The 40,487-nt window shown below is 72.3% G+C and carries 31 protein-coding genes, 1 tRNA gene and 2 pseudogenes; 19 read left to right on the forward strand and 15 right to left on the reverse strand.

Features of this window, described 5'->3' with window-relative positions; translation table 11 throughout:
* On the reverse strand, nucleotides 1–1,038 hold a 1,038-nt coding region (locus B1205_RS05605; RefSeq protein ID WP_089154945.1), incomplete at its 3' end, for an NAD-dependent epimerase/dehydratase family protein.
* A gap of 37 nt (nucleotides 1,039–1,075) precedes the next feature.
* Nucleotides 1,076–1,375, reverse strand: coding sequence for a hypothetical protein (locus tag B1205_RS05610; RefSeq protein WP_089154634.1), 300 nt, complete (start codon nucleotides 1,373–1,375; stop codon nucleotides 1,076–1,078).
* 132 nt (nucleotides 1,376–1,507) lie between these two features.
* Here B1205_RS05610 and B1205_RS05615 point away from each other — a divergent pair.
* A tRNA-Lys gene (locus B1205_RS05615) sits at nucleotides 1,508–1,579 on the forward strand.
* Here the strand turns inward: B1205_RS05615 and B1205_RS32860 are convergent.
* The 8 genes and pseudogenes from B1205_RS32860 to B1205_RS05660 all read right to left on the reverse strand — a co-directional run bounded on the left by B1205_RS32860 (nucleotide 1,541) and on the right by B1205_RS05660 (nucleotide 9,650).
* Nucleotides 1,541–2,263: a zinc ribbon domain-containing protein gene (locus tag B1205_RS32860; RefSeq protein WP_369597260.1), complete on the reverse strand. Its 723-nt coding sequence runs from the start codon at nucleotides 2,261–2,263 to the stop codon at nucleotides 1,541–1,543. The two genes, B1205_RS05615 and B1205_RS32860, sit on opposite strands and share 39 nt — an antisense overlap.
* 362 nt (nucleotides 2,264–2,625) lie before the next feature.
* Nucleotides 2,626–2,868, reverse strand: coding sequence for a hypothetical protein (locus B1205_RS05630; RefSeq protein WP_089154635.1), 243 nt, complete (start codon nucleotides 2,866–2,868; stop codon nucleotides 2,626–2,628).
* A 156-nt stretch (nucleotides 2,869–3,024) separates the two neighbouring features.
* Nucleotides 3,025–3,399 carry a type II toxin-antitoxin system VapC family toxin gene (locus tag B1205_RS05635; protein ID WP_089154636.1) on the reverse strand — a complete coding sequence of 125 codons (375 nt, stop codon included), beginning with the start codon at nucleotides 3,397–3,399 and terminating at the stop codon, nucleotides 3,025–3,027.
* Nucleotides 3,396–3,650 carry a type II toxin-antitoxin system Phd/YefM family antitoxin gene (locus B1205_RS05640; RefSeq protein ID WP_089154637.1) on the reverse strand — a complete coding sequence of 85 codons (255 nt, stop codon included), beginning with the start codon at nucleotides 3,648–3,650 and terminating at the stop codon, nucleotides 3,396–3,398. Before B1205_RS05640 ends, B1205_RS05635 begins: the two co-directional genes overlap by 4 nt.
* Before the next feature lie 73 nt (nucleotides 3,651–3,723).
* Complete coding sequence (locus B1205_RS05645; protein ID WP_089154638.1) at nucleotides 3,724–5,028, reverse strand: hypothetical protein; 1,305 nt, start codon at nucleotides 5,026–5,028, stop codon at nucleotides 3,724–3,726.
* Nucleotides 5,025–7,688 carry a CHAT domain-containing protein gene (locus B1205_RS30950; RefSeq protein ID WP_140157983.1) on the reverse strand — a complete coding sequence of 888 codons (2,664 nt, stop codon included), beginning with the start codon at nucleotides 7,686–7,688 and terminating at the stop codon, nucleotides 5,025–5,027. Before B1205_RS30950 ends, B1205_RS05645 begins: the two co-directional genes overlap by 4 nt.
* A gap of 232 nt (nucleotides 7,689–7,920) precedes the next feature.
* Nucleotides 7,921–8,745, reverse strand: a pseudogene (locus B1205_RS33275) (Crp/Fnr family transcriptional regulator); the annotation flags it as partial.
* Nucleotides 8,718–9,650 carry a hypothetical protein gene (locus tag B1205_RS05660; protein ID WP_140157984.1) on the reverse strand — a complete coding sequence of 311 codons (933 nt, stop codon included), beginning with the start codon at nucleotides 9,648–9,650 and terminating at the stop codon, nucleotides 8,718–8,720. The gene B1205_RS05660 and the pseudogene B1205_RS33275, both read right to left, overlap by 28 nt.
* Before the next feature lie 191 nt (nucleotides 9,651–9,841).
* On the opposite strand from B1205_RS05660, the gene B1205_RS30955 reads away from it, so the two are divergent.
* From B1205_RS30955 to B1205_RS05695, 6 genes are all read left to right on the forward strand, one after another.
* On the forward strand, nucleotides 9,842–10,375 hold the full coding sequence (locus B1205_RS30955; protein WP_254909739.1) for a Pycsar system effector family protein: 534 nt from the start codon (nucleotides 9,842–9,844) through the stop codon (nucleotides 10,373–10,375).
* Nucleotides 10,376–10,662: 287 nt separating this feature from the next.
* Entirely contained in the window at nucleotides 10,663–11,778 is a 1,116-nt protein-coding gene (locus tag B1205_RS05670) for a DUF4407 domain-containing protein (RefSeq protein WP_176308436.1), read from the forward strand.
* Between the two features lie 2,022 nt (nucleotides 11,779–13,800).
* Entirely contained in the window at nucleotides 13,801–14,040 is a 240-nt protein-coding gene (locus tag B1205_RS05680) for a hypothetical protein (protein WP_089154644.1), read from the forward strand.
* On the forward strand, nucleotides 14,037–17,084 hold the full coding sequence (locus B1205_RS05685) for a hypothetical protein (protein WP_089154645.1): 3,048 nt from the start codon (nucleotides 14,037–14,039) through the stop codon (nucleotides 17,082–17,084). Before B1205_RS05680 ends, B1205_RS05685 begins: the two co-directional genes overlap by 4 nt.
* Nucleotides 17,084–18,097: a hypothetical protein gene (locus B1205_RS05690; protein WP_089154646.1), complete on the forward strand. Its 1,014-nt coding sequence runs from the start codon at nucleotides 17,084–17,086 to the stop codon at nucleotides 18,095–18,097. The genes B1205_RS05685 and B1205_RS05690 overlap by 1 nt, the downstream gene beginning before the upstream one ends.
* A gap of 175 nt (nucleotides 18,098–18,272) precedes the next feature.
* Complete coding sequence (locus B1205_RS05695; protein WP_140157985.1) at nucleotides 18,273–18,794, forward strand: flagellar protein FlhE; 522 nt, start codon at nucleotides 18,273–18,275, stop codon at nucleotides 18,792–18,794.
* 108 nt (nucleotides 18,795–18,902) lie between these two features.
* Here B1205_RS05695 and B1205_RS05700 read toward each other — a convergent pair whose 3' ends face one another.
* Complete coding sequence (locus B1205_RS05700) at nucleotides 18,903–19,427, reverse strand: SMI1/KNR4 family protein (protein WP_089154648.1); 525 nt, start codon at nucleotides 19,425–19,427, stop codon at nucleotides 18,903–18,905.
* Nucleotides 19,428–19,579: 152 nt separating this feature from the next.
* Here B1205_RS05700 and B1205_RS05705 point away from each other — a divergent pair, with 152 nt between their 5' ends.
* Genes B1205_RS05705 through B1205_RS05720 form a run of 4 tightly spaced genes read left to right on the forward strand, consistent with a single transcriptional unit; the run spans nucleotide 19,580 to nucleotide 26,909 of the window.
* Nucleotides 19,580–20,980 (forward strand): TIGR02710 family CRISPR-associated CARF protein, encoded by a 1,401-nt coding sequence (locus B1205_RS05705; RefSeq protein WP_176308437.1) that lies wholly within the window; start codon nucleotides 19,580–19,582, stop codon nucleotides 20,978–20,980.
* A gap of 10 nt (nucleotides 20,981–20,990) precedes the next feature.
* Nucleotides 20,991–24,260 carry an AAA domain-containing protein gene (locus B1205_RS05710; RefSeq protein ID WP_140157986.1) on the forward strand — a complete coding sequence of 1,090 codons (3,270 nt, stop codon included), beginning with the start codon at nucleotides 20,991–20,993 and terminating at the stop codon, nucleotides 24,258–24,260.
* Nucleotides 24,257–25,435 carry a hypothetical protein gene (locus B1205_RS05715; protein WP_089154651.1) on the forward strand — a complete coding sequence of 393 codons (1,179 nt, stop codon included), beginning with the start codon at nucleotides 24,257–24,259 and terminating at the stop codon, nucleotides 25,433–25,435. Before B1205_RS05710 ends, B1205_RS05715 begins: the two co-directional genes overlap by 4 nt.
* Nucleotides 25,428–26,909 carry a phospholipase D-like domain-containing protein gene (locus tag B1205_RS05720; RefSeq protein ID WP_089154652.1) on the forward strand — a complete coding sequence of 494 codons (1,482 nt, stop codon included), beginning with the start codon at nucleotides 25,428–25,430 and terminating at the stop codon, nucleotides 26,907–26,909. Before B1205_RS05715 ends, B1205_RS05720 begins: the two co-directional genes overlap by 8 nt.
* 134 nt (nucleotides 26,910–27,043) lie before the next feature.
* Here B1205_RS05720 and B1205_RS05725 read toward each other — a convergent pair whose 3' ends face one another.
* The 3 genes and pseudogenes from B1205_RS05725 to B1205_RS05735 all read right to left on the reverse strand — a co-directional run bounded on the left by B1205_RS05725 (nucleotide 27,044) and on the right by B1205_RS05735 (nucleotide 30,862).
* Nucleotides 27,044–29,041, reverse strand: a complete 1,998-nt coding sequence (locus tag B1205_RS05725; protein ID WP_089154653.1) for a hypothetical protein — start codon at nucleotides 29,039–29,041, stop codon at nucleotides 27,044–27,046.
* The gene (locus B1205_RS05730; protein WP_089154654.1) at nucleotides 29,038–30,195 is read right to left on the reverse strand and encodes a 5'-methylthioadenosine/S-adenosylhomocysteine nucleosidase family protein; all 1,158 of its coding nucleotides are present in this window, start codon (nucleotides 30,193–30,195) and stop codon (nucleotides 29,038–29,040) included. The genes B1205_RS05725 and B1205_RS05730 overlap by 4 nt, the downstream gene beginning before the upstream one ends.
* Nucleotides 30,192–30,862 (reverse strand): annotated as a pseudogene (locus B1205_RS05735) (NUDIX domain-containing protein). Before B1205_RS05735 ends, B1205_RS05730 begins: the two are co-directional and overlap by 4 nt.
* Nucleotides 30,863–31,116: 254 nt before the next feature.
* On the opposite strand from B1205_RS05735, the gene B1205_RS05740 reads away from it, so the two are divergent.
* From B1205_RS05740 to B1205_RS05750, 3 genes are all read left to right on the forward strand, one after another.
* Nucleotides 31,117–32,001 carry a methyltransferase domain-containing protein gene (locus B1205_RS05740; protein WP_089154655.1) on the forward strand — a complete coding sequence of 295 codons (885 nt, stop codon included), beginning with the start codon at nucleotides 31,117–31,119 and terminating at the stop codon, nucleotides 31,999–32,001.
* Nucleotides 32,002–32,069: 68 nt separating this feature from the next.
* Nucleotides 32,070–33,284 carry a sensor histidine kinase gene (locus B1205_RS05745; protein ID WP_089154656.1) on the forward strand — a complete coding sequence of 405 codons (1,215 nt, stop codon included), beginning with the start codon at nucleotides 32,070–32,072 and terminating at the stop codon, nucleotides 33,282–33,284.
* A complete protein-coding gene (locus B1205_RS05750; RefSeq protein WP_089154947.1) occupies nucleotides 33,281–33,922 on the forward strand; it encodes a response regulator in 642 nt (213 codons plus the stop codon). Before B1205_RS05745 ends, B1205_RS05750 begins: the two co-directional genes overlap by 4 nt.
* A 1-nt stretch (nucleotide 33,923) precedes the next feature.
* Here B1205_RS05750 and B1205_RS05755 read toward each other — a convergent pair whose 3' ends face one another.
* Complete coding sequence (locus B1205_RS05755; RefSeq protein WP_089154657.1) at nucleotides 33,924–34,313, reverse strand: hypothetical protein; 390 nt, start codon at nucleotides 34,311–34,313, stop codon at nucleotides 33,924–33,926.
* 354 nt (nucleotides 34,314–34,667) lie between these two features.
* Here B1205_RS05755 and B1205_RS05760 point away from each other — a divergent pair, with 354 nt between their 5' ends.
* The 5 genes from B1205_RS05760 to B1205_RS30205 all read left to right on the forward strand — a co-directional run.
* On the forward strand, nucleotides 34,668–35,867 hold the full coding sequence (locus tag B1205_RS05760) for an ROK family transcriptional regulator (RefSeq protein WP_217809757.1): 1,200 nt from the start codon (nucleotides 34,668–34,670) through the stop codon (nucleotides 35,865–35,867).
* A gap of 46 nt (nucleotides 35,868–35,913) precedes the next feature.
* Nucleotides 35,914–37,440, forward strand: a complete 1,527-nt coding sequence (locus B1205_RS05765) for an ABC transporter substrate-binding protein (protein ID WP_089154658.1) — start codon at nucleotides 35,914–35,916, stop codon at nucleotides 37,438–37,440.
* Between the two features lie 82 nt (nucleotides 37,441–37,522).
* Nucleotides 37,523–38,464 carry an ABC transporter permease gene (locus B1205_RS05770; protein WP_089154659.1) on the forward strand — a complete coding sequence of 314 codons (942 nt, stop codon included), beginning with the start codon at nucleotides 37,523–37,525 and terminating at the stop codon, nucleotides 38,462–38,464.
* The gene (locus B1205_RS05775; protein WP_089154660.1) at nucleotides 38,461–40,245 is read left to right on the forward strand and encodes a dipeptide/oligopeptide/nickel ABC transporter permease/ATP-binding protein; all 1,785 of its coding nucleotides are present in this window, start codon (nucleotides 38,461–38,463) and stop codon (nucleotides 40,243–40,245) included. The genes B1205_RS05770 and B1205_RS05775 overlap by 4 nt, the downstream gene beginning before the upstream one ends.
* On the forward strand, nucleotides 40,242–40,487 hold a 246-nt coding region (locus B1205_RS30205; RefSeq protein ID WP_217809758.1), incomplete at its 3' end, for an ATP-binding cassette domain-containing protein. The genes B1205_RS05775 and B1205_RS30205, both read left to right, overlap by 4 nt.

The following is a 40,487-nucleotide window of genomic DNA, read 5'->3' on the forward strand; positions in this document are numbered from 1 at the left end:
GGCGGGGCGGCCGGGGAGGGTCGGGTCCGGGGAGAGGGGCGGGGAACCTGTGCCTGCCCTCGTGGACATGCCGGCGATGAGGTCCTTCAGGGCGGTCACCGTGTCGATCCTGGGGGTCCAGCCGAGGTCCGTCTCGGCTCTCTCGGTGGACATCAGCGGGACGTTCAACGCCAGGTCGACCCAGCCGGTGTCGACCGGTTGCAGCCGGGCCCGCCAGGTCAGCGCCGCGGCGGCGCGCAGCACCGGCACCGCCACCGGCACGGTCCAGCCGTGGAAGTGCCGCGCCACCAACGCCGGCGTCAGCACCGGGTCGGTCGCCACGTTGAACGCGCCGCGCGCGTCCCCCACGACCGCTCGGGCGTACGCGTCGGCCACGTCGTCGGCGTGCACCGCCTGCATCCGCAGTCGCTTGTGCGACGGCACCAGCGGGATCCGGCCGTACCGGAGCAGCCGCACCGGCACCAGCGGGCCGAGGAAGTAGCGGCTGATCTCCGTACCGGCCGCCCGCTGGAAGATCAACCCCGGCCGCAGGCGGACCACCCGCAGCGCCGGGTGCTCCCGCTCCACACTGTCCAGCAGCGCCTCGACCTCCGCCTTGTCCCGGCTGTACGAGGATGTCTCCACTCCGGTCGCCGGCCAGCTCTCGCTGACCGGGTGGTCCTTCGGGCCGGGCGCGTAGGTGCCGACGGATGAGGCGTACACCAGGGCGGGAACGCCGGCCCGGACGGTGGCCTCGATCACCGCGCGGCTGCCGGCGACGTTGGTCCGGTAGAGCGTGCGCCGGTCGTGGCTGGGCTGGATCTGCCAGGCCAGGTGCACGACCGCCCGCGCACCGGCGAAGATCCCGGCCAGCCGGTCGGCCGCGCCGGGCGCCCCGACGTCGCAGGAGTGCCAGTCCACGTCGTCGTACGGCTCACCGGCGTCCGGACCGGGCAGCCGGCGGGCCACCCCGACCAGCTCCGCGCCGGTTTCCTGCCGCAACCGGCGCAGTACGGCCGTCCCCACGTTGCCGGTCGCCCCCATGATCACGATGCGCATACCTGATGCGGTACCCGCTGGACGGCACAGCAACCGCTCACGGGCGGGGGTTCGTGCGCGCCCAGCCCTTCTCTCCGGCGCGGCGGCCCCCGGTGGCGGCCAGGCAGCGCGGGCAGAGCCAGCCCTCCGGGTCGGCCCCGGTGAGTACGTCCGTGCCCGAGTAGTCGAACGGTACGTGCGGGAAGCGGCGCAACCGGGTGCGGCTGAGCTGGAGCCCGCACAGGGTCTGGTTCCGGCCCGGCAGCCAGGCGTGCACCTCGCCCCCGGGCCGGCGTACGCCGTCGTCGCCGGGAACCTCGCTGGACGCCGCGACGGCGGCGGTGCTGGTCGTTCTCATGCCCGCTCCCCTTCCCCGACGGTTGGCGTTCACGCCTGCACGCGCCCCGGCCGGGACCGGCTCGGGCGAAGATCGACGGGGCGGTGGAAGCCGGAAGCCCGGGGCGGGGAGGTTCCGGTAACCTGGGCGGGCGGGCCGCTAGCTCAATGGCAGAGCTGTGGACTTTTAATCCATAGGTTCAGGGTTCGAGTCCCTGGCGGCCCACCGACCGCACCATTGTGCGAACCGGTGGTTGATTGTGGGTGCCCCAGTCCGGGTTGGGCGGGGGCACCATCGTGTCCGTGGGGATCTTGAAGACGGGGGATGATTCCCTGGTCGGTGAGTCGGACTTCCGCGATGAGGGCTTCGACGGCGGCCTTGCGTTCGGCGTCGGTGCCGCTGGTCATGATCGTGGCGAGGTGGTCGCGGATCATGGTGATGGTGCCGGGGTCGGGCGGCGCGGGCTGGGGTGGCGGGGCCGGCGTCGAGTTCGGCGTGCCGGGTGTGGAGTTGGGCCAGGCGTTGGCGGAGTTCGCGGATCCGGGGTCCGGCGGTGGTGTCGTCCATGGTGCCGTTCTCGAAGGCGGTGTGGTAGCGGGCGATGGCGGCTTCTGTAGTGGTGATCTGGTGGGCCAGGGCGGTGAGTTCGGCGCGTTGGTCGTCGCCGGCGGTGTCGCGTTGGGTTTGGGCGCGCTCGATCATGGCGGTCAGGACGGGTTCGGCGGTGGTGTAGAAGTCGTAGAGGGCTTGCAGGACCAGCCGGTCGAGGTCGTCGGCAGGGAGTCGGGGTGCCGGGCAGGTGGCGTGTTTGCCGTAGCGGGTGCGGCCGTTGGCGGATGTGCCGATGTAGCGCTGTCCGCAGTGGGGACAGGTGAGCAGGCCGGTGAGGTAGTAGTCGGAGTCGGACATGGCACGCTGGACCAGCACCAACACCGCCGCTGGCGGGCCTGGCACCGCTGGACCACTCTCGTCATCGCCGCTCACGCGTTCCTCGCCGCCGCCGCAGCGGCCCACACCGCCAGCCCGGACGGCCTGATCCCGATCACCGTCAACGAACTCCGACGGCTGTTCCACGCCCTGGTCATCGAACCCGCCCGACGCGTCGGCGACGTCATCGCCTGGTCGGTCTTCCGACGCCAACACCAAGCCGAAGCCGAGATCAGCCACTACGCCCGACAAGCCCTCACCGAACCCTGAAACGGATCTCCTGCTGGAGTATTAGCGAGACGGCGGCCAAACCACACAACCTGGGTTCGACCGCCGTCGCGCAATCAGTCGCGGAGGTACGGCCCGATGAGCTGTTCTAGCTGTTCATCGTTCATCGTTCCGTGCCCGCCGAGTCCTGCCCAGTTTTCTACGTCCCGCAGAACCCCGACCGGGATGCCGAATGCGGCGGACAGCAACGTAGCCAGCATGAAGAAGTTCGAGTTCGGTGGGAGCTGTCGTTGCAGCCAGCCGGTGATCTCCGCCGCGCTCTGACCATCGGCCGCTTTGCCGCGCAGAACAGCCGTCATATCGCCCGCATAATCTCTCAAGAGAAGATCACCTTTGCGTCGGCGAGCGTTCTGGTGCCCCTGTTCCAGGTCCCGCGGATCCCGCGAACCTGCGGGCCGAGGGCGTCCATCGCGTCCTCGAACATTCGCGAACCGCTCGGCGATCGAGTTGTCCGATCACACCTTGAGGACGTCCACGTCGTACAGCGCTATTGACGCGTCGCGGGAAGCGAGGGTCAGCCCTTCGGTGATTGCCTGTGCCACCAGCATGCGGTCGAAGGGATCGCGGTGATGCGGTGGCAGTCGGCCGGCGACGATGGCGTGGGCGTGGGTCACCGGGAGTTCCCGGAAGCCCATGTCTCTTACCCGCTCTGCGAGATCAGGGGGACCGCCGAGTTTCCCGGTGCCCTGTTTGATTGTGATCTCCCACAGTGTGACCGGGGAGAGAAAGATGTCCGGCTCGTGGCGTAGTCGGTCGAGCAATTCGGTGCCGAGGGTCGCGTCGCCGGTGATCGCCCAGAGCACGACGTGCGTGTCCAGCAGCAGGTTCATGCGCCTATGCCGAAGTCGTCGGCGATCTCGGCGTTGGTCTGTGGTGAGTCCCAGTCGCCGGAGAGGTCCAGTTGGCCGGCGAGGGAGCCGATTGCGGTGCGGTTGGCCCGCCGGACCAGTGGTACGACCTTCGCCACCGGGGTGCCCGCCCGGTCGATGATGATCTCCTCGCCGTGTTCCACCCGCTCGATGATGCGCGACAGATGCGTCTTGGCATCGTGCATGTTGTAGTGCACGGCCTCACCCGACATGACGCGACCTCCTCGCTTAGCTAAGGGATTAGTCTAGCCTGGTGGNACCCTCCGGCCGCCGACCGCACCGTGATCAGTCCGCCTCGACCGGGCCCAGCCACGTCACGGCCCGGAATCCCTTCTCCGGAATGTCCAGGCTCACCCGGACGAACCGGTCCAGGGCCAGGCCGGACGGAAACTGCCGCAGCTCCTCGTAGATCGGCTCGGACAGCGCGGCCCCCAGGTCCGCCGAGGCCGCCTCGCGCAGCGTACGGCGCAGGTCGTCGCTGTCCCGCAGCCGGCACACCTGCACCACGGCGGAGCCGGCGAAGCCGTTGCGGCCGGGGTAGACCATGCCGGTGTGCACGGCCACCCGCAGCCGCAGCCGCGCCTGCGGGACCAGCCCTCGGTTGAGGTGCCGCAGCGCCACGGCCAGTTCCCGCAGCAGGTCGGCCACGGCCCGGGGCTCGTCAAGACCGAGTGGCAGCAGGGCGAGTTCGCCGTCGCCCTGCGGCTGCGTCGTCCAGAGGTTCCGGTCCAGGCCGGCGTTCCTGGTGGCGGTTTCCAGGACCTCGACGAACCGCCGTTGCACGTCCAACTGGCCGCGCACGTCCCGGCTGCTGTACGACTCCGTGTCGGCCGCGACGCACAGCCGGCGGCTGCCGGTTCCCTCCGGCGTCTCGTCCGGCGCCGGTTCACGCGCCTCGACCGCAGGACGGTCCCGCTCGCGTACGGCGATGGGCACGGCGAACGGCTCGGGGTGCCGGGTTCGGGGCCGGCTGAGCCGGAACGCGTCCAGGTACGGCCGCCGCATCGACGTGCTGGCGGACAGCTCGCCGGAGAGGACCGTCGCCGAGGGTGGCAACCGCAGCACCGCGCCGAGGACGTACGTGCCGGCGGGCAGCGTTCCGCCGGTGGCGTCGCGCAGTGTCCAGCCCAGCGAGTCGCCGCCGTGACCGCTCACCTCCACGGCGACCCCCGGGTCCAGCGCCGCCCCGTCCGGCGGCGGCGGTGGGGTCACCCCGAACGGCCGCGAGCCGAGCACCGCCGGCAGGCCGTCGGCACCGACCCGGCGGGGCGGCTCCAGGTCCAGGGCCAGCGCCTCGGGGGCGGCCCGGCGAAGCCGGACGGTCATTCCGGTCAGCTCGCGCCGGCCGGGCAGCAGGCCGATCGTGACGGGCAGCACCACCCGTACGTAACGCCAGTCTCCGGCGTCGCTCAGCGCCCGGAAGCCGGGCGGGAAACATTCCAGCCCGATTTCGTACGCCAACGGCCGGCCGAACTCCACGGTGCCCTGCGGCACCGCCCGGATCGTGTCGCCGCCCAGCATCTGCTCGAACTCGACCAGGTCCTGCCGTACGGGCTCGGCCGTCTCCCCGTCGGGGCGGGGCGCGGTCACCGGTGCGCTCCGAACAGGACGAAGCCCAACCACAGCTCGGGAGCGGTGGGCTCCTCCGTCATCAGGCACACCTGGGCCCGACGGACGGCGGCCGGCACGGACCGGCCGGCGCCCAGCCACTCCCGGTGGAACTCGTACAGGAATCGCATGCTGGTCTCCTCTCCCACCTCGCACAGTGCGGTCAGCAGAGCGGTGGGTCCGCTCACCAGGAAGGCCCGGGCCAGGCCGATCACCCCGTCGGCCGCGACCGCGCCGCGCCCGCCCCGGCAGCAGGCCAGCACCACCAGGTCGGCGTCCGGGCGCAGCCGTAGCACGGCTTCCATGTCGACGATCCCGTCGTGATCGGCGGTGCGGGCCACGACGAAGAAGGGCAGCGAGGCCGCCTCCCGGTCCACCGCGGCCGGATCCGCCGGCAGCTCCACCAGGGCCGCGTCCGCGTGGGTGGCCAGGTAGAGCACATCGGCGTCCCGGGCGAGGTCGGCGAGCGCGGCCAGGTTCGCCTCGGCGCCCCGGACGATCCGGGCACCGCCGGGGTACTGCCGGGCGATGGCGCCGAAGTCGCGTTCGGTGCCGTAGAGGGCCGGGAAGGCGATCCCCCGGGTGGGGTGCGGCGGCATGGGTTGCGGGTTGACCAGGGCCGCCAGCCGGACCGGCCGGTCGTGTCGGACGCGGGTGCGCAGCCCGGGCAGCACGGCCAGGCCGGGGAGCAGTTCGATCGCGTGCCGGGTGGCGAGCGGGCGGCCGTCCGGCATGATCAGCGCGGGGAACGGCACCCGCAGCAGCACCCCGTGGGGTACGACGGTGACCGGCTCGTCGGGATCGTCGGGCAGCAGGTCGGCGGCGACCGGAGCCCAGAGCAGCGTGCCGAGGCGGGTCAGCAGGGCGGTCAGCTCGTGCCGCTGCCCGGTCTGGATCGCCGGATGCTCGGCGAGAGCGTGCAGCCGGTCGATCTCGCCGGTCAGCGCGTCCGGGTCGACCACCCGGACGGCGGTCACGGGCGTCCCGTCGGCCCGCACGGTCCACACCGTCAGCCGGCAGTCGTGCAGGAAGTACTCCACCACGCTGTGGCCGTGCGCCCGCAGGATCGCGGCCAGCGCCGGAGCGTCCAGCGCTGACCCGGCCGGCCGGCCCGGCACGTCGGTGCGCAGCAGGTCCGCGAACGCGCGGGCGCGGCTCTGCTCGCTCGCGACCAGCGCCGCCCATCCGTCGCCGAGGTCGGTCAGCAACTCCACCAGCCGGGCGAAGAACCCGACCGCCTGTTCGGCGGCGAATATCCTGTCCCAGTCCCGGTCCAGCAGGGCCCGCCACCGTTCGACGTACCCGGGAAGCGGGGAGGCCGAGGCGCGACTGGCCCGCCGGCTGGCGGCGGTGGCCCGGCCCACGTCCGCCCGCCGCAGCGCGTCCGACCGGGACGCGGCCAGCTCAGCGGTGCCGGTGAGCAGCGTGGTGAGCGGCTGCGCGTCCGCCGCCTCGGCGGCGGCGAGCCGGCGCAGCTCCCGTGCGGTCCGGTCGAGCGCGGCGCGGCACGCCGCGGTGGCGGAGGCGACCGCGTCGGGATCGTCCGGCGGCGCCTGCACGGCGGCGGCGACGAGTCGCCGGAGTCGGGCCGCGCAGTCGGCAGCGGCGTCGGCACCGGCATGACCGGCAGCGGCGTCGGCACCGGCATAACCGGCGGTGGCGTCGGCACCGGCATGACCGGCGGCGGCGTCCGGGATGATCCGGCCGGCGGCCGCGCGCAGGAGGGCCGCCTGGTCCCGCAGCAGGTCGGCGGTGTCCACCACGAGGCGTCGCAGCAGGGTGAGCGCGGGCGGGCTGCCGGCGTGCCGCCGGGTGAGGCGTACCGCGAGGGACAGCCCGTCCAGCAGCGCCGGGTAGTCGCGCAGCGCGAACGCCCCGACGATCTGGCTGTGCACCAGTAGGGCCAGATCGACGGCGGCGGACTCGGCCGAGGGCGTGTCGCCGTCCAGCCGGGCCAGGTAGAGCGACACGGCCGTGTTCGCCAGGGGCACGGCCTGCTCGGGGCGGCCCGCGGCGTACCGATCGAGGGCGAGCGCCCGCAGCGCGGCCGGGTCGTCGGACGCCGGTGTCGCGCGGCGCAGCACCACCGGACGCCAGCCGCCACGCATCGGGCCCGGCCCGGCCGTCCGGTCAGGGACGAGGGCGACGGCCAGGCCGGTGTTCCCGACGAGCCGCACGAGGGACGGACCCGAAAGTCCGGGCGGGTCGAACCACGCGGGGTCGCGGACGGACGCCGGGGTGGCCGGGTCGCCGATGTCGATCACCGCGTCGTCGGCCCGGCCGACGTCGGCCCCCGCCGGGCCCGGGTCCTCGACCACGAGCCAGCGGCCGGGTAGCGCCGGCCGGTCCAGCCAGCGCCGGTGCCGGTCCACCGCGTCGACACGCGGGTCCGGGGGCGTGTCGTCGGGCTCGGCCGGGCCGGGGGCGTCGTCGAAGCCGCCGGCGACCTCGGGCCAGGGCTCCGGCTCATCGGGATCCGGCTTCGGTGCGCCGACCGGTCCACCGCGCAGCCGCAGCACGAGATGGGTCGGGACGGGGCCGTCGAGGCCCGGCCGGAGCAGCAGGGCGGTCAGGGTCGACGTCGGCGCCGGGCCGGCGGTCAGGAAGCCCTCCAGGCTCTGGCCGTCGCCGTACGCGGTCACGGCCACGAGGCCGTCGCCGCACCGCCACCACCGGCCGGTCAGCGAGTGCCCGTCGAGGCGGCAGCGCAGGGTCCCGTCCGGGTTCGGGTCCCAGTACCGCAGGTCGCCCGCGTCGCCCGCCGTCGACCAGGTGGCTCGGGGCCGACCGGCGGACCAGCTCAACGCCAGGGTACGCGCCAGCGCGACGGCGGGTACCGGGCATCGTGGCGTACCGGCGCTCGTCATCGGCNTCGATCCGCCGGTAGTGGGTGAGGACCAGCCCCGTGCGGCGGAACTGGCTCAGCGCCCGCTGCACGCTCGGCTCGGCCGCCCCGATGAAGGTGGCCAGCTCGCGCTGGCTGAGCGGGATGTCGATCACGGTGGCGGTGCCCACCCGCCGGCCGTGGTTGACGCCGAGGTGGCAGAGCACCTGGGCGAGGCGCTGGCTGACCGGCGCGCCGTTGAGCGCGCCGCGCACACTGGTGGCCTGGCGCAGCTTGCGCAGCAGGTAGCCCTGGATGGCCCGATCGGCGGCCGGGTGGGCGGCCCGGTACGCGGCGAAGGCCGCATGGCCGATGACCCGGCTCTCGATGGTGGTGGCGGCGATTCCGGTGGCCGTGCGGGGCTTGTCGTCCATGGCGGCGATCTCACCGATCAGGTCTCCCCGGCCCCGGATCGCCAGCAGGACGGAACGACCGTCGCGGCTGTTGCTGACCACCTTGACGTAGCCGTGCAGGAGGACGTAGACCTCCCGGTGGGACTCGCCCTCCTTGACCAGCACCTCACCCGGCTCGTGCGTACGGCTGCGGCCGAGTTGCAGCAGGGAGGCGCGTTCCGCCGGGCTCAACGTGCCGAGCAGGCCGCTGCTGGGCCACGTCGACCTGTCGTCCATCCACATTCTCATCCGGACACACCTGTCCGATACGAGGGGGCCGGCAACCGGGCCGGTCACCTTCGGTGATGCTATCGGCGCGGCTGTCCACGGCGATTCCCTCCGATGTGGAATCCGCGGCGACCGAACGGCCGGAGCCACGGAGTGGACGACGGACGTCATCCGGCGAACCGTGGCGTTCGCCATGCCCGTTCGAACAGCACGGCTGGATCGTCCGGCCGGGCTGTCCGCTCGCCCCGCAGCTCGGCCCGGTAGTCGACGACGTGGTCGTCCCACGCGCCGCTCGCACTGATCTCGCCGGTGACGCGACCGGCGGCGAACCGCAACTCCAGCAGCGCCCAGCGGGCCGCGACCGGCAGCGGCTGCGGCTCCCAGCCCAGCCGCAGCCCCGGCGGGACGGCCATGGGCGCGATCCAGGTCACCGCGAGCGCACCCGCCGGAGCGGACAGCTCGCACCGCAGGTTTCCGCCGCTCAACGTCATCCGCAGCCGTCCGGTGTCGCTCTCGGTGAGGCCGGGAGTCGACGCGATCCAGGTCAGGTCGCCCACCGCACCGGGCACCAGGCCGGCGAGGCCGACCTCGACGGGCTCCGGCCCGGTTGCCGGCAGCAGGTTCAACTCCGCCGGCAGCGGCCCGAACGTCTCACCTCCGGTGGCGCCGGCGAGCGTGACCGCGTGTGCGGCCGGCAGGTCGAGGCCACCCATGGGCGCGAAGGCGGGCGACTCGTGGGGGCCGGCCGGGCGTACGGGCTGGCTGATCGAGGTGCGCTCGTCGTGGGTGCGGGTGCGGATGGCGTAGGACGCCGTCAACAGCAGCCCCGCGCCGTGCGGGTCGAACCGACCGGTCAGTCCGGCGCGCGCCGAGCCGTCCGGGCTCACCATCGCCGCCTGGAACTCCGTGCCGCCACCGGCCGGGCGGTGCCGTCCGGGAAGGGGAAACAGGTCGTCCCGGGCCAGTCCGGGCAGCGGAACGACGAGCAGCCGGCCGTCCGGATGCAGGCACCAGCGCGTGCCCAGCAGCATCCGGCGTAACCCTGGCCGTTCGCCGTCCCCGGCGAGCTGCGGTGGCCCCTGCGGGATCAACAACCGCATCGTGTGCCCCTTTCCACGACCCTGACGCCCGTCAGCACATCGGGTATCGCCAGCCGCGAATACCTCAGATGAGGTGATCGGCGGGCGGCGACCCGCACAACCGGGCCGGGGATCCCGTCATTTGGGGCAATCGTCTGCGCCGGCGACGCACACACTCGGCTGGAGTCGACCGAAGGAGTACGCATGCGGCCATGGATCCGGCGACGCTCGCGGTCACCCGTCTCCGACCCGCGTCCCGGTGGGGCGGCCAGCCAGCGGGACACGGCCGAGGAGTTCGCCTGGCAGATCCACGCGGCCCAGGAGTCGTGGGCGGCGCAGTTGCACACGAAGGCGTCGGTGCTGCTGGCCATCGAGGGCGGCATTCTCATCGGCCTGGCGCCCGCGCTCGGGGCGCCAGCCGCCGGCGGCCCGGNCTGCTGCTGCTGGCCATCGCGCTGGCCACGCTGGCCATCCTGCCGCACCTGGGCTCCGCCCGCCGGCACCGCCGGGAGCGCCACGAAAACCTCGTGTACTTCGGGCATCTGCGGATGTGGCAGGCGGGCGAACTCGGCCAGCAGCTCGCCGGGCTCTCGTCGACCGAACGGAGCCTGATGCTCTCCCGACAGCTCGTGACGATGAGCCGGATCAACTGGCGGAAGCATCGCAGCCTCCAGGCGTCGGTCGCGGTGCTGCTGCTGGCCCTGCTGACGGTGACCGGCCAGGCCGCGCTGACCTGGGTCGGCTGACCGTCGCATAGCTGACCCGGGGCCGTGCCGGTGATCCCGTCATTTGATGGAAAGGGCCGGGTGGTCGGGACCGACGCTGAGCGCAGCATCGTCCGTTCCGCCCAGACCAGGGCACGGGCGCCGGACGCGGAAGGAGTTCGATGCCACTCCGCTTCGCAGGACCCTGGCGCCGCCAGCGCCACGCGCCCCGGCCGACCGCAACCGTCCCGGACCGCTTCCGGTCGGGCCCTGCCACCCGGGTGCTGCTGTGGTGTGGCGGCTTCGACCGGGATCTCGTCGGAACCCGGGTGGAGGCGTACCGAGCCGCCGGCATCGGCCTGTTCGTGGTGCTGGTCGGCATCCTGGCCGCCATCACGTTCACCATCTTCGCCACGATCATCATGGGGCACTTCGACCGGCGGACACTGCCGTTCGCCGCGCTCTGGGGGTTGCTGGTCTTCCAGGTCGACCGGTCCATCCTGGTCGACCCGCACTACGGCCCGGCCGACTCCGGGCGTTGGTCGCGGGTGACGCGGGCTCCCGCGTACCTGCTGCGGGTGCTGCTCGCCGTGGCGGTCGCGCTGCTGATCAGCGAGGCACTCGTGCTCATCATCTTCCGCCCCGAGATCACCCAGCAGGTCCAGGCCGACCGGACCACCGTGTACGACCGGACGGTCCTCACGGTGCTGGCCAGCAGCCGCTCGGGCACCCAGCGCAACATCGACCGGCTGAACGAGCAGGTGCGTGGCTACGAGCGCGCGGTCGCGGCCGCGCAGACCAACGTGGACACCGCCCGGGACCGGTACGACCGCGAGGTCGGGGGCACGCTGTCGCCGAACGCGGGCAACGGTCGGCTGGCCCAGCGGGAATGGAAGAACTACCAACGGGCGCTGACGGCGTACCGGAGCGCGACCCGGATCCACGACCGGAAGGTGCCGCCGCTGCGCGACCAGATCGCCCAGCTCGGCACGCGACTGCGCGACCTGAGCGATCCGGCGTCGGCCGGTTACCGGCGGCTGGTGGCCGACTCGGACGAGATCCGGCGGGCGGGCGTGCTTCGGGACGAACCGCCGGGCTGGCTGGAGCAGGAGCGGGCGTTCCGCGCGTTCCAGCGCGCCAATCCGGATGACCGGGCCGTGCGCTGGATTCCCTGGCTGCTGCGGGCCATCCTGCTCGCCGTCGACCTGGTGCCGCTGAGCATGAAGCTCGTGGGTGGCGGGTCGCTGTACCAGGCCCGACTGCGCGACCAGGGCTCTCACCACCGGTACGTCGCCGAGCTGGGCCAGCGCCGCGACCGCGCGCAGGCCGACGAGGCGATCGGCCTGGACATCCACCGCACCGAGGTCAGCGCCCGGCTGGAGCGCGAGGACCTGGACCACTACCTGCGCACCCGCACCGATCATCTGCGCCGACCCGGACCGTGACCGAAGGAGCATCATGAGTGGTCCACACGAGGAGACAACCGAGCTGCGCCGGTACGCGGACCAGGCGGTCCGGGAGCTGGCCGCGTTGCGGCCGGGCGCTCCGCACCTGGTCCCCCGGCTGGAGCGGGCCCGGGCACTCGCCGACAAGCTGCGCCTGTTCGTCAACCGCGACATCTCGGTCGGCTTCGCCGGGATCTACACCACCGGCAAGTCGCTGCTGCTGTCCCTGTTGCTCGACGCGCCCGGTCTGCTGCCGGTGGCCAACGAGCCGACCACCGGCAACGTGACCCGGATCAAGGTGCGCGAGTCGGCCGGGCCGGAGCCGCCGCACGTCGGTATCACGGTCACGTACCTCACCCCGGCCGACGTCGCCGAGCTCGCCGCCGCCATGGTCGCCCGGATCGCCGAGCTGGACGACCGCAGCCCCGCCCGACCGGGCCGCTCGCTGCGCGGCTACCGACCGATCGATCCGGCCGATCCGGACCGCTCCGACTGGCAGCCGCTGACCGACCACTTCGCCCCGGTCTGGCATGACCCGACCCTGAGCAGGTCGCTGCGCGGTTGGGTCACCGAGCTGTGCCGGCTGCGCGACGCGTTGCAGGTCGGCTCCGGCTTCCTGGCCAGGGTGCCCGGGGGCAGCCCGATCGGCATCGACGCCGCGCGGCTGACCGAGGCGGTCACCATCGGCGTCTCCCGGGACGTACCCGGGACGTTTCCGGCGCCCTCGTACGAGCCGCCGTTTCCGGCCGGCTCGCCGACCGGGGCGATGCTCGCCGCCACCCAGCCACTGATCGACGAGGTCACCATCGAGCTGCGGGTGCCGCCCGGCCTGCTGCCCTTCGACGGTACGCCGGTGGACCTGCTGGACTTCCCCGGCCTCAACTCCGGCAGCCTGCGGGACCGGTTCCTGGCCGAGCGCAAGGTGCCGACGACCACCAGCATCGTGATCGTCCTCAACGGACGGGCGCCGGTCAGCGACGACGTCACGGCCTTCTTCGACATCCTCAAGCAGGGACGGCACGCCGATTCCGTGCTGGCGGACTCGGTACTGGTCGCGGCCAACCGGTTCGACCCGGTGCTGCCGCCGCCGGGGCCGCCGGCCCGTACCGTCGCCGAGCTGACCGGCCGCTCCGCGGATCTGCACGTTCTGCTGTCGGTGGCCCACGAACTCACCGGCGGCCGGCTGGAACGGCTCGCCCTGACCAGCGCGCTCACCGCCGCCGCCGACCGGGGCTGGCCGCCGCCGTCCGGCGCGATCGCCGACGAGGTACGCACCGCCGCCCTCGCCGCGCAGCGATGGCAGCCGACGGCCGACGCGCTGGCCGCGACCGAACCGCAGCACCCGGTGACGCGGGCGCTGGCCGGATTCGTCCGCCCGGACGGCGGCCTCGCGTACCTCCGGGAACTGCTCATCGGGCACGTCCGCGGGCACGGGCTACGGATCTGGCTGGCCGAGGCACGCGCCCTGCGGGCCGCGGTCGAGGCCGCCTGGCAGGAGGTTGCCCCGCCGCCCGCCCAGGACCCACCGGACCGGCACGAGGCGCGGCTGCTGGCCGACCTCGAACGGGCGGTCACCCGCGCGGGCAACGACCTGCGCCGCCGGCTGATCGACCTGCGGGTGCTCGCGGGCACGCCCGACCAGGACGGGATGACGCTCGACCAGCGGATCGAGGCCGAGGCGGCGACCCTGGTGCTGCTCTGGCCGTGGTGGGAGGACACCCTGGAGCGGGCGCCGGATGGGCAGTTGCGGGTGGACGCGGACGACTCCCGCGTGCTGACCGCGACGGGACAGCTCGTCGACACGTACCAGGAGGTCCTCGACGCGCTCGACCGGTACGCGGAGCAGGAACTGGCGACGGCGGTGCGGGACTGGGCCACGGCGGCGTACGCCACCCCGGCGCTGCGGACGGCGGCCCGGCTCCTCACCGCCGGCGCCGAGCCGCTGCGCCGCCGGCTCCGCGTCNACTGCCCGCCGCCGGCTATCCGCTGGCCGAGAACCGGGCGCTGGCCTGGCATCCCGCCGTGGCGGCCGGTGGGCACCGGGCCGACTCCGCGCACCTGTACCGGCTGCGGCGGGACCTGGTCGCCAGCCTGACGATCCAGGTACGCCAGCGGTCGCAGGACGTGCTGGACGAGTTGGCCGTCCTCGTCCGACAGCAGCTCAACGAGGCGGAACAGTCCGTGCCCCGCCGGGAACGGCCGCGCGGTTCCGCACAGCGGCCGGACCCCGGCACCGAGCACGGCAAGGGAGAGCAGCGATGAGCCCGTCCGAGAGCGCCACCACCGACACCGGAATGCCGCCGGCCAGGCGGGAGCCGCTGACCACGCTGCGGGCCGACCTCGGCAAGGGCCGGCTGAAGCCCCTCGCGATCGACCTCGGCACCTGGTCGTCGACGGCCACCCTCTTCGAGAACCTCGATCTCGAACCGCGCGGCCTGGATCCGGCCCAGGAAGTGGTGGCGCGGGCCGGCCTGCGGGACCTGCTCGCCGAGCGGGACCTCGCCGCCGCCGTCGCCGACACGCTCGCCGAGCGGCGGGACTATCTCGGCGAGGAGCACAGCCGGCGGGTTCCCGACCCGCCCACGGTGGCCTGGCTGATCGAGGCGTTGGGGCGGCACGCGGAACAGGGCGGACGGGAGTTCACCGCGTTCGACAAGCTCGTCCGGCACCTGGCCTGCGACGCGCTGGACGTGGCCCTGGCCCGGGACGAGCAACTGGCCCGCCGGTACGCCCCGGGTCTGCACCGGCTCTGGGACGCCGTCTACGCCACCCCGGCGCTGCGCAACTCCTCGCTCTGGCCGCTCGGCCTGCGCCGGCCCGCCTTCCGCGACGCGGAGATCCGCAGCGTCCTGGCCACCAACCTGCACGAGCTGACCCGCACCGACCTCGTCGACGAGCTGGGCTCCGGACGGGACCGGACGACGGCGTACTTTCCGGGCGTCAAACGGTGGTTGGGTCGCTGGGAAGCGGTGCCGGAGCTGGCCGGGGTGACCTGCCCCGCGGGTTGGCAGCCGGACAGCGAGCTGCTGCTGGCGCTGGCGTACTCCGCGCTGGTCCGCCGGGCCGACGAGGCGGTCGGTCACGCCGGCGAGCGCGAGTCCCTGCTGTCCGACATCCGGGCCGTCGCCGAGCGGCCGGTGGATGACCTCGCCGTCACGTACCCGACGATCACCCCGCCGTCGGTGCGGCAGCGACTGGGCGGCTTCGTCGCCGACGCGCTCGGGCTTCCGGTGCACCGGGTGCACCTGGAGTACGACGAGGCGGTGGCCGCCGGGTTGTACTTCGTGATGCGCGGCTTCGGCGGTGACGTGGGGGCGGGCATCCGGGCCTTCCGTGCCAGCGCGACCGCGGTCGCCGACGCGCAGCGGCCGACCTGGCGCCGCAACATGCTCGTCGTCGACGTCGGCGGCGGCACCACCGACATCGCCATGCTCGCCGTGGAGCTGGTGGACGTCACCGACGGGCCGGCGGAGCCGGCGGGTTCGCTCGTCGTCCGGGGACGCCGCTACCACCTCCGGCCCCGGGTGCTGGGCACCACCGGGCACGGCCAGCTCGGCGGCGACCTGTTGACCCTGCGGCTGTTCTACCTGTTGAAGGCCGCGATCGTGGACGCCTCCGACGAGCCCGCCGACGACGCGCCCGGCCCGCTGGTCGGGCAGTTGCTGCTGGCCGAGGGATCGGGGCCGGCGCCGTACGCGGTCCGCGAGAAACTGCGTGAGGCGCTGCCCACGCACACCGAACCGGGTTCGGGCTCCGGCGCCCCCCGGCGTACCCAGGAGTTCGACGCGCTGTGGCGGGCCGCCGAGAAGGCCAAGACCGACTTCCTCTCGGCCAACGAGCCGTACGCGCTGCCGGCGGTGGCGATCGCCGACGGCCTGCCGGACGGCCCGGTCAAGGCCACGCTCGACGCGCTGACCCGCGACGTGGTCCTCGACCCGGAGCATTTCGAGAGGCTGCTGCGGCCGCTGCTGGACAGCGTCGCCGGCCTGGCCGCCGGCCTGGTGGTCCGCACACTCGACGCGGAGCCCGGACAGCGGCTCGACGAGATCGCGCTGTGCGGCCGTACCACGGGTATGCCCCTGGTCCGCGCGCTGATGCCGGGTCTGTTGTCACGCCGGTTGGCCGAATCGGGGGCCGGTCGCGCGGTCGAGTGGGACGCGCTGGCCCTCACCGTCGAGCAGCGGTACGCCAAGCAGGCCGCGTCGATCGGGGCGGCCTGGGGCCGGGGCATCAGCCAGGTCGGCTCGGTCGACGCGGGTCACCTCGATGCCGGGTTGGACACCCTCACGCACCGGGTCGACAACCTGCTGCTCACGCTGCCGGCCGATTTCGGCCTGGCGGCGCTGGGCGGCCTGCCGCAGCCGTGGTTGCGCTGCGGACGCCGGTTCGACAAGACCCACGCCGACGGGCGGCTCTTCCTGCGCAGCGAGTGGCGGCCGCTGGTGCCCGACATCCAACTGCACCGGCTGCTCGGCGAGCAGGGACCGACCGGCCGCTCGGTGGAGTGGGGCCGCTTCGAGTACGCCCGGCACCGGGGCGGCGGGCGGCTTCCCGCCGACGTCTGGTTCCAGATCGAGATCGACCAGTCGCTCGTCCCCCGGATTTTCCTCTGCCGGGGCACCGCCACCGCCGTCCGGCCGGTGCTGCACCCGACCACCGGAAGGGATCGGGACTCCCGCTTCGCGGTGTCCCTGCTGGACCATCCGGAGCTGCGCGACTGCGTGGTCGACGGGCGGCTGGCCCGGGTGCCCCGGATCACCGTCGCGGCGGTGGGCGCCGCGCCGGCCCAGGCACCGCCGGCACCGGTCGAGGTGTTCGCCGGCGGGCCGGCCGAGCAGGTCTTCGACGTGGACCTGGCGACGGACGGGCCGCGGGTCGGCGACGCCTCGTGGATCGGCTCGGTGAACGGGTCCGCGGGGTGGGGTTGGCCGGCCTCCGTCGCCGGCGGGACGGCAACTCCCGGCGTGGTCTCGCCGGTCGCGCTGCCGGACCCGCCGGACGGCGGACCGGTGCCGGAACGCTTCGTCTTCTGGGCCGATTCCGACACCGGCAAACCGGTCCCGATCGGGGAGTTGGAGCCACCCCGGACCGCCCCCCGCGACGACGGCGAAGCGCTCGACCTGCCGTTCTGGGCGATCCTGAACGAGCGGGGCGAGCTGCGGGTGCACTCCGGATATCCGGTCTACCTACCCGCGCAGAACCTGGAGACGATGGAGACGAAACCGGGCTTCGTGTGCACGCTGGCGTTCGACCCGGGCGTGTCCGACCGGAACCCGGACTGGGACCCGTTCACCGGGGAGCACTGATGGCCGACGTCCAACCACTCCCCGGGCCGGCCCCCAAGGACCCGCTCGTCGAGCTGGCCCGGCTCGCCGCACGGGTGCTGACCGGCGAAGGCGAGATCCGGCTGCGGATCGACGTGACGATCACGGCGACACCGTCGCCGGCGCCGGACAGCGCCGATGGACCGACCGCGAGCGGAGCCGAGACTCCGGGCGGAGCCGAGACTCCGGGCGGCGAGCCGCCCGGGACCAAGGCACCGGACGACGCGTCGTCCCGGACCGAGGCACCGGCGGATGAGCCGGACCAGCGGGTGCCGGTCCATGGCGAGCGCGCCGCGCGGCTGCGGTACACGCGGCTGCCGCCGGCCGCCGACCACGCGCAGGCGTACCGGCTGCTGGCGGCGGAGGCCGGCTGGCCGCCCGAGGCGGAGCCGCCGTCGCTGCTGCCCGATGCCGTCGAGGAGGCGGTGGAGGGTGAGCTGAGCCGGATCGACGACGCCGGCCTGACCAGGGCCGTGCGCGGGGTGCTCGCCATCGCCGCTCACGCCGACGGCCTCGGCCGGATCCGGAGCGCCCCGGACCGAGACGACTGGCTGCACCCGTACCGTCCGGCCGAGCACTATCAGGCGTACCGCGACAAGTTGGTGGAGGCGCTGGCCCTGGTGCCGTCGGGCGAACCCGGCGGCCTGATCCTCGTCCAGCGCGCGATCAACGTCGACCGGCACCTGCGATCGCTGGTGCCCGCGTCCGTCGACCCGCCCCGGGTACGCCCACCGGCCGACACCAGTTGGTGGTGGCAACTACTGGAGGAATCGCTGGACTGGATACGGCGGCAGGCCGGCGCGGCGGCGCGGGTCGGGATACCCCGACCGGGCACGGAGCCCACCGCCGAAGATCTCGACCTGCTGGACCTCGTATTCCCCCAGGAGCCGACCGGCACCTCGCGGTCGACGTTGGTGCTCTGGCCCGCCGCCGCGTGGTGCCTGGGCCGCCCTCGGCTCAACAGTCCCGTCGTCTACCAGCCGCAGCGCCCATAGGGGATATCGAAAAAGGGAGCGCGCCGGAATTCGATTCCGGCGCGCCCATTCACCATTTCTTCACCCGGATTTATGACGAGCGATTCAAAGTCCGAGATCTGATTGTCTTCGATCTTTCCATCGCTTAATCTGATTATTGAGGCGCCTCAATCAACGTCTCGACCCAAGGGGAATCATGAGACTTCTCGCCATTGCCCGGCGCCTGGCGCGCGTACACCGGCCGGCCATGCTCGGCGCGGCGCTCGCGCTGGGGCTCACCGCGACGCTCGCCGCGCCCGCGGCACCGGCTCTCGCGGCCACATCGAGCTGGAGCCAGACGCAGAACACCCTCAACCCGACGATCTACCAGACCAACTTCGTCTACTACAGCACCCCGTTCACCGCACCCAGCACCCCGGCCGGCGCGACCATCACCAGCGTCTCCTTCGCCTGGACCTTCCTGTACATCCCACCGCCGTACCCGGCCAGCCCGTACCAGGTCTATCTCTGCGCCGGGCCCAACGGCACCCAGTGCGCGTACGTCTCGCCGTCCTGGTCGGCACAGTCCTACAGCGGCACCACCACGGCGTTCCAGGGATTCCCGGCCGGCACCACATTCCAGTACGCCGTCTACGTCCAGGCACCGACGACGTTCGTCCTGCCCTATCCGTACAAGCCCAGCAAGACCTATTCGCTCACCGTGAATTACACGTACTGATCCGGTACGTGACCCTCGATGCCGCGCCCGGCGCGGCGTAGCGTCCCTTCGAAATGGTCCGACCGGCCGGCGCGCACTGGGCCCGGCCGGTCGGGTCGATCGGGCAAGCTATCGACAGAGCGAGCCGATCAACTCCTCGAAGCCGGGGAACTCGTCCCGCGCCGCGGCGATGATCTCCTGAGCCGACCTATGGTCCGACGGTGCCCAGCGCCGGGCGATCTCGGCCAGGCGGGCATCCGTTCGGGTCTCAGGTCCGCGATCCGGGTATGCCGTTGCCTCCCATGGACCGACGCCGTCGGCGAGAAGCCACAGGTAGGCCCGGAGGTTCTGCGCCACGACCCCCGTCTCGCCCTCCGAACCGAGGAACACCACCGGCTGCTCCTCGATCGGCTCGCCCTGACGCACCAGCCAGAAGGCGGCAAGACCCCCGGTGCCGTCCTGCCCGAAGACCCGGAACTCGGACCCGTCCAGCTCCGCGTTTCCCGTCCATGCCCGCCACCAGTCGGCGGTCTCGCCCGAGTCGAGGAAGTGGGAGTAGGGCTCGAAGTCGACGCCGTCCCCGTCCCGGTAGTCGAAGCCGACCTCGTGAGCTTCGGACAGCGGAGTCGGCAAGGCACGCACATCGTGATCCACGCCATCACCCTAGCGACGAGGACCGACAATACGAGCCCGCCGACCCTCGACGCCGATCACCGCGAGTCGGGTCCCAACGTGAGCGACTCTTTTCGCTAGGGTCGGGTATGCCGTTTGACGAAGCGCAATCCTTCGACGAACGAGTCGAGACGATGCGTCGCATCGAACGCGGCGAGCAGCGGTACGCCGACGGCAGCCCCGCGCTCCAGGCGACCACCTACTATCTCGACCACCTGCTCGCCGACGCGGTCGCCCGGGCACGGGCCGCCAGTGACCTGCCCCGACGCCGGATCGACGTGCTGATCAGCCTCTGTGGCTTCGCGGCCATCCCGACGATCCTCACCTACGAGTTGCTCCGGCCGAGCCGGCTGGTCGTGATCACCTCGCGGGACGCGACGGACAGCGTGGACCTGATCGGCCATCGGCTGGTCGGCCCGGACCGGCTGCGGCACCAGGACTTCCGGCATGTGCCGGTGGACGCCAGCGACCCGCTCGACATGTACCAGCAGATCGCCCGCGAGCTGGACGGTCGGGACGGGCGGCACGCCGTCATCGACATCACCGGTGGCCGGAAGGTGATGAGCGCCGCCGCGGCTCTGGCCGCCTGGCAGCTCAACCTTGGGCTGACCTACGTGGAGAACCAGTTCGACCCGGTGACCCGGCAGCTTCGGCACGGCGAGGTCCGGCTCATCACGCTGGACAATCCGACCACGCTCTTCGGCGAGCAGGAACTCGCCCGGGCGCTGGAGATGTTCCGGTCCGGCGCGTTCGAGGCCGCCCGTTGCCGCTACGACGAGATCGCCGACCGGATCGCGGTGCCCGGCCGGGCGCGGCTGATGCGCGCGCTCGCCGAGTTGTATCGCACCTGGTGTGACCTGGATCTGGCCGCGCTGCCGACGGCGGTCGCCGGGGTGGAGCAGAGCCTGCGGCAGGGCCGCCGGCACCTTCGCCCGGACACCGCCGCGACGATCGACCGGCAGCTCGCCTTCGCCCGCCGGTTGGCGGCCGGAGACGACACCGCGTTCGTGGTCTGCTTCTACGTGCTCGGGCTGCACTACCAGCAGCTCGGCCGGCACGACTTCGCCGCGCTGCTGTTCTACCGCACCGTCGAGGCGTGCCTGACCACCCGGCTGCGGCACCGCTGTCCCGAATTCGACCCGGACGACTGCGACTGGTCCCTCCTCGGCGACCCGGCCACCGTCCGGGCCCGCTACACCGAGGTGTCCCGATCGCTCGCCCCGCCCGCCTCCTCGGGCCCGCCCAACAAGCTGACCCTGTTCGCCGCCGCCATCCTGCTCGCCTCGCTCGACGACGAACTCGCCCGCCGCACCGGGCTGGTCGACCCCGATCGACTGCGCGAGCTACGCGACCGGACCTGGGCGCGGAACAAGTCGGTGCTGGCCCACGGCACCCAGTCCATCGCGGCCGAGCACACCGAGTCGCTCCGGGTGGAGGCGTCGGGGCTGCTCGGGGCGTACTGGGCGTTGCACGGGGACGGGAACGACGTCGACGAGCTGTGCGTCGAACTCCGCTTCCTCCGCGACGACCGGTGAGGTGGGCGGCATGGAGCGGCTGCGCGTGCCACGATCCTGGGCCGACGAGTACTGCCGGGCGACCGATCCCGAGCTGTTCGCGCCGAGCGAGGCGGAACGGACCGAGGTGTGCCTGTCGTACCTGCCGGGCGCCCGGTGGCTCGCCGACCACGACCTGGAAGAGGTCCGGTCGGACCTCGCCGGAGGATTCCTGGTCAAGGAACACAGTGGGAAAGACGGTCGGTACTACCGACTCAGCGGTACCCGGTTCGAGGTGTTCGCCCAGTCACGCAGCGCCCGGGACAGCGGAGCGCCGCAGGCGTACGTCACGTCGGTAAAGCCGGCGCGCGGGTTGGGTCGCGTTGAGACGGTCCGGCCCCGCCAGGTCCGCCTGGCGCCGGTCTGGGACGAGGAGTACTGCGACCTGCCGAAGCTGTGCGAGACGTTCACCGAGGGGCTGCGGACAGTCCAACGGCGACGGTCCCGGCGGGACTCGGCCGCCGCCGAACTGGACCGGAGCACCCCGGCGCCCCGGCCCCGCGGCGACCTGCACGCCCGGACCCGCCGCCGCTACCAGCCGCTGCTGCAGATGTTGGAACTGTTGGAGCAGCGCAGCACCCACGAGGACACGGTACGCGGCAGCGCGACAGTGGTCGGCGAGGGCCGGTTGGCGGACCAGCCGGTGCTCTGGCTCCGGCTCGACGGGACGGCCACGTTCGCCGAGGGCCGTACCGTCGAGGTGAGCGGCCCGGAGGGAACGGCGGAGCTACGGCTGCTCTCGGTCGAACTCGACGGCGACGCCCCGGTGCTCGCCCTGACCGCGCCCCGTGCGCCGATCGCGCCGCAGACCCGGGTGCGACTCGAACAGCAGGGCCGCTTCGCGCTCGGCAGACACAGCAAGGCGCTGCGCCGGTTCCTCGACGAGCAGGTCGAGGGCGATTGGGAACACCTGGCGTTGCTGCTCACCGCGCCCGGGCGGCTGCCGACGACGCCGATGCCGGCACTGCCGACGTACTTCGACGACCGGCTCAACGCGGAGCAGCGGGCAGCGGTGGCCGGCGCCGTCCGTAGCCCGCACGCCTACCACGTCCAGGGGCCGCCCGGCACCGGCAAGACCACGGTGATCACCGAAGTGGTCCGCCAACTCGTCGCCCGGGGCGAGCGGGTGCTGCTGCTCGCCCCGATGCACGTCGCCGTCGACGAGGTGCTGCGCCGGCTCGCCGACCAGCCGGGCATCCTGGCGCTGCGGATCTCCTGGGACGAGTCCCGGGTCGCCGGGGAACTCCGCCGGTACCTGCCGAAGGAGGTCAGCCGGACGTACCTGCGGCAGGCACGCCGGCCCGACACCTCGCAGGCCGGACGCTGGCGGGCCGAGGCCGACCGGCTGCGGGAGCAGGGCGACGCGGTGGACGCCTTCCTGGCCGCAGATGCCCGGCGGCGGGCGGCCGCCGCGCATCTGCGGTCGGCGGAGCGCGAGCGCGCCGCCTGGCGGTCCCGGCTGGCGGCCGATCTGGCCGCCGGCCGGGCGGCGGAGGCCGAGGCCGCCGGGGCGCTGGGCGGGCTGGCAGCGGCGCTGACCCCGGTCACGGCCCGGACCGAGCAGCTACGCGCGCAGCTCGCCGCGGTGCCGCGAAGCCGGCAGTGGTGGTCCCGGATCCGGGCCTTCTTCGAGTCGCCGGACGACGTGGCCCGGCTCGGCGAGGCGTACCGGTCGAGCGAGGCCGAACGCCGTCGGCTCGACCGCGACCGGCGGTCCTGGGCCGAGCGCTCGGAGGCCGCCCGGGCCCGGACGGCCGAGCTGGAGGCGTGGCGAATCACCGGGGAGCGTGATCACGGCGCGGCGGTGCACCGCCGGCAGGCCGAGGTCGAGGCGGCGCGCGTCGAGGCGGAGCATGCCGCGGACCGGGTACGGATGCTGACCGCGCTCGACCCGCTCGGTCAACCAGAGCCGGAGGTACGACGCTGGCGGGACCGGCTCGCCGCCGAGCTGACCCGGCGCGAGCAGCGGATCCGGCTGGAGCAGCGCTGGTTTGACCTCTCCGGGCTGGCCGACGGCACCCCGGAGTCGCTGGCCGACCAGGTCGACGCCGACCTGCGCCGCTCGGCGAACCTGATCTGCTGCACGACCACCGGGGTGAGCCGGGATCTCGGCGACGCCGACTTCGACACGCTGATCGTGGACGAGGCGAGCCGGGTGGTGGACAGCGAGTTCCTGATCGGGGCGGTTCGGGCCCGCCGCTGGGTGCTGGTCGGCGACGAGCACCAACTCCCGCCGTACGTGGAGCCGGCCGACGAGCACCACCTGCACGCGCTCGCCGCGCTGCACATGGTCGGCCGTGGCACCGCCGTCGATTTACGGGCCGCGGTCGACCACCTGGCCGCGATCTGGACCGAGGACGAGGAGCTGCACCAGTTCCGCACCGACACCGTGCTGGCGACCGCGGAGCGGCTGCGGGACTCGGGCGGGTGGCGGGACCGGTATCGGCGCAGCTTCGAGACCGCGTGGCGTCGGCTGAGCGAGCACGGCGCGGATGCCGAGCGCACGCTGCTGACGGCGATGCGCGGCCACCTGGTACGCAGTCTCTTCGAGGTCTCGGTCGCCGGTGTGCCGCCGATGCTGCGGCAACGGCTGCGGGTGCAGCGCCGGATGATCGAGCCGATCGCCGCGCTGGTCTCCGTCCCGGTGTACGGCGGCGACTACCTGACGCCGGACCAGCCGGACGTCACCCCGTTGCGGTACGGCGGCACGAACACCCCGGTGGTCCTGGTGGACACCTCGGTCCACGGCAGCCGGGCGAAGGACCGCATCATCGGCAGCGGTTTCGTCAACGAACTGGAGGCGGACCTCGTCGTCACGATGTGCCGATCGTGGGAGGAACGGCTGCGTCGGTCGGGCGGCGAACGGGTGACGGTCAGCGTGCTGACGTTCTACCGACGACAGGCCGCCGAGATCCGCAGACGGCTCGGCGGGCCGACGTACGACGGCTTCCGGAGCCTCGACTTCCAGGTGGTCGACGCGATCGACAAGATCCAGGGGCAGGAGAGCGACCTCGTCTTCCTGTCGTTCTGCCGGGCCTTCGTCGGTCGGGGTGCCCCCTCGGCCCGGTACGGCCGGTGGTTGCAGGACGTCCGCCGGCTCAACGTCGCCTGCACCCGGGCCCGTCGAGGGCTGGTGCTGGTCGGGCACGTCCCGACGCTGCGTCGGCTGAACGGCGTGCCGGAGGCGGAGACGTTCTACCGCAACCTGTTCGAGTTGCTGGACACGCGGCCCGACATGGAGATCGCGGCGGGGGTCGCGTGACCGAGTTCGTCCCGGTCGACCCGCCCGCCCCGCCCGCGCCCGGGACCGTCGCCGTGCTGCCCGAGGTGCTGGTGCCGATCCGATGGTGGCGCGGGGTGTCGTTCGAGCGCGCCGAGCCGGTGCGGATGACACCGCTGGAGCGGTTCGTGCTGGACATGGCGATGACCACCGGCCTGGCCGATCCGGACGAGTTCTTCGAGATCACCAACCTGCCCGGCGCGACGCTGCTGCCGGTGGCGGCGCGCCGTCTGGTCGCCGCCGGGGCGCTGACCCGCGACGGCGACGGGTACCGTCCACTCTCGCCCGGCGCCGAGCGGGCCGCCCGGACCCGGACGGTCTACCGGAAGCGGCCGGTCGGCCTGGACGTCGTCCTGTTGCCACGCACCGGTGACCTGCTCGCGCTCGACCCCCGCTCGTCGGGTCTGCGCGAGGTCGAGCGGCTCCGCCCCGCACCGGCCGGGAACGCCCCGGTCCCGTTCCGGTTGGCCGCCGGCACCCTCGCCGACGAACTGCGCGCCCGACTCGTCGCCGGCACGCTCGCCGGCGTGGACCGGGAGGTCACCGAGGTGCCGGAGTCCCCCTCCGGGTCCCCACCGATCAGCCGGGACGGCTGGTGTCCGGCGTACCGGTGCCGGGGCGAGCTGCGCGTCGACGGCGACCGTCACCGGCCGGTCCTCACCCTGCCCGGGAACGGCAAGCGCGACCCGGTGGACCTGGAACTGCCCGGCGCCGACGGGCTGGCCGCGTACTGGCTCGGGCTGTTCGACGCGCTCCTCGACCCCGCCACCCGGGCCCGCGCCTGGGACGTGCTGCTGGGCTGGACGCAGCGGATCTCGCCACGGACCGACCGGACGGGACCGGGCCGGTGGCGCTGCTCGATCTCCGGGACGATCGCGCGACGCCTCGCCGACCAGGGCCGCAACCTCGCGCTGCCGCTCGGGTTGGCGGCTCGGGGCGACGAGGCGGTGGTCGAGGTGGCGATCGACCTGGTCGGCGCCGACCGGACCGCGGAGGCGTTGATCGAGGTGGACAGGCGGCTCACCGCCGCCGCCGAACCGGGTGCCGACGTCACGGTCCTGCCCGACAGTGCCGAGCTACGCGACCGTGCCTGGCGGCTGGGATTCCCCGGCCTGGTGTACGCGCTGCGCGAGGCGAAAGACTTCCACTATGCCTGACACCGACGCGCCNGAGCCGTTCCTGGACGCGCCGGACACCGACCGGGAGTACCGGCACCGGTTCACCTACCGGGGTTCGGCCACGTCGATCCGGCGGACGGCGATCGAGCTGATCGAGGGCGCCCGGCACAAGATCTTCCTGGCCAGTTTCCGGATCGGTGACCGGGAACTGCTGGACGCGCTCTTCGACGCCGTGCACCGGCTCCGCGGCGGGGTGTACGTCGTCACGTCGTGGACCGAGCAGTCGCTGAAACGCGACCTGTCGAGTCTGGAGGACGTCGACGACGTCGACGTGCAGGCCCAGAAGAAGCGGTTCGACGAGCTGACCCGGCGCGGGATCGCGCTGCGCGGACACGAGGGCTGTCACGCGAAGTTCCTGGTCGTCGACGACAGCCTGGCGCTGGTCTCCAGCGCCAACCTGGAGACCAGCGCGCTCGTCGACACCGAGCGGAAGCGGGCGACCGGGGAGAACGGGGTGCTGATCGGCGACCCGACCGAGGTGCAGCGGTTGGCGCGGTTCTTCACCCGGCTCTGGTTCGCCGGCTGCACCTGGGCCGCGCTGCCCGGCGCCGAGTACGCGCTGCACCGGCGGACTCCGGCGCCGAGTCCGGTCACCGTGCCACCGCTGGCGGACGGACCGGGCGTGCTCTGGACGTACGACGGCGACGACGGGGACGGGTCGCACCGGGAACGGGGCATCCTCACGGCCCTGCACGACGTGATCGGTCGGGCCCGCCGGGAACTGCTGCTCGCCACGTTCAGCCTGGTCGGCATCCGGGACCGGCCCGACCTGCTGCTCGATCCGCTGCGCCGGGCGATGACCGCGCACGACCTCGACGTACGGCTGCTGGTCCGGGCCCGCAACAACGTCCCGGAGCACCGGGCCGACACGGCGGCGCTGGCCGAGTTGGGCGTGACGATCCACGGCGACTCGGACACCCACGCCAAGGGTGTGATCGCCGACGGCCGCTACGGGGCGCTCTTCTCGGCGAACTTCGACGCGGTACACGGCATGTTCTCCGGGGTCGAGGTCGGTACCCGGCTCGACGGCCGGCCCGCGCTGACCGAGGCCCGGCGATACTTCCGGCACGCCATGGAGAACGCCGACCTGTCCTTCGTACCGGCACCCACACAGCGTGAGCTGGACCAGCGGCTCGGTGCCCGGTGGCGGCGCCGCTGGCCCCACGGCGTGCGGCTCACGGTGTCGGCGGCCGACGCCGACTGGCAGCGGCTGGTCGACGCGGCGGCCACCGGCCCGGTGCTCTGGGAGGAGGACGAGGAGCTTCGGCTGTACGTCGGGGATCTCGTCGTCACACTCCGGCCGGGGCGCCCGGCGCGGTTCCGGCTGACCGTGGCGGAGAGCCGATCCGACGCCGCCACCCGGATGCGGAACTGGTACGCCGAGCGCCCCGGCGCCGGCAGCGCTCGGAAGAAGCGGGGTTGCTGCCCGGCGCTGCTGACCCGGCTCCATTGAGTCGGGCCGATTCGATCGGCAACCGACAGATGTGAGGTGGTCTCGACCTAAGCGCGCTTTCAGTGGCGTTGACGTCCTGGCCGGTAACTCACCGGACAAACTCTCAGTTCAAGCCGTCGGTCTGCACTTGGTCCTCAGTCCAGCAGCCCTTTGGTGCGGCGGGCCAGCTCGGCCAGCCGATTATCGGCCTGCTCCCGGCGGAGTCTCACCCAGTCCCGGCCCTCTGCGGCGACGCCCTCCAGAACGTGCAGGGCTTGGTGGAGGCCGGAAGCGTCGACGGTCAGGTCGGTGATGGAACTCGGGTCCTCGTTGGGTTCGGCCGGTTTCGTGTCCGTGCCCGTCACCTGAACCGTCATCTTCTCGCCGCTGTTGAGCGTCAGATGGAACGTCGGCTTGCGCAGGGCCAGCCCATCGATCCGGACGGCGGAGATCGCGTGGAACCGGTAGTTGAGGCGCTGCGTGTCGCGATGGTCAGCGCGTCGGAAGTCCAGATCGAGGTCGACCTGCCGGACACCGTCCTCGGTGAGCAGGAAGAGCAGAAGTCGGTAGTGGGAATAACGCCAAGGTCCGTCCTCAGCGCGCCTCTTGCGGGCGGACTTTGCTGGCGCTTCCAGGAAGGCATGGGCGACGACGTGGCCCGGCTGGAGCCGGAACTGTTGCAGGGCCTGGTCGGTGATGACCTTTCGGTCGCACTCCAGCCAGGCGGCCATCTCGGTGTCCGTCGGCCGGTCGGCCAGTTTCGCCACCCAGCGGTCGTACGCTTCCGTCCGCCTGCTCTGTTCGTCGCGGCGGTGAGCGTTGTCGGCGACGACCCGCCGGCGCTCGGCGACGATACGGAACGCCGACCGGGTGGCGGTCGCCGCTGCTGGCACGGCCAGCGCCAGCCAGAGTGCGCCGGGCAGGACGGCAGCCGAGATGGCGGCTACGGCTACCGCAGCGAACCCGGTGATGAGGGTGACGGCGCCGACGGCCTGCATCAGCCAGGTCCGAAGCGGCACCCGCAGTTCCTGCCGGTATGCGGTCAGGGCTCCCTGCTTCCAGCGTGTCCTGACGTCACTGGCCAGGTACCTGACCAACCAGGCCACCCGGTTGGCGTTGATGCGCTCCTCCCGGTATGCCTCCACCACCTCGTCACGCAGGTGTCGGCGGATGCCGGCGGTCTCATCGAGCCACTGCTCGCTTGCCATCCCGTCGGGCTTGTAGCGGGCAAAGTAATGGGTGAAGAGGCCGTCTATTCTTCCGGCGAATCCACCGGGCCGCGCAGCCATGTCGCGATGACGCCGTGAGCGCAGTTCGCTGTCCTTGATCTGCCGGTAGTGTCGCCGGAAGAACCGGTCCGCCCCGGCGACACCGAAGGTCGCCAACCCGGCTGCCGCGCTGCACAGGCCGATCAGTCCCCCGATCTCGCCATTGACTGCGAGCAACGCGGTCAACTTACCTGCCGTCAGCAGCAGCAGGGCTCCGCCCACTCCCACCTTGACGCGGTCCGACATCGCGATGGCGGCCGGCGTGACCGGCCGGGTCCGTGCATGCGCGGGCGTGGGATGGAAGAACTTCCACGCTCGACCGAGCCGGTCGGCGGCGGTCCGGTTTTCTCGGGCATGTGCTACGGCCTTCTGCCACAGCCGGTCCCGCAGTGCTCCTGCCAGCGCGATGTCCAGGTGCTCGAAGATGTAGTCCTGCTGGCGAGGAGGCAACGACTCCAGTTCCTTCGCTGCTGTTTCCGGCCCGGCTGCGTCAGTCGAACTCAGCAGCCTGAGGATTGTCCGGAGTCCCAGCGTCCATTCATCACTCTCGTCGAGATCAGGCGGGTCGCTCCAGATCGCTAGAAGACGCTTCCACTCGTCGTCCTCCAACTGACGCACCGTCCGCCCGCTGAGCAGGGCGACCAGTCGATAGAACTGGACCCGAGGGGTGACAGGACAGCCACGGGTGACCGCTCGTTCGATGTGCTGGCGCGCGGTGTCGAGGAGGAACCTTTCGAGATATCGCACACCGGCCTCGAACTCGCCCTCCGGTGTGGAATCGGGGTCCACGGGCGCGTGGTGGTGGAAGTCGCCCTGTACGGAGCCGACCTGGATGCCGACGTACGCCTTGTCCTGAGCGACGTTGTGGGTGGACTGCGGCGTCATGCCATGCTCCGCGCGGCCGCGATGATCATCGCCAGCCTCGCCGCCAGATCCGAGACGTCGGCCACCAGACCCCGCAGTCGCTTGAGGGAGACCAGGAAGCCGCCACGGTCGGTGGCAGATCCGTCGCGCAGGCACCGGGCTGCGGCGTCCAGTTCCGCCTCTGCCGCGGCGTAGGTCTCCTCGTCCAGCCTGCCGTCCAGGCACGCCTGCTTCATCTGACGCCGCAGTTCGGCGATGCTCACCGCGAGGTCGACCGGCTCCTCCCGAGGTTGGCCGATGGTGACATTGCCGTGGATCTGTCCCGCTTGCACGCCCACTCGGGCATTGCCGGTCGCGATGTTCTCGTTCTTCATGGGCATGAAAACGCTCCCCTGTCCGTTCGGCGTGCCGTTTCCGCGACCGCTGTCGACGGTGAGTTCCTGGGCCAGCGCGACGGCGAAGGCGGCAGCGTGACGCGCGGCCCGTGGCTGCCAGTTCTGGCCGTCGGTGACGGCCTTACTACCGTCCGCCCGGTCACTGATGCCTCGTACGACCACCACCGGCAGCGCTCGGTTGAGGTGGCCGGCCTGTGCGACGCCGGCCGCCTCCATCTCGATCGCCACCGCGTCGTTGTAGTGCCGTCGAATCCACTGGGCCTGCGCGGAGATTGCCGAGTCCTGCACCACCTCCCCGGCGGCAATGGCACCGAAGTGAACCCGGATGTCGGACGCGTCGGAGAGATCACGACGCCATTCGCCGGCCCTGGCGACGTGGTGGGCGACCTGATCCGCCTCGTGCGGGATCTCCCACGCTTTCGGCCGAGCCTTCAACCCGTCGTCCTCACTGGTGCCACCGTGGTAGGCGTAGATCTTTCTCGCGACGACGACATCGCCGAGCGCGACGCTGGGTCTCAGGCCGCCGGCCACACCGACGAAGAGCACGGCAGAGGGCCGAAACTCGGCAATCGCACGTTCGGCGAGCACTGCGGAGGGATGGTTGCCCATACCGACCAGTCCCAGTGCCACTCGCGGGCCGCCCTGCCCGATGCGACCGACCTCGAACCGGGTGCCCGCGGCGTGACGACGGACAGCCAGCCCGGTCAGCCGGTCACGGACCGCCTCGTACTCGAGATCCAGGGCCGTGAGGATTACTACGAGGTTTTCGTTCGGGCTCACGTCGGCTCCTTGTCTGCCGGGCTGGGTCTGGTCATCGGCGGCCTCAGCGCCATCTGCGGGCCAGGGCGGAACAGCCGGGCGGGGCGCCCGCTCTCCGCCTTCCGAGTGGGGCCGGCCGGGACGATGAAACCGGGGACNCGTAGACGCCCTGAAGGTCGGAGATCGTAAATGTCGACCCGCAGAAGGCGGTGGCGAGTGCGCTCCGCTCCAACTTCTCCCGGGCCCGCTCCACCCCGTCGAGGAGGATCTGACGGTGGTCGAACGCCAGCTGCGCGGGTTCGGAGAGAGCCTCCTCGACCGGCATCCAGTAAGCGTGGGTCGCGTTCTTGCCTGCGGTGGGTTCCGGCAGCCGGGGCGCGATGGCCAGATAGGCGACGGACAGCACGCGCCCTCTCGGGTCCCGACCCGGGGTGCCGTACACGCTGAGAAGTTCGAGGTGCGGGTGTTCCGGGCCGAGACTGGCCTCTTCCGCCAACTTGCGTTGGGCCGCATCGAGGAGGTCTTCCTCGGGGTGCCTGAGGAATCCACCGGGGAGAGCGAGACGGCCGGCGTGCGGCTCGATGCCCCGCTGGATCAATAGCGCGTGGAGTCGGGACTGCCGCAGCGTGAGGATGACGAGATCCACCGCGATGAGCACAGTCGGCGGGCTGCCCTGGGTGTCGACCATGAGCCCACCATAGGTTTTTGTCACCATGACAGAAAGGCCCGCGTCGTGTCGGCTTTCGGCACTTGTCCATCCGGCCCGGCGGCGCACGCGTGAAAGCTGTGGACGCTCCGACGAGTTTGGTCATACCGAAGGGACGTCTACCGCTCTTGACGCGCCGATCGGTGACTGGCATGGCCGAGCCTGTCGGGCCGGCTCGACCGGGCCGGGTCGGGCAGCCGCGTCGGCGACGCTCAGTGCCGTGCTAGCTTGCGTCGATGGAGTCGCCCTCGTCCGTACGCGCGACCGAGCACGTCACCCACGTCGCCGACTACTACGACGCCAACACCCGGCGCTTCCTCCGCTTCGGCGAGACCTCGGACGCTGCCGCGATCCACCGCTGCGTCTGGATGCCGGACGCCGCGACCACCGCCGACGCGGCGGACACGGTCAACCGCCTGGTGATCGACCGGTTGCGGGGTGTCGTGCCCGCGGGCGACGGACACGTTCTCGACCTCGGCTGCGGCGTGGGCGCGACGATGGTTCGTCTGGCCACGGCGCTGGACGCCCAGGTGACCGGCGTGACCATCAGCCCGGTGCAGGCCGACCTCGCCGCGCGCCGGTTCGAGGCCGAGGGGCTGACCCAACGGTGCCGGGTCCACTGTGCCGACTACGCCCGGCTGCCCGCCGAACCGCACTATGACGCCATGGTCGGCATCGAGTCGATGGTGCACTCGCCGTCGATGGGCGACCTGGTCACGTCCCTGGCGGCACGTCTGCGTCCCGGCGGGCGGATCGTCGTGTGCGACGACTGGATGACCGACCGGGATCGCGGCCGGCCCGCCCGCGAGCGCTGCCTGGCGCAGTTCCGCGCCGGCTGGCGCATCGGCAGTCTGCACACGGTGGCCGAGTTCGCGGCCATGGCCGAAACGGCGGGTCTGCGCCTGGTGGAAGACCTGGACCTGACGCCGTACCTCCGCCTGGGGCGACCGCGCGACCGGGTGATCGACCTGGTCGTGAACGTTACCGGCGCGCTGCCGGGGGTGCACGGTCGTCTGGTCGGGACGCCGTTCTGGGCGAACATGATCGGCGGGTCCGCGTTGCAGGCCGGGCTGTCTCGGCGCTGGATCGAGTACCACCTCCTGGTGCTCGAAGGGGCGTAGCGGGAGGGCCGGGGTCTGCCTTTCGACAGATCCGGCCGCCCCGGCCGGAGGGCTACCGTTGGTCGGCGATGAGCGGACGGCGGAACACCTGGTGGCGGCGGTCGGTGCAGGTGGCGGCCCTGGCCGCGATGGCGCTGCTCGGCCTGGCCGACTTCTGGTACGGCAACGTCGTCGTGGTCAGCGGCGACGCCGGCGTGCTGGTCGCCGCCACCCACGTCGCGCTGGCCGTGGCCACCGCCGCCGTCTTCCTGCCGGCGCACCGGCAGGGGTCCCGCCGGTTGGCCGCCGCCGCCGGGCTGGTGGCGACCGCGTCGCTGGCGGTCACCGCGGCCCGGTTCGTCCTGGTGGAGACCGGCGGCTGGTCCGGTCGGGTGACGCTGCGCGGCGGCGACGGTCTCTGGGGGGTCGCCGAGGCGGCCGGGCTCCTCGGCGTCGTCTTCGTGGTGGCCCGGCGGGCGGCCCCGGTGCCGGCCGCGTTCGTCGTGGCCGCGACCGGCCTGGCCGTCGCGGTGCAGCCGATGCGGATCTCCGCCGCCAGCACCCACCAGTTGGCCGGGATGGCCTGCGCGCTGCTCGCGGCCGGCGCCGCCGCCGCCGGGGCGTACCTCCGCCTGGCGGCCACCGCCCGGGACCGGCAGCTCGCCACGGTACGCGCCGAGCAGCGCGCCGAGTTCGCGCGGGACCTGCACGACTTCATCGCCCATCACGTCACCGGCATCGTGGTGCAGGCCCAGGGTGCCCAGTACGTCGCCGCGCGGGACCCGGGCAGGGCGGTGACCGCCCTCGGCGACATCGAACGCGCCGGGGCGGAGACCCTCACGGCGATGCGCCGGCTGGTGGGGGTGCTGCGTGGCCCGGACGACGCACCGGAGGCCCCGCTGGGCGGGGTGGCCGATCTGCCCGAACTGCTGGAGAGCTTCACCGCCGCCGGCCCGACCCGGGCCCACCTGCACACCGACGGAAGCCTGGACGGGCTGCCCGTGGACGTGACCTCGACGGTGTACCGGGTCGTGATGGAGGCGCTGACAAACGTCCGCCAGCACGCGACCGGTGCGCGGCGGGTCGACGTGCGGCTGACCCGTACCCGGGAGCGGTTGTCGGTGCGGGTGACCGATGACGGCCCGGCGCGGGCCGGCCGACCCCGGGACCGGCGGGGCTTCGGCCTGGTCGGGCTGACCGAGCGGGTGGGCGCGCTGGGTGGCCGGCTGGTGGCCGGGCCCGGTGCCGACGGCGGGTGGACGGTGGACGCGACGCTACCGGCGGGCGCGGAGGCGGGCCGGTGATCCGGGTGATGGTGGCCGACGACCAGGCCATGGTGCGGACCGGCTTCGGCATGATCATCGGAGCGCAGCCCGACATGGAGCTGGTCGGCGAGGCCGGCGACGGGGTGGAGGCGGTCGCGCTGGCCCGCCGGGTCCGCCCCGACGTGGCGCTGCTGGACATCCGGATGCCCCGGCTGGACGGCCTGGGGGCGCTGCGGGCGCTTGCCGGCCCCGACGTCGTCGACCCGGTGAAGGTGGTCGTGGTGACCACCTTCGACCAGGACGAGTACGTGCACACCGCGCTGCGCGACGGTGCCTGCGGCTTTCTGCTCAAGGACTCCGGCCCCGCGCTGCTGGTGGAGGCGGTCCGCGCCGCCCACTCCGGGGACGCGCTGATCAGCCCGTCGGTCACGGTACGGCTGCTGCGGCACCTGCACCCGCCCGCACCGGCCGCACCCGAGCGGGGCGGGCTGTCCCCCCGCGAGGTGGACGTGGTGAAGCTGGTGGCGCGCGGGGCGACGAACGCCGAGATCGCGGCGCGGCTCTTCATCACCGTCGGCACCGTGAAGACCCACCTGGCCAGCGTGCAGGCGAAGCTGAACGCCCGTAACCGGGTGGAGATCGCCGCCTGGGCGTGGGAACGCCGCCTGGTCGGCTGAGTCACTCGTCGACGTCGCCCCGGCAGGTCACCTTCTGCCCCGGCCCGCCGGTCACCCTCGCGGCCTCCCGGCCCTCCACCACGATCCGGCAGGTCAGCGCGCCCTGGGCGGGGGTCGCCTCGATGGTCGTCTCGCCACGCTCCACGACCAGCGTCTGCTGCCACGGCAGCGGCACGGGCGCGTCGGTGATCGTGCGCGGGGTGCCCCGCGCGCCGTCCTCGGTCGGCACGCCCACCAACGGCTGGACGGTCACGCCGGGATCGCCGGTCAGCTCGTACCGGACCTCCAACGGGCCGGTGTCGGCGCAGGCGCTGGTCAGCAGCAGGCCGGCGGCCAGCACGGTCACGGGCAGGACACGTCGCACGGTGGGCTCCTCGTCGTCACGGCTCATCGGTGACGACCACCCTCGCACCGGCGGCCCCGCTGGCACCTCCGCCCGGGGCGGGAGTACGTCGACGAACGCGATCCGACTTTCGACCGAGGACGAACGCGACGCCGCGGTCGGTCAGCCGATTCCCGGGGACCGCAGGTTGGAGTGCCCCTTCGGACCGTACCGAAGACCGGACTATCTCGCTGTCCCTCCTGGCGACCACGCCTCTCCGCGCACGCGCGAAGACGACCCCCTCACCAGGGGTTTTGCCGGTTCGTCGCACCGCCCTCGACGCCCCGCGCGAAACATAACGACTCGGTTACAAGCTGAGCCCCATTCTTGTCTCGGAGTTTGTTAGCACCCTGTACTAACCGGGTGACGTGCATTGATACCACGGGGTCGACCCCGCCCGAGCCGGGGGGACAGGCGGCGGTCACCCTGCGCCCGGACCGCGTACCGGCCCGGGTCCGGTCGGGCGAGAAGCTGCTACCGGAGCAGGCCCGCGTACACAACCGCGAGTTGCTGTTGCGCATGCTCTACCGGGAGGGACCGCACAGCCGGGCTGACCTGGCGCGACGCACCGGGCTGACGAGGGTGTCCGTCTCGGACGTGGTGAGCGATCTCCTCGCGGACAACCTCGTGATCGAGGTCGGCATGCGGGCGGGGACACGGCCGGGCAAGCCGGCCATGATGCTCGAGTTCAACGAGCACGCCCACCAGACGATCGCCCTGGATCTGAGCCACTCGACGCTCTACCGGGGTGCGGTGCTCGACCTCGGCGGCTCGGTGGTGGCGCGGCGACAGGTCGCGATCGACGGCAGCACCGGGGCCGACGCCCTGGCGAAGGTCGTCGGTCTCGTCCGGGCGCTGCGCGACGAGGTGACCGCGCCGCTGCTCGGCATCGGCATCGGCACGCCCGGCATCGTCGACCTCGGCGGTGTCGTGCTCAGCGCACCCAACCTGGGCTGGAAGGACCTCAACCTCCAGTCGGTGCTGGCCGGGGAGTTCGCCTGCCCGGTGGTCGTCTCCAACGACGCCAACGCGACCGCGCTCGCCGAGCGCAGCTACGGCGAGAGCGCGGCGGACACGCTGCTCGTCCGGGTCGGCGTCGGCGTGGGAGCGGGCCTGCTGCTCGGCGGCACACCGATCCTGGGCAGCCGGTTCGCGGCCGGCGAGATCGGCCATGTGGTGGTGGACGCCGACAGCGGGCGGCCCTGCGTCTGCGGGAAGGCCGGCTGCCTGGAGACCTGGCTGTCGACCCGGCGCATCCAGGAGGACCTGTCCGAGGCGCACACCGACGCCGAGCGCACCCGGGTGCTCGCCGTCGCGGGCGAGGCCCTCGGCGCGGTCCTGGCGCCGATCGTGGCCGCGCTCAACATCTCCGAAATCGTCCTCAGCGGGCCGCACCGGGTGCTGGAAGGGCCGCTGGCCGCCGCCGCGATGGAGACCATCCGGCAGCGCGCCCTGACCGAGGTCCACGGCGACATCGTCCTGCGGCTCTCGGAACTCGGCGACGACATAGTCCTGCGCGGCGCGACCGCCATGGTCATGAGCCAACAACTCGGAATCGCTTGATCCGACGCCGACCGGCGCTGGCTTTGCAGCAATAGAAGGGAACACGGTGCAACTGACACGCACACGCACGCTGACGGCGGCGCTTGCCGCGGTCGCTCTCGCCCTCGCCGGTTGTGGCGGCGGCGGGCAGGCGACCGAAGGGTCGTCCGCCAAGTTGGTGCTCGGCAACAACGGCGATGTCCTGACCTGGGACCCGGCGGAGATGAAGGAGGGCGCGGTCATCCACTACGCGGAGGCCGTCTACGACCCGCTGCTCCGCAAGACCGCCGACTCGAAGATCGAGGGCAACCTCGCGACCGGATACGAGTACAACGCGGACCTGACCGAACTCACCCTGAAGCTGCGGGACGGCGTCACGTTCAGCGACGACACGCCGCTCGACGGCGAGGCGGTGAAGGTCAACATCGAGGCGCGGAAGAAGGGCGCGGGCAGCGCGTCCGAGGCGGCCCGGGTGATCGAGCGCGTCGAGGTGGCGGACCCGAAGACGGTACGTCTGCACCTCAGCGAGCCGAGCCCCGGCCTGCTCGCCGGCCTGGCGACCTACCTGGGTTACATGGCGAGCCCCAAGGCGCTGGCCGCGGGCAACCTCGCCACGACCCCGGTGGGCTCCGGCCCCTATCTGCTCGACGCCGGCGCCTCCGAGAAGGGCGTCAGCTACACGTTCAAGGCCCGTGCGGGCTACTGGAACCGCGAGGCGTTCCCGTTCGAGACCGTCGTGATCCGGCCGTACGAGGAGTTCACCGCCCGGTACAACGCGCTCTCCACCGGCCAGATCCAGTTCATGTACGGCACCTCCGACATGGTGCCGAAGGCCAAGACCGACGGTCTCACCGTCAAGACCGTGCCCGGTGAGTGGCAGGGCATCATCCTGCAGGACCGGGCCGGCAAGGCGTCGGCGGCCCTCGGCGACGTGCGGGTGCGGCAAGCGATCAACCACGCCCTCGACCGCAAGGCCATCCTGGAGACCCACTACGGCGGCTTCGGCCAGGTCTCCACCCAGACCTTCAACCCGGCCAGCGAGGCGTGGGTGCCGGAGCTGAACGAGCGCTATCCGTACGACCCGGCGAAGGCGAAGGAACTGCTGGCCGCCGCGGGCTACGGCAGCGGCTTCAAGCTGAAGGTCTCGTTCAGCGAGGGCTTCATGTCCCCGCTGGTGCCGATCGTCGCGCAGTACCTCGGCGACGTGGGCATCACGATGGAGCAGGTCCCGGTCAACGGCTTCGCCAACGGCGGTCTGGAGACCCTGAAGGGCCAGCCGGCGTTCATGCTCTCGTTCTCCACCAACATCCCGGCGTGGACGGATGTGCTGAACAAGCTGACCCCGACGTCGCTGTGGAACAACTTCCAGTACACCGACGAGACGGTCACCCGGCTGATCAAGGAGATCCCCGCCGCGCAGGGTGACAAGCAGGCCGCGCTCTACAAGGAGCTGAACACGCACCTCGTGGAGCAGGCCTGGTTCGCGCCGCTCGCCACGCTGGAGAACGTCTACCTGTTCAAGTCGGACATCGACGTGACCATGCAGCAGGCGCAGCTCATGCCGAGCCTCCGCTTCTTCGCCCCGGCGAAGTAACCACTCCCTCGCCCACCGGGTGGGCCGGCCGACGTCCGGCCCGCCCGGTGGATCACCCCAGTTCAGCTAGGAGGTAGCAGGCATGCTGGGCTTCATCGGCCGTCGGCTGGGCACGGGCCTGCTGTTGGCGTTCACGGTCGTGACGGGGATGTTCTTCTTCCTCATGCTCACCGGGTCGGACCCGGCCCGGGGCGCGCTCGGTCTCTACGCCACCGAGGAACAGGTCGCGGTCAAGCGCGAGCAGCTCGGCCTCGACCGGCCGGTTCTCACGCAGTACCTGGACTGGCTGGGCGGCGTGGTCCGGGGCGACCTGGGCGTCTCGTCCGCGCAGAACGCGAACGTCATCGACCTCATCACGTCGCGGCTGCCGGTCACCGTGTCGCTCGCGCTCGGCGCCGTCCTGGTCGCCGCGGTGCTGGGGGTCGCCCTGGGGCTGCTCGCGGCGACCCGGCCCGGGAGCTTCGACCGCGTTCTGCAGGTGGTCATGGTCCTCGGCTTCAGCCTGCCGAACTTCTGGGTCGCGATCATCCTGGCCCTGACGTTCGCGGTGCAGCTCGGCTGGTTCCCCGCCACCGGCTACGTGCACCTGGGCGACTCGCCGAGCGGTTGGCTCTGGTCCATCACCCTGCCGATCGTCGCGCTGTCGATCGGCTCGATCGCCGCCATCGCCCAGCAGCTCCGCAACTCCGTGATCACCGTGAACAGCCAGGCGTACGTGCGGACGCTGCGCAGCCGGGGCCTGTCGCAACGCCGGATCCTCCTCGTCCACGTACTGCGGAACGCGGCCCCACCGGCGTTGACCATGCTCTCGTTGCAGTTCATCGCGGCGCTGAGCGGCGCCGCCATCGTCGAGCGGGTGTTCGGTCTCCAGGGCATCGGGGCCGTCGCCATCAACGCCTCCGGCAACAGTGACATCCCCGTGATCATGGGCGTCCTGCTCTTCACCGTCCTGGTTGTCGTGCTCGTCAACCTGACGGTCGACATCCTCTACGCCGCGTTGAACCCGAAGGTACGGAACGCATGAGCGTCGACACGACGGCCCGCCCGGGCCGCACCTCCAGAAGGCTTCGCGCCTTCCTACGCAACCCGATGGGCGTGGTGGCCGGCGTCGTCCTGCTCGCCATCGTCGCCGCGAGCATCCTCGCGCCCCTGCTCGCGCCCCGGGACCCCAACCTGGTGGTGCTCTCCGAGGCGCTCCGACCGCCGAGCGGTGACCATCCGCTGGGTACGGACGGGAACGGGCGGGACATCCTCAGCCGCCTGCTCTGGGGTGGCCGGGTCAGCCTCCAGGCCGGTCTGATCATGGTGACCGCCGCGCTGCTGTGCGGGATTCCCGCCGGTCTCCTCGCCGGCTACCGCGCGAAGTGGTTCGACGGCGTCGCGAGCTGGATCTTCAACATGCTCATGTCCCTGCCGGAGATCCTGATCGTCATCGTGGTGATCGCCTCCCTCGGCAGCGGTCTCGTCCCCACCATGGTCACGCTCGGCATCCTCGCCTCGCCGGACATCTTCCGGCTGACCCGTAGCGCGGTGATCGGGGTGCGCGAGGAGCTCTACTTCGACGCCGCCCGGGTGGCGGGCCTGTCCGACCTGCGCATCATCTTCCGCCACGTCCTCTCCGTCGTCCTCGGGCCGGTGCTCGTGCGGTCGTCGTTCATCTGCGGCATGGCGATCATCGTGCAGTCCGGGCTGGAGTTTCTCGGCTTCGGCGACCCGCAGCGCCCGAGCTGGGGCGGCGAACTCAGCAACGCCTTCCAGAGCTTCCAGCGTGCGCCCGAGCTGGTCATCGCGCCCGGCGTCGCCATCGGCCTCACGGTGATGGCGCTGGTGCTCTTCGGCACCGCGCTCGCGGACTCGCTCGGGGTCAGCCTCGGGCGAAAGGCCAAGCGGGCGGCACGCCCCGTCCGTACCGACGACACGCCGGTCGACCGGGTCGAGGCCGGCGGCGACGCCACGGCCGCCGCCCCGGCCACCGACGCGCTCCTGCGCGTCGAGGACCTGACCGTCCGGTACGTGGCGGAGGACGGCACCGCCAAGGACGTGGTACGCGGCGTGTCGCTGCACGTCGCCCGGGGCGAGGTTCTCGGCCTGGTCGGGGAGTCCGGTTCCGGCAAGTCCCAGACGTCCTTCGCGATCCTCGGTCTCCTCCCGCCGGAGGCCGCCGTGTCCGCCCGCCATCTCTCCCTCGACGGGCAGTCCCTGATCGGGCTGCGCGAGAGCGAGATGCGCAAGCTCCGCGGCACGCGGATGGCCTACGTCCCGCAGGAGCCGATGTCGAACCTCGACCCGTCCTTCACGGTCGGCGCCCAGCTCACGAAGCCGATGCGGCACCGGCTCAACCTGTCGAAGAAGGCGGCGACCACCCGGGCCCTCGACCTGCTGGAGCGCGTCGGCATCCCCGATCCCGCCCGCACCCTCGCCGCCTATCCGCACCAGCTCAGCGGCGGCATGGCGCAGCGCGTACTCATCGCGGGCGCGGTCTCCTGCGATCCCGAACTGCTCATCGCGGACGAGCCGACGACCGCGCTCGACGTCACGGTCCAGGCGGAGGTCCTCGAACTCCTCCGGGACCTGCAACGGGAACGCACCATGGGCCTGATCCTGGTCACCCACAACCTCGGTGTGGTCGCCGACATCTGCGACCGCGTGGCGGTGATGCGCGACGGCCTCATCGTCGAGCAGCGGCCGGTCGCCGACCTCTTCGCCGACCCGCGACACGAGTACACCCGCATGCTCCTGGACGCGACGCTTGAGGACGCGCCACCCAGGCGGGCACGCGGCGACCTCCAGGAGGTGGGGTCGTGAGCACCCCCGACGACACCGGCACCCCGCTGCTGGACATCCGTGACGTCAACGTCGTCTACCGCGGCGCCCGCTGGCGCAGCCCGTCGTTCCACGCGCTGCACGACGTGTCGATGCGGATCGGCGCGGGAGAAACGGTCGGGCTGGTCGGCGAGTCCGGCTCCGGGAAGACCACGTTGGGCCGCGCGGTGCTGGGCCTGGCCCCGGTCACCGGCGGCACGGTCACGTTCGACGGCGTCGACATC

The organism is Micromonospora sp. NBS 11-29 (assembly GCF_002140155.1).
Taxonomy (GTDB): domain Bacteria; phylum Actinomycetota; class Actinomycetes; order Mycobacteriales; family Micromonosporaceae; genus Micromonospora.

Bases quoted from the DNA above. Each gene is read 5' to 3' on its own strand.
- B1205_RS05610 (WP_089154634.1), bottom strand. From the start codon at position 1,375: ATGAGAACGACCAGCACCGCCGCCGTCGCGGCGTCCAGCGAGGTTCCC.
- B1205_RS32860 (WP_369597260.1), bottom strand. From the start codon at position 2,263: ATGTCCGACTCCGACTACTACCTCACCGGCCTGCTCACCTGTCCCCAC.
- B1205_RS05630 (WP_089154635.1), bottom strand. From the start codon at position 2,868: ATGACGGCTGTTCTGCGCGGCAAAGCGGCCGATGGTCAGAGCGCGGCG.
- B1205_RS05635 (WP_089154636.1), bottom strand. From the start codon at position 3,399: ATGAACCTGCTGCTGGACACGCACGTCGTGCTCTGGGCGATCACCGGC.
- B1205_RS05640 (WP_089154637.1), bottom strand. From the start codon at position 3,650: ATGTCGGGTGAGGCCGTGCACTACAACATGCACGATGCCAAGACGCAT.
- B1205_RS05660 (WP_140157984.1), bottom strand. From the start codon at position 9,650: ATGCGGTTGTTGATCCCGCAGGGGCCACCGCAGCTCGCCGGGGACGGC.
- B1205_RS05685 (WP_089154645.1), top strand. From the start codon at position 14,037: ATGAGCCCGTCCGAGAGCGCCACCACCGACACCGGAATGCCGCCGGCC.
- B1205_RS05690 (WP_089154646.1), top strand. From the start codon at position 17,084: ATGGCCGACGTCCAACCACTCCCCGGGCCGGCCCCCAAGGACCCGCTC.
- B1205_RS05695 (WP_140157985.1), top strand. From the start codon at position 18,273: ATGAGACTTCTCGCCATTGCCCGGCGCCTGGCGCGCGTACACCGGCCG.
- B1205_RS05705 (WP_176308437.1), top strand. From the start codon at position 19,580: ATGCGTCGCATCGAACGCGGCGAGCAGCGGTACGCCGACGGCAGCCCC.
- B1205_RS05710 (WP_140157986.1), top strand. From the start codon at position 20,991: ATGGAGCGGCTGCGCGTGCCACGATCCTGGGCCGACGAGTACTGCCGG.
- B1205_RS05725 (WP_089154653.1), bottom strand. From the start codon at position 29,041: ATGACGCCGCAGTCCACCCACAACGTCGCTCAGGACAAGGCGTACGTC.
- B1205_RS05740 (WP_089154655.1), top strand. From the start codon at position 31,117: ATGGAGTCGCCCTCGTCCGTACGCGCGACCGAGCACGTCACCCACGTC.
- B1205_RS05745 (WP_089154656.1), top strand. From the start codon at position 32,070: ATGAGCGGACGGCGGAACACCTGGTGGCGGCGGTCGGTGCAGGTGGCG.
- B1205_RS05755 (WP_089154657.1), bottom strand. From the start codon at position 34,313: ATGAGCCGTGACGACGAGGAGCCCACCGTGCGACGTGTCCTGCCCGTG.
- B1205_RS05770 (WP_089154659.1), top strand. From the start codon at position 37,523: ATGCTGGGCTTCATCGGCCGTCGGCTGGGCACGGGCCTGCTGTTGGCG.
- B1205_RS05775 (WP_089154660.1), top strand. From the start codon at position 38,461: ATGAGCGTCGACACGACGGCCCGCCCGGGCCGCACCTCCAGAAGGCTT.